At 65.6% G+C, this 57,671-nt stretch carries 47 protein-coding genes, 1 tRNA gene and 1 pseudogene (2 of these 49 only partly in view); 24 read left to right on the top strand and 25 right to left on the bottom strand.

The annotated features are described in order from the left end of the window. Together AB4Y92_RS10790 and AB4Y92_RS10795 are read left to right on the top strand one after the other, a co-directional pair. Window positions 1-1,643 carry the 3' portion of a TonB-dependent receptor gene (locus AB4Y92_RS10790; RefSeq protein ID WP_441819642.1) on the top strand. It extends 808 nt beyond the left edge of the window, so 1,643 of the gene's 2,451 nt are visible here — the last part of the coding sequence; its start codon lies off the left edge, out of view; the stop codon is at window positions 1,641-1,643. Window positions 1,644-1,822: 179 nt separating this feature from the next. Beyond that, window positions 1,823-4,372, top strand: coding sequence for a glycoside hydrolase family 3 protein (locus AB4Y92_RS10795; RefSeq protein ID WP_441819643.1), 2,550 nt, complete (start codon window positions 1,823-1,825; stop codon window positions 4,370-4,372). 247 nt (window positions 4,373-4,619) lie between these two features. On the opposite strand, the gene AB4Y92_RS10800 is transcribed toward AB4Y92_RS10795, so the two are convergent. Then, on the bottom strand, window positions 4,620-6,419 hold the full coding sequence (locus AB4Y92_RS10800) for an Ig-like domain-containing protein (protein ID WP_441819644.1): 1,800 nt from the start codon (window positions 6,417-6,419) through the stop codon (window positions 4,620-4,622). A 301-nt stretch (window positions 6,420-6,720) separates the two neighbouring features. On the opposite strand from AB4Y92_RS10800, the gene AB4Y92_RS10805 reads away from it, so the two are divergent. Then, complete coding sequence (locus tag AB4Y92_RS10805) at window positions 6,721-6,876, top strand: hypothetical protein (protein WP_441819645.1); 156 nt, start codon at window positions 6,721-6,723, stop codon at window positions 6,874-6,876. 247 nt (window positions 6,877-7,123) lie between these two features. Here AB4Y92_RS10805 and AB4Y92_RS10810 read toward each other — a convergent pair whose 3' ends face one another. Further along, on the bottom strand, window positions 7,124-8,881 hold the full coding sequence (locus tag AB4Y92_RS10810) for a hypothetical protein (RefSeq protein ID WP_441819646.1): 1,758 nt from the start codon (window positions 8,879-8,881) through the stop codon (window positions 7,124-7,126). Between the two features lie 113 nt (window positions 8,882-8,994). Beyond that, the gene (locus AB4Y92_RS10815) at window positions 8,995-9,417 is read right to left on the bottom strand and encodes a hypothetical protein (RefSeq protein WP_441819647.1); all 423 of its coding nucleotides are present in this window, start codon (window positions 9,415-9,417) and stop codon (window positions 8,995-8,997) included. 616 nt (window positions 9,418-10,033) lie between these two features. On the opposite strand from AB4Y92_RS10815, the gene AB4Y92_RS10820 reads away from it, so the two are divergent. Further along, the gene (locus AB4Y92_RS10820; protein ID WP_441819648.1) at window positions 10,034-10,378 is read left to right on the top strand and encodes a YegP family protein; all 345 of its coding nucleotides are present in this window, start codon (window positions 10,034-10,036) and stop codon (window positions 10,376-10,378) included. A 19-nt stretch (window positions 10,379-10,397) separates the two neighbouring features. Here the strand turns inward: AB4Y92_RS10820 and AB4Y92_RS10825 are convergent, their stop codons facing one another. The 3 genes from AB4Y92_RS10825 to AB4Y92_RS10835 all read right to left on the bottom strand — a co-directional run bounded on the left by AB4Y92_RS10825 (window position 10,398) and on the right by AB4Y92_RS10835 (window position 13,331). Next, entirely contained in the window at window positions 10,398-10,946 is a 549-nt protein-coding gene (locus AB4Y92_RS10825; protein ID WP_441819649.1) for a hypothetical protein, read from the bottom strand. Between the two features lie 344 nt (window positions 10,947-11,290). Further along, window positions 11,291-12,283 (bottom strand): cyclase family protein, encoded by a 993-nt coding sequence (locus AB4Y92_RS10830; RefSeq protein ID WP_441819650.1) that lies wholly within the window; start codon window positions 12,281-12,283, stop codon window positions 11,291-11,293. 139 nt (window positions 12,284-12,422) lie between these two features. Beyond that, the gene (locus AB4Y92_RS10835) at window positions 12,423-13,331 is read right to left on the bottom strand and encodes a LysR substrate-binding domain-containing protein (protein ID WP_441819651.1); all 909 of its coding nucleotides are present in this window, start codon (window positions 13,329-13,331) and stop codon (window positions 12,423-12,425) included. Between the two features lie 978 nt (window positions 13,332-14,309). Between AB4Y92_RS10835 and AB4Y92_RS10840 the strand changes: the two genes are divergently transcribed. The 6 genes and pseudogenes from AB4Y92_RS10840 to AB4Y92_RS10865 all read left to right on the top strand — a co-directional run bounded on the left by AB4Y92_RS10840 (window position 14,310) and on the right by AB4Y92_RS10865 (window position 20,610). Next, window positions 14,310-14,927: a TetR/AcrR family transcriptional regulator gene (locus AB4Y92_RS10840; RefSeq protein WP_441819652.1), complete on the top strand. Its 618-nt coding sequence runs from the start codon at window positions 14,310-14,312 to the stop codon at window positions 14,925-14,927. An 82-nt stretch (window positions 14,928-15,009) separates the two neighbouring features. After that, a complete protein-coding gene (locus AB4Y92_RS10845) occupies window positions 15,010-16,116 on the top strand; it encodes an efflux RND transporter periplasmic adaptor subunit (protein WP_441819653.1) in 1,107 nt (368 codons plus the stop codon). After that, entirely contained in the window at window positions 16,113-19,181 is a 3,069-nt protein-coding gene (locus tag AB4Y92_RS10850; protein WP_441819654.1) for an efflux RND transporter permease subunit, read from the top strand. Before AB4Y92_RS10845 ends, AB4Y92_RS10850 begins: the two co-directional genes overlap by 4 nt. Before the next feature lie 36 nt (window positions 19,182-19,217). Next, on the top strand, window positions 19,218-19,556 hold the full coding sequence (locus AB4Y92_RS10855; RefSeq protein ID WP_441819655.1) for an SDR family oxidoreductase: 339 nt from the start codon (window positions 19,218-19,220) through the stop codon (window positions 19,554-19,556). Next, window positions 19,493-19,624 (top strand): annotated as a pseudogene (locus AB4Y92_RS10860) (oxidoreductase); the annotation flags it as partial. The gene AB4Y92_RS10855 and the pseudogene AB4Y92_RS10860, both read left to right, overlap by 64 nt. A 92-nt stretch (window positions 19,625-19,716) precedes the next feature. Further along, window positions 19,717-20,610 carry an NAD(P)/FAD-dependent oxidoreductase gene (locus tag AB4Y92_RS10865; RefSeq protein WP_441819656.1) on the top strand — a complete coding sequence of 298 codons (894 nt, stop codon included), beginning with the start codon at window positions 19,717-19,719 and terminating at the stop codon, window positions 20,608-20,610. A gap of 210 nt (window positions 20,611-20,820) precedes the next feature. Here the strand turns inward: AB4Y92_RS10865 and AB4Y92_RS10870 are convergent, their stop codons facing one another. Next, window positions 20,821-21,384, bottom strand: coding sequence for a TetR/AcrR family transcriptional regulator (locus AB4Y92_RS10870; RefSeq protein ID WP_441819657.1), 564 nt, complete (start codon window positions 21,382-21,384; stop codon window positions 20,821-20,823). Window positions 21,385-21,463: 79 nt separating this feature from the next. Here AB4Y92_RS10870 and AB4Y92_RS10875 point away from each other — a divergent pair, with 79 nt between their 5' ends. Further along, entirely contained in the window at window positions 21,464-22,360 is an 897-nt protein-coding gene (locus tag AB4Y92_RS10875; protein WP_441819658.1) for an oxidoreductase, read from the top strand. 38 nt (window positions 22,361-22,398) lie between these two features. Further along, the gene (locus tag AB4Y92_RS10880; RefSeq protein ID WP_441819659.1) at window positions 22,399-23,409 is read left to right on the top strand and encodes an NADP-dependent oxidoreductase; all 1,011 of its coding nucleotides are present in this window, start codon (window positions 22,399-22,401) and stop codon (window positions 23,407-23,409) included. A 1,260-nt stretch (window positions 23,410-24,669) separates the two neighbouring features. On the opposite strand, the gene AB4Y92_RS10885 is transcribed toward AB4Y92_RS10880, so the two are convergent. The 6 genes from AB4Y92_RS10885 to AB4Y92_RS10910 all read right to left on the bottom strand — a co-directional run bounded on the left by AB4Y92_RS10885 (window position 24,670) and on the right by AB4Y92_RS10910 (window position 31,530). Then, on the bottom strand, window positions 24,670-25,461 hold the full coding sequence (locus AB4Y92_RS10885; protein ID WP_441819660.1) for a peptidoglycan-binding protein: 792 nt from the start codon (window positions 25,459-25,461) through the stop codon (window positions 24,670-24,672). Continuing rightward, window positions 25,446-26,642 carry a His-Xaa-Ser system radical SAM maturase HxsC gene (hxsC, locus tag AB4Y92_RS10890; RefSeq protein WP_441819661.1) on the bottom strand — a complete coding sequence of 399 codons (1,197 nt, stop codon included), beginning with the start codon at window positions 26,640-26,642 and terminating at the stop codon, window positions 25,446-25,448. Before hxsC ends, AB4Y92_RS10885 begins: the two co-directional genes overlap by 16 nt. Then, window positions 26,642-28,141, bottom strand: a complete 1,500-nt coding sequence (gene hxsB, locus AB4Y92_RS10895; protein ID WP_441819662.1) for a His-Xaa-Ser system radical SAM maturase HxsB — start codon at window positions 28,139-28,141, stop codon at window positions 26,642-26,644. Before hxsB ends, hxsC begins: the two co-directional genes overlap by 1 nt. Beyond that, a complete protein-coding gene (locus AB4Y92_RS10900) occupies window positions 28,138-28,443 on the bottom strand; it encodes a hypothetical protein (RefSeq protein ID WP_441819663.1) in 306 nt (101 codons plus the stop codon). Before AB4Y92_RS10900 ends, hxsB begins: the two co-directional genes overlap by 4 nt. A 401-nt stretch (window positions 28,444-28,844) precedes the next feature. After that, a tRNA-Ile gene (locus tag AB4Y92_RS10905) sits at window positions 28,845-28,920 on the bottom strand. A 210-nt stretch (window positions 28,921-29,130) separates the two neighbouring features. After that, complete coding sequence (locus tag AB4Y92_RS10910; protein WP_441819664.1) at window positions 29,131-31,530, bottom strand: GH92 family glycosyl hydrolase; 2,400 nt, start codon at window positions 31,528-31,530, stop codon at window positions 29,131-29,133. Between the two features lie 263 nt (window positions 31,531-31,793). On the opposite strand from AB4Y92_RS10910, the gene AB4Y92_RS10915 reads away from it, so the two are divergent. The 5 genes from AB4Y92_RS10915 (at window position 31,794) to AB4Y92_RS10935 (ending at window position 36,900) form a co-directional block, all read left to right on the top strand. Beyond that, complete coding sequence (locus AB4Y92_RS10915; protein WP_215056136.1) at window positions 31,794-32,846, top strand: LacI family DNA-binding transcriptional regulator; 1,053 nt, start codon at window positions 31,794-31,796, stop codon at window positions 32,844-32,846. Continuing rightward, window positions 32,843-34,141 (top strand): sugar MFS transporter, encoded by a 1,299-nt coding sequence (locus AB4Y92_RS10920; RefSeq protein WP_441819665.1) that lies wholly within the window; start codon window positions 32,843-32,845, stop codon window positions 34,139-34,141. The genes AB4Y92_RS10915 and AB4Y92_RS10920 overlap by 4 nt, the downstream gene beginning before the upstream one ends. Next, window positions 34,141-35,157 (top strand): carbohydrate kinase family protein, encoded by a 1,017-nt coding sequence (locus tag AB4Y92_RS10925; RefSeq protein ID WP_441819666.1) that lies wholly within the window; start codon window positions 34,141-34,143, stop codon window positions 35,155-35,157. The genes AB4Y92_RS10920 and AB4Y92_RS10925 overlap by 1 nt, the downstream gene beginning before the upstream one ends. Beyond that, window positions 35,154-36,368: an AGE family epimerase/isomerase gene (locus tag AB4Y92_RS10930; protein ID WP_441819667.1), complete on the top strand. Its 1,215-nt coding sequence runs from the start codon at window positions 35,154-35,156 to the stop codon at window positions 36,366-36,368. The genes AB4Y92_RS10925 and AB4Y92_RS10930 overlap by 4 nt, the downstream gene beginning before the upstream one ends. A 166-nt stretch (window positions 36,369-36,534) precedes the next feature. After that, entirely contained in the window at window positions 36,535-36,900 is a 366-nt protein-coding gene (locus AB4Y92_RS10935; RefSeq protein WP_441819668.1) for a SnoaL-like domain-containing protein, read from the top strand. A 58-nt stretch (window positions 36,901-36,958) separates the two neighbouring features. On the opposite strand, the gene AB4Y92_RS10940 is transcribed toward AB4Y92_RS10935, so the two are convergent. The 6 genes from AB4Y92_RS10940 to dtd form a co-directional block, all read right to left on the bottom strand. Further along, window positions 36,959-37,465: a hypothetical protein gene (locus AB4Y92_RS10940; RefSeq protein WP_441819669.1), complete on the bottom strand. Its 507-nt coding sequence runs from the start codon at window positions 37,463-37,465 to the stop codon at window positions 36,959-36,961. 93 nt (window positions 37,466-37,558) lie between these two features. Beyond that, entirely contained in the window at window positions 37,559-38,050 is a 492-nt protein-coding gene (locus tag AB4Y92_RS10945; RefSeq protein WP_441819670.1) for a hypothetical protein, read from the bottom strand. Window positions 38,051-38,250: 200 nt separating this feature from the next. After that, on the bottom strand, window positions 38,251-38,724 hold the full coding sequence (locus tag AB4Y92_RS10950; RefSeq protein WP_441819671.1) for a hypothetical protein: 474 nt from the start codon (window positions 38,722-38,724) through the stop codon (window positions 38,251-38,253). A 114-nt stretch (window positions 38,725-38,838) separates the two neighbouring features. Continuing rightward, window positions 38,839-39,345 carry a hypothetical protein gene (locus AB4Y92_RS10955; protein WP_441819672.1) on the bottom strand — a complete coding sequence of 169 codons (507 nt, stop codon included), beginning with the start codon at window positions 39,343-39,345 and terminating at the stop codon, window positions 38,839-38,841. 181 nt (window positions 39,346-39,526) lie between these two features. Further along, on the bottom strand, window positions 39,527-41,392 hold the full coding sequence (gene rpoD, locus AB4Y92_RS10960; protein ID WP_441819673.1) for an RNA polymerase sigma factor RpoD: 1,866 nt from the start codon (window positions 41,390-41,392) through the stop codon (window positions 39,527-39,529). 94 nt (window positions 41,393-41,486) lie between these two features. Beyond that, window positions 41,487-41,927, bottom strand: a complete 441-nt coding sequence (gene dtd, locus AB4Y92_RS10965; protein WP_441819674.1) for a D-aminoacyl-tRNA deacylase — start codon at window positions 41,925-41,927, stop codon at window positions 41,487-41,489. Between the two features lie 132 nt (window positions 41,928-42,059). Here dtd and AB4Y92_RS10970 point away from each other — a divergent pair, with 132 nt between their 5' ends. The 4 genes from AB4Y92_RS10970 (at window position 42,060) to AB4Y92_RS10985 (ending at window position 46,757) form a co-directional block, all read left to right on the top strand. Beyond that, complete coding sequence (locus tag AB4Y92_RS10970; protein WP_441819675.1) at window positions 42,060-42,980, top strand: lauroyl acyltransferase; 921 nt, start codon at window positions 42,060-42,062, stop codon at window positions 42,978-42,980. A 29-nt stretch (window positions 42,981-43,009) separates the two neighbouring features. Then, window positions 43,010-44,533 carry a tetratricopeptide repeat protein gene (locus tag AB4Y92_RS10975; RefSeq protein ID WP_441819676.1) on the top strand — a complete coding sequence of 508 codons (1,524 nt, stop codon included), beginning with the start codon at window positions 43,010-43,012 and terminating at the stop codon, window positions 44,531-44,533. Then, entirely contained in the window at window positions 44,530-45,198 is a 669-nt protein-coding gene (locus AB4Y92_RS10980; RefSeq protein WP_441819677.1) for a PH domain-containing protein, read from the top strand. Before AB4Y92_RS10975 ends, AB4Y92_RS10980 begins: the two co-directional genes overlap by 4 nt. Window positions 45,199-45,317: 119 nt before the next feature. Continuing rightward, a complete protein-coding gene (locus AB4Y92_RS10985; protein ID WP_441819737.1) occupies window positions 45,318-46,757 on the top strand; it encodes a PH domain-containing protein in 1,440 nt (479 codons plus the stop codon). A 19-nt stretch (window positions 46,758-46,776) separates the two neighbouring features. Here the strand turns inward: AB4Y92_RS10985 and AB4Y92_RS10990 are convergent, their stop codons facing one another. Continuing rightward, window positions 46,777-47,847, bottom strand: coding sequence for a CDP-glycerol glycerophosphotransferase family protein (locus AB4Y92_RS10990; RefSeq protein ID WP_441819678.1), 1,071 nt, complete (start codon window positions 47,845-47,847; stop codon window positions 46,777-46,779). 240 nt (window positions 47,848-48,087) lie between these two features. Here AB4Y92_RS10990 and AB4Y92_RS10995 point away from each other — a divergent pair, with 240 nt between their 5' ends. Then, window positions 48,088-48,903 carry a glycosyltransferase family 2 protein gene (locus tag AB4Y92_RS10995; protein ID WP_441819679.1) on the top strand — a complete coding sequence of 272 codons (816 nt, stop codon included), beginning with the start codon at window positions 48,088-48,090 and terminating at the stop codon, window positions 48,901-48,903. Window positions 48,904-48,912: 9 nt separating this feature from the next. Here AB4Y92_RS10995 and AB4Y92_RS11000 read toward each other — a convergent pair whose 3' ends face one another. The 5 genes from AB4Y92_RS11000 to def all read right to left on the bottom strand — a co-directional run bounded on the left by AB4Y92_RS11000 (window position 48,913) and on the right by def (window position 55,659). Next, a complete protein-coding gene (locus AB4Y92_RS11000) occupies window positions 48,913-50,217 on the bottom strand; it encodes an O-antigen ligase family protein (protein ID WP_441819680.1) in 1,305 nt (434 codons plus the stop codon). A gap of 3 nt (window positions 50,218-50,220) precedes the next feature. Further along, entirely contained in the window at window positions 50,221-51,990 is a 1,770-nt protein-coding gene (locus AB4Y92_RS11005) for an ArnT family glycosyltransferase (protein ID WP_441819681.1), read from the bottom strand. Window positions 51,991-52,148: 158 nt separating this feature from the next. After that, entirely contained in the window at window positions 52,149-53,471 is a 1,323-nt protein-coding gene (gene rsmB, locus AB4Y92_RS11010) for a 16S rRNA (cytosine(967)-C(5))-methyltransferase RsmB (protein ID WP_441819738.1), read from the bottom strand. A gap of 571 nt (window positions 53,472-54,042) precedes the next feature. Next, on the bottom strand, window positions 54,043-54,966 hold the full coding sequence (gene fmt, locus AB4Y92_RS11015) for a methionyl-tRNA formyltransferase (RefSeq protein WP_441819682.1): 924 nt from the start codon (window positions 54,964-54,966) through the stop codon (window positions 54,043-54,045). A gap of 180 nt (window positions 54,967-55,146) precedes the next feature. Continuing rightward, window positions 55,147-55,659, bottom strand: coding sequence for a peptide deformylase (gene def, locus AB4Y92_RS11020; protein WP_057944802.1), 513 nt, complete (start codon window positions 55,657-55,659; stop codon window positions 55,147-55,149). Window positions 55,660-55,819: 160 nt separating this feature from the next. Here def and AB4Y92_RS11025 point away from each other — a divergent pair, with 160 nt between their 5' ends. Next, entirely contained in the window at window positions 55,820-56,974 is a 1,155-nt protein-coding gene (locus tag AB4Y92_RS11025) for a LysM peptidoglycan-binding domain-containing protein (RefSeq protein WP_057945684.1), read from the top strand. A gap of 87 nt (window positions 56,975-57,061) precedes the next feature. Then, on the top strand, window positions 57,062-57,671 hold the 5' portion of the coding sequence (dprA, locus tag AB4Y92_RS11030; protein ID WP_441819683.1) for a DNA-processing protein DprA. 608 nt of this gene lie beyond the right edge of the window; the window shows 610 of its 1,218 coding nt (coding positions 1-610); the start codon lies at window positions 57,062-57,064; its stop codon lies beyond the right edge, outside the window.

Below are 57,671 nucleotides of genomic sequence, written 5' to 3' on the forward strand. Positions count from 1 at the left end.
ACGTCACCGGCGGCGACAAGTACAACGCCCAGAACCAGTCGGCCGCGCGTGTGAGCGCGTTGTGGCAGCCCAACGATGCCTTCAGCTGGAACCTGGCGCTGGAGTACTTCCGCGATCGCGGCACGCCAAGCATGAATCTGATGCAACGTCCGCGCGCCGGCCAGGACTTCTGGTCGGCGCTGATCGACACCGCGCCGTACATCGAGCGCGACTCTTACGCGCTGCGCAGCCGCATGGACTGGGATATCAACGACGGCCTGCGGCTTTCCTACATAGCCGGTTTCAGCCGGTTCGACGGCCATTCGACCTACGATCAGGACAGCGGCGTACTGGTGCCGACCTGCTTCGCCTGCGGCCCGGCGCAGTACCAGGAAGACCGCACCAACGATTCCGAATACAAGACCACCAGCCACGAGTTCAATCTTTCCTCGACCGGCAAACAGACCGTCGACTGGATCGTGGGCCTGTACTACGCGGCCGAGAAGAATTCGATGCGCTTCGACATTCCGATCTTCAACGGCACGCAAGACGGCACTGTCGCCTGGCAAGGCTCGTTCATCCAACCCAAGGAGACGGTGGATTCGTACGCCGTGTTCGGCCAAGCCACCTGGAATGTAAACGACAACTGGCGCCTGACCGCCGGAGCGCGCTATACCGACGACAAGAAGAAGAATGTCGGCGGCCGCGGCTGGGGCTGGGCCTACAACCCGAACGTGCCGCAGGTTCCGATTTCCCCAGGCACGTATCCGAGTCCGCAAAACGGATTCAACGTCTCCACCGTCAACGACGGCGAATACGGCCACAGTCAGGTGACGTGGCTGGCCCGCACCGATTTCGATGTCGGCGAGAAGGGGCTGCTCTATGCCAGCGTCTCCACCGGTTACAAGTCCGGCGGCCTGCAAGACGGCGGCGCGACCTACAAGCATGAAGAGCTGACCAACTACGAGGTCGGCGGCAAGTTCAGTTTCCTGGAAGGGCGCCTGACCTGGAACAGCGCGCTTTACTACATGGACTTCAAGAACTTCCAGTTGTCGGCGCCGGTCACCTTTCCCGATGGCAACCGCGGCCTGGGTTTCAGCAACGTGAAAGGCAGCACCAAGGTGTGGGGCTACGAGAGCGAACTGTCGGCGCTCATCGGCGAGAACGACCGCGTCAATCTGACGGTGTCGGGCATTGCGAAGAAGGACCTGGGCAGTCTGCTTTACGCAGGCAGCAACGACTATCAGGGCTTGCCGGCGTGCCCGCCGGAGTCGGGCATCAGCAACTGCATGAACGTGACCGGCAACGAATTGCCGCATGCGCCCGACTTCGCGTTGACGCTGATCTGGGAGCACGAATTCCACCTCGGCAACGGCGGGACGCTGACTCCGCGTGTGACCGGTCATTACGAAACCGAAACCTGGCTGAGCGTATTCAACCTCGGCAACGAGGACAAACAAGACGCCTACGCCCGTGGCGACGTCTCGCTGCGTTACGAGGAACCTCAGCGGCGCTGGTGGGCCGGCTTGTACGTGCAGAACGTCACCGATGAGGAAACCCGTACCGCGGCTGGCCGTTTCAGCCCCGGCGCCGGCCAGTACCTGTGGGTGTCGCAGTACTTGCCGCCGCGCACGTACGGCGTGAACTTCGGCCTGCAGTTCTGATAGCCATCCAGCCTGCCTCGCTCGCACTGCGGGTGAGGCGGGTTTGCTGCGCGCATCGCGATTCGCCCCTGGCTTTGCTTGCCTTGCGCAAGCGCAGGTGGCGTCACGGGCGAGTGCGCACCCTGCCCGCGCGGACTTTTTTGGAGCAAGGTTTGAAGATCGTATCGAAGCGTCTTCGGATGCCCTCAGCGGTGCTACGCCGGGGTGGGTTGGTCATGGCGGCGGCATTGGGCTTGAGCGGCCCCGGCGTCGCCGGGAATGCGCCGGCAGGCGGCACGATCCAGCCCGAGCGCTGGCCGGCGCCGGCCTGGCCATTACCGGCCGATCCGGCCTTGGAGGCGCGCATCGACGCGCTGCTGGCGACGATGACGCTGGAAGAAAAAGTCGGCCAGATTGTGCAAGGCGACATTTCCAGCCTCACGCCCGAAGATGTGCGCAAGTACCGCCTGGGTTCGGTACTGGCCGGCGGCGGCTCCGATCCGGGCGGCAAGTACAACGCGGCGCCGGCGCAATGGCTTGCGCAAGCCGACGCGTTCTACGAAGCCTCGATGGACACCCGCGGCGGCGGCAAGGCGATCCCGATCCTGTACGGCATCGATGCGGTGCACGGCCAGAGCAACGTGATCGGCGCCACCGTGTTCCCGCACAACATCGGCCTGGGTGCGACGCGCAATCCGGACCTGATCCGCGAGATCGGCCGGATCACCGCGATCGAGACGCGGACCACCGGCATGGAATGGACCTTCGCGCCCACCGTCGCGGTACCGCGGGACGACCGTTGGGGCCGTAGCTACGAAGGCTATTCGGAAGATCCGAAGCTGGTCGCCAGCTACGCCGGCGCGATGGTCGAAGGGCTGCAGGGTAAGGTCGGCGACAAGGATTTCCTGGACGCCGCGCACGTGATCTCCTCGGTCAAGCACTATCTCGGCGACGGCGGCACAAGCGACGGCAAGGATCAAGGCGATACGCAGATCGGCGAGGCCGAGCTGCGCGACATACACAACGCCGGTTACCCGCCGGCCATCGCCGCCGGTGCGCAAGCGGTGATGATTTCCTTCAGCAGCTACCAGGGCGTGAAACTGGCCGGTCACAAGCCGCTGGTCACCGACGTGCTGAAAGGACGCATGAACTTCGGCGGCTTCGTCGTCACCGACTGGAACGCGCACGGCCAAATCGCCGGCTGCGACAACACGCAGTGTCCGGCGACGGTGAACGCCGGCGTCGACCTGGTGATGGCGCCCGACAGCTGGAAACCGTTTTACGAGAGCACGCTGGCCGCGGCGAAGGCCGGCACGATTCCGATGGCCCGTCTCGACGATGCGGTGCGGCGCGTGCTGCGGGTGAAGTTCCGGCTCGGCCTGTTCGATGCCGGCAAGCCGTCGCAGCGAGCGCTCGGCGGCAAGTTCGAGTTGCTGGGCGCCCCCGAGCATCGCGCGGTCGCGCGCCGGGCGGTGCGCGAATCGTTGGTGCTGTTGAAAAACCAGCGCGGCGTGCTGCCGCTGGACCCGAAGAAGAAGCTGTTGGTCGCCGGCGACGGCGCCGACAGCATGGCCAAGCAGAGCGGCGGCTGGACGTTGACCTGGCAGGGCACGGGCACCACACGCGCGGATTTCCCGAACGGCGAGACGATCTGGGAAGGGTTGAAGGCCGCGGTGCAAGTCGCCGGCGGCAGCGCCGAGCTTGCGCCCGATGGCCGGTATCGAACCAAACCCGACGCCGCCATCGTGGTGATCGGCGAGAACCCTTATGCCGAGTTCCAGGGCGATCTGCCGACGCTGCTTTACAAGCCCGGCGACGACAGCGAGCTTGCGCTCATCAGGAAACTGAGGGCCGACGGCATTCCCGTGGTGACGGTGTTCCTCAGCGGCCGGCCGCTGTGGGTGAACCGCGAGATCAACGCATCCGATGCCTTCGTCGCGGCCTGGCTGCCGGGCAGCGAGGGCGCCGGCATCGCCGATGTTCTGCTGCGCGGGCCCGACGACGGCATCCATTACGACTTCAAGGGCAGACTCAGCTATTCCTGGCCGCGCCGCGCAGATCAGTACGCCAACAATGTCGGCCAGAAGAATTACCGCCCGCAGTTCCCCTATGGTTACGGCCTGACGTATGCCCGCGCGAGCGATCTCGCACCGCTCTCGGAAATTTCCGGCGTATCGCTCGCGCAAGCGCAACCGGGCCAGTACTACGGGCTTGGCATGTTGGCGCCGGGACTGTCGCTGACGTTGGAAGCGGCCGACCGGCGCGCCGTCAGCATCAAGACGCTGCCTGCGGCGGCGGACGACGACAGTATCCGCATCGCCGCGGTCGATCACCGGCGCCAGGAAGATGCGCGGCGGGTGACTTGGTCAGGCTCGGCGCCCGCACGCTTGTCGTTGATCGCCGACGCGGCGAAGGACCTGACGCGCGAGGCCAACGGCGACATGCAGCTGTCGCTGGCGCTTCGCGTGGACGCTCCACCGAAGGGCGAAGTGGCCATAAGCGTTGCCTGCGGCGAAGGTTGCGGCGCGACGCTGCCGCTGCGCGATTCGTTAGCGTCGTTACCGGTCGGCCAATGGACCACGCTCGGGATACCGTTGAAGTGTTTCGCGCTGGCCGGCGCGAACCTGTCGAAGTTGTCGGGCCTGTTGGCGATCGAAACCTCCGCACCTCTACAGCTGTCGTTCTCGCGTATCGCGCTGACCCCGCAGGGCGAAGCCGAGCGGACGCTCGGATGCGGGGCCAAAAAGTAACCTGCAACAGAGATTGTTCCGAGCTTCGGCGCGGAGTCCACCGATGCATAGGTGTTTTCCGCATGTCCGCCGCAACAGCCACGACCGCGCCAAAACACATGCGGTCAATTTGCCTGAAGACCTCTGGCTATGGCTGGAATGCGTTTGCGGGGAGGCGACAAAAAAATCGGCGCCCACCAAGGGCGCCGAGTAAGTAGAAGTTGGAGGACAGGCGAAGCGTTGCCCGCCCCGATTTTTTCGCCGCTGGTCAGGGCAAGGTGTTCAACGTCGCCCGCACCGGCCTTGAGAAGTTGAAACCATCGTGCCGGTCCCAATTGACCGACCAGGTCATGACGCCGCGGAAGCTGGGATAGGTCTGCTGGGGCCGGATGGTTCCGCAACTCTGCAGCCGCGTCAGGCAGTTCAGGGCATTGGCGATCGTGGCCTGCGACGCCTGTCCGCTGTTGGCCGAGGACGGGCCCGAGGGCAGTCCGAACGCCACCTGATCCGGCCGCAGGCCGTTGAAGACGACGCCGGTGCCGTTGTTGGTCCTGAACCCCTCGATCAGCATCAGGCTGGCGCCGACCAGCATGTCGACCGAACCCTCGGCCAAGCCGGTCTGGCTGTACGGCGAATACAGCGCGCCGTTGTTGTAGTACTGCACGTGGATCAGGTCCAGCTCCTGGCGCAGTCCGTCGATGATCGGCAGATAGGCGCCCCAGATCCCGCTGTACGCGGCGAAGCCGCCCTGGACATACGGGTGCTCGGGCGCCATCGACAGGTAGAACGACGGACCGATGCGCGTATTGAGCTGCTTGATGGCCGTTACCAGATTGGTCTGCACGGCCGCGCCGTGGAAGACGCCCGCGCCGCTTTCCAGATCGATGTCCACGCCGTCGAAACCGTAGTAGCGGATCAGATCCTCCATGCTGTTGACGAAGTTGGCGACCTGCGTTGCATTGTTCAGCGTCACCGTGCCGTTCTGGCCGCCCAGCGATAGCACGACCTTCTTGCCGCGCGCGCGCGCCGCGGCCACGTCGGCCTTGAACTGCGCTTCTGTTCCCGCGCCCGGATCGACCGTGAAGCTGACGGCGCCGTTGCCTGCATCGTCGCCGAAGGCGACCACGATGACGTCGAAGTCATTGGAAACCTGGCTTATCGGGAAGGTGGCACCGGATGGATTGGTGAAGTTGTGCCAGTACCCCACCAGCGCATGGCGCGGCAGTGTGTTGTCGCCGCCACCACCGGCGCTGGTGGTCGCGCTGATCTGCGTGCCTTGCGCCGAGGCGTTGCCGGCGTTGTCGCGGGCGCGCACACGGAAGGTGTAGACCGTGGACGCGGTCAGGCCGGTGCTGCTGTAGGAAGTACCGGCAGGCGAGCCGACCAGCGTGCCATTACGGTAGACGTCGTAGCCGGCGACGCCGCTGCCGCCGGCGTTGTCGGTGGAGGCGTTCCAGCTCAGGTTGACGCTGGACGAGGTCACCGACGTCGCGACCAGTCCGGCCGGCACGCTGGGTGCGGTGGTGTCGGGCGTCCCGGTATTGACGGTGATGTTGGCCGCAGCCGAAGTAGTGGTGGCGCCCTCGTTGTCGGTGGCCACCGCAGTGATCGCATAGCTGCCTGCGGTCGCATTGCTCCAGCTCGCGCTGTAGGGGGACGTGGTATCGATGCCCAGCGAAGTGCTGCCGCGGAAGAACTGCACCTGGGCGACGGTGCCGTTGGCATCGGCTGCATTCGCCGTAGCGGTGATGGTGGCGCCTGCAGTGAAGGTGGCGCCGTTCGCCGGTGCGGTCAACGTGACCGTGGGCGGCTGGTTGCCGCCAGCGCTGCAAGCACCCAGATCCTGGTAGTAGCCGCAGCTGGGGCAGTGCGTGGGCGGTGTATTCCAGATCGACATAGTCGCCTGGTACAGCCGCCCCTGATAGACGAGCTTGCTGCCCGCGTTATAGATGGTGGCCGCGTTCCATTCGGCGATCCCCGCGCAGCTGACACTCTGCGCGTGCGCGGGCGACAGCCAGGCCGTCAACAAAAAGCCGGACAGCAAGATTCCTGTCAATCTGATGCTCATTGGGTGTGTTCTCCAGGTACCTGGTGGATAGGGAAGGAGGCGGGCGCGAATGCGCCGACCTTTTCAAGCCACGCGCGGCAGACCTGCTGCGGCGCGGCCGTTCCCCCCAGAGAACAATGACAACAGTTGTGCGGTCAGTTGCTGATCCGCGCAGTGCGCTGCATGCATGTGCAGCGCTATCGGACGCCGCCGACTGTGGTGGGCGACGACCCGCATGTCAAGTTGCCCATTTCAGATTAATGCGGTGACCGTCACACCGCGAAATAGGCTGCTATACCGCGATGTGCGCATGCGCCTTAGCATGCTCGACTGGTACGGCTTGAAGTTCCGGCACTGCATCAAGCGCCAGGCGACGTTGCGTAAGGCGAAGTGCATCATGCAGGAGGCGACCATCGACTACTGGCGTTATTCCACGCCGAAGGGTCACAGGCTGCTCGATGGGCGTCGAGGTGAGTAGCTTTAGCCGCCCATCAAGCAGGTGCGCAACGATCGTCGAATCAGTCCCTTTTGGCACGACCGCTGTCTTAGATTTGCTTCGCAGTCCACCCGTGCCCGCTACTCGATAGGCAGATTCAATCCTGAGCACAACGATGGGATCAAGTCGAGCCACCGCGGCTTTCCGCGGCTTGGCCCCACGCTCGAGGGCGCCGCGTGACCACCGCGCATCACCCGGAAGCGAGAACGCTTCCGGGCTCACGCCTTACTCAATAGGTCAGATACTCCAGACGTTTCGCGCTCAACTGCCCAGGGGATTCGTTCCGCTCGTCGGCACTGAAGCCCTGTCCGCCCATGGTGTCCTTGTTGATCAGGAAGCTGAAGATGCTCGGACCCTTGCCTTCCTCGTCCCTGGGGTATTGCGCGTTGCCGTGGCAACCCATGCACCCACCCATCACCAACTGGTCGCTATTCGGAGGCAACTTCTTCACGCCCAGGATACTTGGCAACCCGCGCTTGGCGAGCAGGGTGAATTCCTTCTTGTCGGGGCTGGGATCCTTGACTCCGCCCTTGAACAACTGGATGCCAGGCTGGCTGCTCTCGACCACGATATTCGCCAGGTAATAGTCCTGGGTAAGCGGATTAGGCGTAGCCGGCGTGACGGAGCTGTCCTCGTTCGTGGGCAACACCTGAAGCCCCACGAGACGATAATACTGCCACACCGAATTCTTGAACTCGGGCGTGCTGGCCATGGCTTGCTGGACTTCAGCGTTGACGCTATAGACAGCGCTTGTCGCTACCGGTGGATTCTGGACCTTGATCGGACCCGAAAACCCGGCAGGCACGGTGAACTTGCCGGGGATGACATCGTAGCCGTGCGCACTATCGATCGCGCCCGCCAACGGCAGCGCAACCAGGGTCCGGTTGGATCCGGAATTGAGGATGGCCGACGGCCTTGTCCCTGGCGGTACCGATGCATCGTATTGCAGTTGGTCATAGAGGTTGATGACATACAACCCGGTGTCTTTCTTGTCCGGCGTGGTTAGGCTGTCCACCTGTTCGAAGGTGGTGTAGACGAACGTCGGGTAGTTCTCCATCTTACGCAGGATGTGCAGGCCGACCAGACCGAAGGTGGCCACCCGAGCCTGGGTCTGGCCATTCTCCTGGTAGTAGTACAAGGCCTCGGCCGTGTGATAGCGGCCGGACGCGATCAAGGCGGGAGTCATTTCCCGCCATGCCGACTTGACCTCCACCGATTCTCCCTGGTCCGTCCCGTTGGGAGGCAATTCCAGCGCGGTGGGGGGCTTGTTGGCGTTGTAGATGGATTTTATATAGCCATATTCAACAGGGCTCACCTTGGCCTGGAACAAGATGATGTGATCGTCCTGGGGATTGGCCGACGGCGTGCTGCCGCTTTTCGGGAAGAAGATCTGGTTCTGGCCGATCTGGGTATTTTCGTCGAGATTGTTGAATCGGGCGTCGGTCGAGGCGACCTTGATATTTTGGAAGGCGTACTCGGGATCCAGGGTGGCGAGGTTGCCTTTGGGGGCCGATCCCGCGGGGAACAGCTCGGACCGGTGAGCAAAGGTTTCCCAGACCAACTGATTGCCGCTGAAGTTGGAAGCGGCGGTTCTGCCGCTCTGGTAAAAGTCGCTGGCGCCGGATGCGGCGAAGTTGCGGCTCGGATCGATGCTGCCCCGCACGACCGGAGACTTGCCGGCGGCATCGACGCCATTTTTCTGCGCGGGGGAATTGAAGTGGATGAACTGCCGCCAGGCGAAGCGGGCGTATTCCGCGTGGGTGATGTTGGGGTTGTAGGGGTCGTAGTTGTACGGCGGCGGAGCGGCGGGCAGAGCCGCCGGGGTCGCGGTCAGGTCAGCCGGCGTGATTTCTGCGCCGCCCGGAAACGGTGTTTTCTGATCCTTGGAGATCGATGAAGCGGCGACAGTGGGTTCGGTTTTCGTACATGATGTGGACATCGCCAACGTACCGGCGAGTGCACCGAACATAATGATTCCGGTCTTCATTGCTGCACTCCGTCATTGTTGCGCTCCGTGGTGAATCCGGACGATCCATCGCGGCAGCCATGGGAATTCATGAGTTATCACGCCGCCCCATTTCAGCCGGGGACGGGGGCGGGTCAGCCCACGTACTGGTACCACTGGATCACGAAGTTGGTATCGTTGAAATCATTATCGGTACCGTCTTCCGTCACGTATAAGTTGCCCCCACCGAGTGTTTTGTTGATGAAGAACACGACCGGATTGCCCGCCGAGACTTGCGGAACGTATGGCCCGCTGCTGCCGAACTGGACTTGCATCCCGTGCGCCATGGTGAACCTGCCGGCTCCGTTCTGGAGGAAGCCGACGTTGACTCCGCTTCCCGAGATCGGGAAGTTCGCCTGACTGCCATCCAGGCAATAGAAACTGATGGGGTTGCCGCCGGCGTCGATGACCTGGACGTATTGCGTGTATGCGGCCTGATGCATCGCCGTGAACGTCACGAGCTTGCCGTCGGGGATGTACTCCAGGGACTGAGGTTTCGACCATTGGATCGTTGCCATGATGGAATCTCCTTATCTTGATTGGCTTCCAGGACTGGGTGAGGCGCCGCTGCTGCCTTCACCGGCTGTCACGCCGCTGGCTCCGTGGAACCGGTGCTGCATGGCGCATGCTTACCGGAACAGTGCCGTCGAGCAGTTTGTGGACCATGAAGTTTCTTCCACCGGCTCACGTCGACAGCGTCGTGCATGGCGGTGCAGAACTATTGCAAGGACACCCCGAATAGGCGCTGCCGTTCTGGCGACAGCTCCGCAATTCAGAGGAACGTCGTTCGATACTCCCACTCCCGCCCAGATCGACTCGCGTCAAAACACGCAGGCCTGAATCAGAACCTGGTGCTTCGCGCAGCGACTTTCCTTGGTCAACGACACAGGGCGATAAGCGACGAAGTCGTCTTAGAGGTTCATGGATAGCCTTTTCTGTGATTCAACAGAAGCGCCGTCGTCTTAGGTTCAAGCATCTGCGTCTTAGCGCATCGCCAACTACTACGCTGTTAAGCGGAAGCTGCGGCCAAATTTTTTGATTGATCCTTGATTAAGCTCACAAAATTTGGCGTCTATTTCGCGCCAATGCGACTTCGCTCGCAAAAGCACCGGCTACCAACGAGTGCGACGTTCCATGCGTACAGCGGCCAAAGCGGCACTGATGCTTCGGAGAAAATGTCGATTTGCCCTGAAGGCAGGCAACCGCGAGAGCACTCTCACTAGCGAGTTCCACAACGCGAAAGCCAGCGCGCAGGACGGCATCGAACATGCACCGCCGGCGAGCGGCGGCCGCACGCCGGCCGATGCGGAGGAGTTACTGCAACAGGTCGCCGCGGCGCGGCTGGCGGGGCGCCTGCCGCTGGCGCTGGAGTGCTGCCACGCGCGCCGGCGCAATGGCCGCGGCAACCCGAAGTCGCGCTGGTCGCCGTCAAGGCCGACTGCGATCGCGGCGAACGCGACGCCTGCGAACGGCGGTTGAAGGAGCGGTTGCCGAGGAGTTACGGGCCTGCGTATTTCCGCTCGCCCCGGTACCAGGCTCCGTCGGGCCTGAGATGCCAATCCGGTGTTTGCACGGACCCCAAGGCACCAGGTCCGCTGCGGGTACCGTCGATGAAGCTGATCCGATCGATATTCACTGTTCGGTCCTCATCGTAGGTGATGTTGTGCAGCACGAGCGTGCGCTTATCCCAGTTGATGCTCTTCAACGCTCCTTGCTCGATCGTCGGGTTGATTGAGCTGTCATGCTTGCCCCAGATCATCAGGTACTTGCCGATCGGATATTGCTTAAGATCAGCGTCGAAAGTGCGTGGTTTTTTTGGCTCATTACCGAACTTACTGATGGTGTCGACGTCGCCGAACTTGCACTCGACAAGATCCTCGCGCTCGACTTTTCCATCAAGACCGATGTAGACGGCTACTTGGATAACGAAGCAGTCTCGCGCCAGATCGATTTTTGACAGATATCCTTGGAGCGTTTCGCCGTCCGTCTTCAGGATCACCACGGCATCATTCTGAGAAAAGCCCTTGACCATCTCATTCTTGTCCACGTTGTGTCTCCCTCGCTCATGGACGCAAGCCAGCAATGAGCGCGTTGTGGCCGGGCTCAAGTGGGCATCCTTGTATATTTTTCATGTCGCCGGCCAGCGGCCGGAACCATCGAAGCATGAAGCAACATTCTTGTCGTCTACGCGATAATGCTAGACGGCAGTGCCGCGCCCATTTGGGATTTCGCGCCGTGTTCTGAGGATTGATCGCCGGTGTATTTCCGACACGATCTCCTGCTGCTTCCAGGCGAGCTGCCGCACAGGTTCTCAGCGGCGTGGGGTGTATCGCACGCTGACGACAGCGCTCTACCCGCTGCGCGGCTCTGAGCGGCCGCGCAGCCCCGCGCTCAACGCAGCGGAATCGCCACCGGCCGTAGCGGCGCGGCGTCGCCGCCGCGGATCTTGAGCGGGCCGCCGATAAAGGCGAACTCGTAGACGCGGTCGCGCGAAAGCTCGTCCAGCGCGATCAGCTCGATGATCGGAACGCCGTGCTGGGCCAGCAGGTAGGTATGCAGCGGCACGTACTCGCCCTGCACTTCCGAGGGAAACGTCTCCAGGCTCAGGTTGTCGGCGCCGACCACCATCGCCCCCGCCTCCTCGACCAGATAGCGCGCCGCGTCGATGCCCAGCCCCGGCGGCTGCGCGATGTAGGCATCGGCCTTCTCGAACAGCTTCATCCGGCCGGTACGGATCAGCACGATGTCGCCGCGCTGCAACTGCGTCTTCTGTTTCTCCAGCGCCGCGAGCAGGTCCTGGCGGGTGATGCGGTATTGATCGGGCAGCATGTCCACGCCCTTGGCCGCGGCGATGTCGAGCAGCACCCCGCGCGCGATCAGCGGCGGAAACTTCTCTATCCCGGCCTTGTTCCAGCCGCGGTCGCCCAGGTGCTGGTCGGCTTCGAAGCCGTTCCAGATCCGCCCGCCGATGCCGAAGTGGTTGAGCGCGTCGATGTGGGTGCCGGTGTGGCTATACATCGAGAACGCGGTTCCGGTGTAGCTGGTATGGGCGTTCATCGCCGCGCCGACCTGCATCGGGTCGTCGACCTGGGTGCCGCGCGGAGTGTGGGTCATCCAGAACTGGTAGTGCGGATCGCCGGCGGCCTGCCAGCTCGGCATGCCGACGAAGTACTCGGTGGCCAAATCGTAGACCTTGCCTCCGCGCAGGCGGCCGAGCACGGCGGCGCGCGACTGCTCGGTGATCATGTTGAGCCGGCCGATCTGATCATCGGCGCCCCAAGGGCTGCGGCCGACTTCGGCGGCGTTGCTGGCGACGGCGGTACCGGCGGCGGTGGTCAAGGCCAGCGCGAGCGCGGCGCCGGCCAGGGAGTGGGCGAGTTTCATCGGATTCTCCATGCGTTCGCGCCGGGGCGGCGCCGATCGTGCGGCGTGGCGCCGCGTTGGGATCAGCATGGGCGCGCCGGCGCTGGCGAAACAGCCGCGGCAGGTGCAGGGACTATTCGCTGGCGGTCAGCAATCGCCGTCAACCATTACCGTCGAGCGCGGCCGGCAGATGCGCGGCGAGGAAATCGAGGAAGGCGCGCACCTTGGCCGGCAGGTGCCGGCCGGTGGCGTAGACCGCGTGAACCTGGCGCGGCGCCTGGCGATGGCGCGGCAACACCTCGCGCAGGCGCCCGGCGGCGATCTGCGGCCCCGCCACGAACGACGGCAAGCTGCCGATGCCGTGGCCGTCGAGCAACAGGTCGCGCAGCAGCAGGCTGTTGTTGGCGGCCGCGCGCGGCGCCGGCAGCGCGAACTCGCGCTCGCCATCCGCATCCTGCAGGCGCCAGGCGCGCGGCGACTGCGACAGGCTGTAGCCAAGCAGCGCATGCCCGCACAGTTCCTGCGGCGTGCGAGGCTCGCCGCGGCGCTGAAGATAATCGGGCGCTGCGCAGAGCAGTTGCTCGACTCGCCCGAATCGGCGCGCAATCAAACTGGAATCTTCCAGTTCCGCGCGCAGCCGCACCGCCACGTCGAAACCTTCGCCGACCAGATCCACGACGCGGTCTTCCAGCACCAGGTCCAGGCGCAGATGCGCGTGCTCGGCGAGAAACCGGCTCAGCAGCGGCGACAGCACGCACAAGCCGAACGACAGCGGCGCGTTGACCCGCAGCAGACCGTCCACGCGCTCGGAGCCTTCGCGCATGCGTTGCTCCAGCGCGTCGATTTCGTCGAGCAGGCGGCAGCATTCGGTGAAATACAGGCGGCCGCCGTCGGTGAGGCTCATGCGCCGGGTAGTACGCTGAAGCAGCACCGTGCCCAGGCGCGCCTCTAGCTGGCGTACCTGCTTGCTCAGGCCAGCGGCCGACAGCGCCAGATCGTCGGCGGCGCGGGCAAAACTGCCCAGCTCGACCACGCGGCGGAAGCTGCGCATCGGGGCGAGGGAATCCATGCAGCGGCTGCTCGGCGGTGAGGGGCGGCCATGATGCCGCCGCCGCGGCTCGGCGGCCAGCGCGGGCTCAGCAGGCTGCGCTTTCCGGTGTCGCGCCCACAAGCACGCCTCATGCTTGAGCGTGGTGATCGGTGGCGTCAGCCGAGACCTGTAGCGCCGGGAATGGGCTTCCCTGCTCTTTCAGCCAGTTGCGTAAGCACGCAGTTCCTCGACGCAGGGAAACCAAGCAACTCAGCACCTAGGCGGAGCCGGAATCGCGAGTCGCGAGAGATGCAAAGTATTGCGATCTGGCCCAGTGAAAGGGCGGTCGGCCCCTAGCCCCACGCGGAGAAGTGTGGTCCTGATTGCATTTCCACATCCACATACGGTGGCTCCGTGTGCCTACACGTTCCTTGCCGTGAAGAGACTGGTTTGAACTTAGGCGCGGCCAGATAGATTCGAACCTCCATCCAATGGCTTAGCTCTAAACGAGCGCAACGATGCCCGGCCTTACTGGGTACGCCACCTGTGGTTCCCAAAAGTGGGTTTCGGGTTTTGGTTCGCCTGTTGAGGGCCGTTGGGGTGGGTGGATCACGGACAACCGGAATCCAACTCTCTATTACTCAGGATCATCTACGGTTATCTAGAATTACCTTCGACCATGATCGACTAGGCACCGCCCCTCTATGGCCCGAACGTCCCCTCGCGATCACGCGGGCGCCTTTGACCCGGCCCGGCTAGTCGCGGTGCACCTTGTCAGCCCAGCTTCCATCCGGCCTGTTCCGGATTGGTCCTCCGACACCGGCGCGCGGCCTTGCTCCCGCCTACTCGCCAGCCGCCCAGCTAAGAGCGTGTTCGAGCGTTAGCTGAACGTGAGCAGGCATGATCTGGCACTGGCGAGGAAGAGCAGTTGCCAGCGCGCAGCCTTTATTTTTAGCTGACCATATTACCGTTTGGTCACTTGTTGCCTATTAGCCCACCAGACGATAGGCTCACGACATGAACAGATCACCCTCTCATTCAGTCGCGACTCGTGGCCCCGCCGATCATGAGCTGCGGGATCAGATCGTTGCAGCCGCAACCGAGCATTTCAGCCGGTACGGCTATGAGAAAACGACCGTCTCCGACCTCGCCAAGGCGGTGGGCTTCTCCAAGGCCTACATCTACAAGTTTTTTGAATCCAAACAAGCCATTGGCGAGACTATCTGCGTCAACTGCATGTTCCAGATCGAGGCCGAAGTGCGGGCCGCGATCGGCGGGGGTGATCGGCCGCCAGAGAAGCTTCGGCGCATGTTCAAGGCCATTGTCGATGCAACCCTGCGCCTGCTGTTCCAGGATCGCAAGCTCTACGAAATCGCCGCCTCAGCGGCCAGCGAACGCTGGCCAGTGACGATCGCCTACGAGGCGCGCATGCAGGCCCTGCTTCAGGACATCATCCAGGAAGGCCGACAAACCGGAGACTTCGAGCGTAAAACCCCGCTCGACGAGACCACCGCTGCGATCTATCTCGTCATGCGGCCTTATCTGAATCCGCTTCTGCTACAGCACAGCTTCGATTACACCGAAGAAGCGCCGGCCCGGCTGTCCGGACTTATCCTTCGCAGCCTGTCTCCATGATGAACGCCGCGCTGTGACTATTGACGAAATTGGTCACTAGTATCATGCTTTTGTCCCAGATCAGCTTCTCTTTGGGACTCACATGCGCCGGCGCCTCGCTTTATCCGCAGCCCTCTGCGCCGCCTTACCGCTCGCGCTTGCCGCCTGCGGCGGCACAACTTCCTCCGATCCGCGAACCCAGCCACCGCTGGTGCGCGTTGTCGCCGTTCAAGCTCCGGATGCCGCATCCCGGTCGTTCACCGGGATCGTAGCCGCCCGGGTACAAAGCGATCTGGGCTTCCGCGTTTCGGGCAAGGTGCTGGAACGGCTCGTGGATGCGGGGCAAACCGTCCGGCGCGGGCAGTCGCTCATGCGCATCGACCCGGCCGATCTCGAGCTTGCGGTGAATGCGCAACGGCAAGCCGTTGCCGCCGCGCGCGCGCAGGCGGTGCAGACGACGCAAGAGGAAGTCCGTTATCGCAACCTGCTCGGAATCGGCGCCGTATCGGCATCGGCTTACGAACAAGCCAAAGCCGCGGCCGATGCCGCCAAGGCGCAGCTTCGCGCGGCTCAAGCCCAAGCCGAAGTCGCTCGCAACGCGAGCGGCTATGCGCAGTTGCTGGCAGATGGCGATGGCACGGTCATGCAAACGCTGGCGGAACCTGGACAGGTCGTCGGCGCCGGACAGGTCGTCGTGCGCCTGGCGCATGCCGGTCCGCGCGAGGCGCTGGTCCAATTGCCAGAAACCCTGCGTCCTGCGGTCGGGTCCGCCGGGCAAGCCACACTCTTCGGCAAGGACGCAGTCGCCGTAGCGACGCGGCTTCGGCAGTTGTCGGATGCCGCCGATCCGCTAACACGTACCTTCGAGGCGCGGTACGTGCTCGAAGGGGAACTGGCAAACGCTCCATTAGGCGCCACGGTCACCATCCAGATCGCGGACGGGCATTCCGGCGGGCCCAGCGGCTTGCAAGTGCCAGTCGGGGCCCTGTTCGATGCAGGTAAAGGGCCCGGGGTATGGGTCATCAACGACAACCCGGCAAAGGTGGCATGGCGGCCGGTTACAGTCCTGCGCGTGAGCGACGAAGGCGCTCGCGTCACCGGCCGGCTCAAGCAAGGCGAACGCATCGTCGCGCTGGGCGCCCATCTGTTGCGTGAAGGCGAGCAGGTCCGAATCGCCGGCCAGCCCGCCGCCGCGGGAGCCGCGCCGTGAGCGGGAGCCGTTTCAATCTGTCGGCGCTCGCCGTACGCGAGCGCTCCATCACTTTATTCCTGATCTGCCTGATCTCCTTGGCCGGCCTGATCGCGTTTTTTCAATTGGGTCGCGCCGAAGATCCCGCTTTCACGGTCAAGGTGATGACCGTCGTGACCGCCTGGCCCGGCGCCACCGCGCAGGAAATGCAGGACCAGGTTGCCGAAAAGATCGAAAAGCGCTTGCAGGAATTGCGCTGGTACGACCGCAGCGAGACCTACACGCGACCTGGCCTGGCCTTCACCACCTTGACCTTGCTCGACAGCACGCCGCCTTCGGCTGTGCAGGAGGAGTTCTACCAGGCACGCAAGAAAGTCGACGACGAGGCCAACAATCTTCCGGCCGGCGTGATCGGTCCGATGGTCAACGACGAGTACGCGGATGTCACCTTCGCGCTGTTCGCGCTGAAGGCCAAAGGCGAACCGCAGCGGCTGCTGGCACGCGAAGCGGAAACACTGCGCCAGCGGCTGCTGCACGTGCCGGGCGTGAAGAAGGTCAACATCATCGGCGAGCAGGCCGAGCGCATCTATGTTGAGTTTTCGCACGAACGCCTGGCGACGCTTGGCGTCGGCCCGCAGGACGTATTCGCTGCGCTCAACAACCAGAATGCGCTGACGCCGGCGGGATCGGTGGAAACCCAAGGGCCGCAGGTGCTTGTCCGCCTGGATGGCGCGTTCGACGAGTTGCAGAAGATCCGCGATACGCCGGTGGTCGCGCAGGGCCGTACGCTTAAGTTGTCGGACATCGCCACTGTTCGGCGCGGATACGAAGACCCCGCGACGTTCTTGATCCGCAACGGCGGCGAGCCGGCCTTGCTGCTGGGCATCGTCATGCGCGACGGCTGGAACGGCCTGGACCTGGGCAAGGCGCTGGACCACGAGGTCGGCGCGGTCAACGCCGAGCTGCCGCTAGGCATCAGCCTGACCAAGGTCACCGACCAGGCGGTCAACATCAGCTCGGCGGTCGACGAGTTCATGGTCAAGTTCTTCGTCGCGCTGCTGGTGGTCATGCTGGTGAGTTTCCTCAGCATGGGCTGGCGCGTGGGCGTCGTGGTGGCCGCGGCCGTGCCGCTGACGCTGGCGGCGGTCTTCGTGGTGATGGCGGCGACCGGGAAGAACTTCGACCGCATCACCCTGGGTTCCTTGATCCTGGCGCTGGGCCTGCTGGTGGACGACGCGATCATCGCCATCGAGATGATGGTGGTGAAGATGGAGGAAGGCTACAGCCGCGTCAAAGCCTCCGCCTACGCATGGAGTCACACCGCCGCGCCCATGCTGTCGGGCACGCTGGTGACCGCCATCGGCTTCATGCCCAACGGTTTCGCGCGCTCTAGCGCGGGCGAGTACACCAGCAACATGTTCTGGATCGTCGGCACCGCGTTGATCGCCTCGTGGGTGGTCGCGGTGGTGTTCACGCCCTACCTCGGCGTGAAGATGCTGCCCGATTTCAAAAAGATCGAAGGCGGCCATGACGCCATCTACGACACGCCGCGCTACAACCGCTTCCGTCAGGTGCTGGAGCGCGTGATCGCACGCAAGTGGCTAGTGGCCGGCTCGGTGGTGGGACTGTTCGTCCTGGCGATTCTCGGCATGGGCATCGTCAAGAAACAGTTCTTCCCGATCTCCGACCGGCCCGAAGTACTGGTGGAGATACAACTGCCTTACGGCACCGCGATCGGGCAGACCAGCGCGGCCACCGCGAAGGTAGAAACCTGGCTGGCCAAGCAGAAGGAAGCCAGGATCGTCACCGCCTACGTGGGCCAAGGCGCGCCGCGCTTCTACTTGGCGATGGGGCCGGAGCTGCCCGATCCATCGTTCGCCAAGATCGTCGTTCGCACCGACAATCAGGACGAGCGGGAGGCGTTGAAGTACCGGCTGCGCCGAGCGATCGCCGATGGCCTGGTTCCCGAGGCGCGTGTGCGTGTCACCCAACTCGTGTTCGGCCCTTACTCGCCTTTCCCGGTCGCTTACCGGGTGGTCGGGCCCGACCCCGTCAAGCTGCGCGAGATCGCCGCAGACGTACGGCAGGTCATGGAAACGAGCCCGATGATGCGTACCGTCAACACGGACTGGGGCACGCGCGCGCCCACGCTGCACTTTACCTTGCAGCAGGATCGGCTGCAGGCGGTGGGGCTGACCTCCAGTGCCGTCGCGCAGCAGTTGCAATTCCTGCTGAGCGGCATACCGATTACCGCTGTGCGTGAGGACATCCGCACTGTACAGGTCATCGCGCGATCGTCCGGCGACATCCGGCTTGATCCAGCCCGGGTAGCGGACTTCACCTTGGCGGGCGCCAATGGGCAACGCATCCCGCTCTCGCAGGTGGGCGAGGCCGAGGTGCGCATGGAAGAACCGATCATGCGCCGGCGCGATCGCATGCCAACGATTACCGTGCGCGGCGACATCGCCGACGACTTACAGCCTCCCGATGTCTCCACGGCAATGCTGCAGCAACTCCAGCCGATCGTGAACCGGCTGCCGAGCGGCTACCGGATCGAGCAGGCCGGCTCCATCGAGGAGTCGGGAAAGGCGACCAAGGCCATGCTGCCGTTGTTCCCGATCATGCTGGCCATCACCCTGATCATCATCATCTTCCAGGTGCGTTCGATCTCCGCGATGGTCATGGTCTTCTTGACCAGCCCGCTGGGCCTGATCGGCGTCGTGCCTACACTGATCCTGTTCCAGCAGCCATTCGGCATCAATGCGCTGGTCGGACTAATCGCGCTGTCGGGAATTCTGATGCGCAACACGCTGATCCTGATTGGACAGATCGGCGAAAACGCTCAGGCGGGCCTCGACCCGTTCCACGCCGTGGTGGAAGCGACCGTGCAGCGTGCCCGCCCGGTAATCCTGACCGCTTTGGCGGCAATCCTGGCGTTCATCCCACTGACCCATTCCGTGTTCTGGGGAACGCTTGCCTACACGCTGATTGGCGGCACGTTGGCGGGGACAGTCCTGACCTTGGTGTTCCTGCCGGCCATGTACTCCATCTGGTTCAAAATCCGACCGGCTCCTTTGCAGGCCTGATCCACCACGACTAGTTAGACACGAGAAGATTCCGTCATGTCGAATTCCAAAGTTGGCCTTGTCGCCAGGGTTTCATCGGGCATCGCGCGCGCCACCGCAATTCGCTTCTCCGAACAAGGTTGCCGGGTGTTCGGCACCGTGCGCAACACCGCCAAAGCGCAGCCAGTATCTGGCGTAGAGCTGATCGAGATGGATATCCGCGACGAAGCGTCGGTTAAAAACGCAGTTCAGGCAGTCGCCACCACAGCCGATCGCATCGAGGTACTGGTGAATAGCGCGGGCGTGACACTTCTCGGTTCGACGGAAGAAACGTCGAGGCGGCTCTCGGCGGTTGGCGCATGCGGCGCCCGCCAGCCGGACAGACCTCGCTTCTAAGCAAACTGCGCCGTTTCATGCCTGCGGGCCCTATCGACACCACCCTCAGGAAGGCGTTCGGACGGCCCGATAACTGGCCAGTCTGCGGTCACCGGATTGACCACACACTGCGCCTCAGGCGCAGCCCGCTCCCTCCATCCACAACACTGAGCCCATCACCATGGATGACGTCATCATCATCGGCGGCAGCTTTGCCGGTCTCGCCGCCGCCCTGCAGCTCGGCCGCGCCCGCCGCAAGGTCACCGTTCTCGATACTGGCCTGCCGCGCAATCGCTTCGCCGGCTACTCGCATGGCCTGCTAGGCCACGATCACAAGCCACCGCTGACCATCCTGGCCGACGCGCGGCAGCAACTGGCGCGCTATCCCACGATCAAAATGGTCAATTCCCGGGCCGACGGCGTCTCCGGCGCCATCGACGATTTCTCCGTTCTCACTGGCGATGGTGAAAGTCTTCGGGCGCGCCGCCTGATCCTGAGCTATGGCGTCGTTGACCAGATGCCTGATGTTCCGGGCTTTGCCGAAGGCTGGGGCACGTCCATCGTGCCCTGCCCCTATTGCGACGGCTTTGAAGTCGCCGGCCAGCATTGGGGCCTCGTCTGGTCCGGCCCGCAGTCGCACAATTCAGTGAGGCTGTTCCACGATTGGACCGACAGGTTGACGCTCTTCGCCGATGGTCACGACATTCCGCCCGATATCCAGGCCGATCTGGCGCGTCGCAACATACCTGTCGTCGATGACCCGATCACCGCGATCGCCCATCACGGGGGCCATACCGCCACCGTCAATCTCGCTACCGGCCCCAATGTCGCGGTCGACATCCTGTTCGCGCATCCGCGCAACAAGCCGTCCGCAAGCCTGCATGAATCACTGGGCCTCGCCACGGTCGATACGCCCCTCGGCATCGTCCTCAAGGCCGACGAGCGTCGCGAAACCAGCATGCCCGGCATCTACGCCGCCGGCGACCTCGTCAACCCCGGCATCCCCTCGGTCACCCTGGCGTCATCGCACGGCGCGATGGCGGGCATCTTCGCCCAGCAATCGATGCTGGTCTGAGAGCGCAGACTCCCTTCTCCGGTCGCATTGCCGGGGATTGGTTCGCGGAGGCGTTGTGGGCGTTGGCTTTTCCAGTGGCGTGCCTACCGGGAACTCAACGTGCCCGCGATTCTCACCGGCAGCGCTGGCCTCCGCCCTACCTTCTATCGCCAATTGCGGCGTCAGTCCCGAGGCGTTTGAACGTGCCTCACTTAGAGGCTGGCGAGTGTCTTAAACCTTGGGCAATCCAAGTTCGGCAAGAATCTGCCTGCGGCACGTCTCCAGGATCTCGTCCGCCAGCGGTGAGTCATCCGGGCAAGCGCGCGACAGAACCAATGCACCAACCGCGCGGGCAAACGTATCGAGCGTCCGGGCGCGATCCAAGGCGTCCCCCGGCTCCCCGCGCTGAAAAGCAGCCAGGTTGCGTTCGATCCCGTCCGCGAACGTCGCCTTGATGTCCTCGGATTGGCGTGCGGCGTCGCCGCCGAGGGCGGCCATCGTGCAGCCGGCACCGCGAGCGTCGCGGTGCTCCCGGGACAGGTAGCGTGCGACGAAATCCACCAGATCCACGCCGTCGCTGTCCGCCACGCGCTGCGAAATGCCGCTGGCCGCCGCCTCGGCCATCAGGTCGGCCTTGGAGCGGAAGTGCTTGTAGAAGCCCCCGTGGGTGAATCCCGCAGCCGTCATCAACTCGGCCACCCCGACTCCGTCGTAGCCGCGCTCCCGGAACAAGGTTGAGGCGGTCTCGACGATGCGGGCCCGGTTCTCCTGGACCTGTGCCTTGGTGACCTTCACGTCTGACGCTCCTACGGGGAAAACCGATTCATTGTCTCATTTGATGACGCTCATAATCAAAACATTGACATTTTAGATTATGATCATCATCATTGAGGTTCTGGGCATGGCCGCCCTCCCCTACAGCAGCCGCGCGCCCACCAAACCCCCGGGAGCTCAAGACATGACAAGACAGAACAATGGCGTGGCCTTGGTCACCGGCGCCTCCTCGGGCATCGGCCTGGTGACGGCCCGGGCACTGGCAGCGGCGGGATTCCGGGTGTTCGGCACCAGCCGCAAGCCGGTGGAGAGCGCACAGGGCATCACGATGCTGATCTGCGACGTGACCGAAGAAGCTTCGGTACGTGCTCTGGTCGAGGCGATCGTGGCCGAGGCAGGCCGGATTGACCTGGTGGTCAACAATGCTGGCATCGGACTGCTCGGCGGCGCGGAGGAGTCGTCCATAGCCCAGGCCCAGCGCCTGTTCGACGTCAACGTCTTTGGAGTCGCGCGCGTCGTCAATGCCGCGCTGCCGATCATGCGCAAGCAGAAGAGCGGCCGAATCATCAACATGAGTTCGATCCTCGGCCTGATCCCGTCGCCGTTCAACGCGTTCTACGCCTCGACCAAGCACGCCATCGAAGGCTATACCGAATCGTTGGATCACGAAGTGCGCGCCTTCGGCATCCGCGCCTTGCTGGTCGAGCCTGGGGTCACGCGCACGTCCTTCGAAGAAAATCTGACACGCGCGGACCGGCCGCTATCCGTCTATGCCGCCGAGCGCGGCCGCAGTGAAAGCCTGATGCGCACATGGGTGGAAGCCGGCGACCCGCCGCAGGTGGTCGCCGACACCGTGGTGAAGGCCGCGACCGCCCTCAAGCCCAAGCTGCGCTATACCGCGGGCAAGCAGTCGCACCAAGTGCGCTCCCTGCGCCGATTCATGCCCGAGGGATTGGTCGACGGCATGCTGCGCAAGTTCAACGGATTCTCGGCGTAACTGCATCCATCGCCAGCGGACCAATTCTGGGGACGAACATGAAGGCATTCGTTGTCGAAAAATACGGGAAGGACGGTGTTCGCGCCGCCCAGGTGCCGGAGCCCGCCGTCGGACCGCGTGATGTGCTGGTGCGTATCAGCGCCGCCAGCATCAACCCACTGGACAAGATGGTGCGCAACGGGGAATTCAAGCAGCTTCTGAAATACAAGCCCCCATTCGTACTCGGCCACGACCTTGCGGGTGTCGTGACCGCGCTTGGCCGCGACGTTCACGATTTCAAGGTGGGCGACGAGGTCTACGCGCGACCCCGCGACCTGCGCATCGGCACCTTCGCGGAGTACATCGCCGTCGATCACGCCGACCTTGCCCTCAAGCCCAGGACGCTCACGATGGAAGAGGCCGCGGCGGTTCCGCTGGTGGCGCTTGCCGCATGGCAGTCGCTGGTCGAACTGGCGCGGATCAAGCCGGGCCAGAAGGTACTCATCCATGCCGGCGCAGGTGGCCTGGGCTCGACCGTAATCCAGCTCGCGAAACATCTCGGCGCATACGTGGCAACGACTGCCAGCGGTAAGGACGCGGACAAGGTGCGATCCTTCGGCGCCGACGAGGTCATCGACTACACGACACAGAGTTTCGCCGAACTGCTCCGCGGTTACGACGTGGTGCTCGACTCGCTGGGCGGCGACAATCTTGCGAAATCACTGACGGTTCTCAAGCCTGGCGGCCTTGCCATCAGTGTCGTGGGTCCACCGGATCCCGCATTCGCCGATCAGCTTGGGCAGCCGCTGTTGAAACCCATCATGTGGCTGTTGAGCCGCAAGGTGCGAGCGCAGGCGAAGAAACGCGGCGTGCGCTACGCATTCTTCTTCATGCGTGCCGATGGCAAACAGCTGCAGACACTATCCGCGTTGTATGACGCTGGAGTCTTGCGTCCGGTCCTCGACCGCACATTCGAGTTCGATGAGACACCCGAGGCGATCGCATACGTGGAACAGGGCCGGGCAAAGGGCAAGGTCGTTATTGCCCTGCCCCCGGCAGGCGCAGCCTGACAATCTCCGGTCGCATCGCTCGCTCTACGGATACGATATCCAGCGGAACCGGCGAGAAGGCGCCGGGGTATTGAATCGCGCAGATTTTTGTAGACGGCCGTCAGTCGTTTAGTAGCTACTGATTTGCGCGGTCAATGCCCCATCAGCGAGACAGGTGTGGATCGTGGGGCTGCGCTTGGCCGATTTCGGTAGCCAACGACGGCAGTATCGGCGCAGCGCCCATACGGTGAGGTCGAGGTCAACCGGAAGGTGTCCATACACGTGGAACGGCACGTCTAGATAGCGGAACCCGCCACACACGGCGATTTGATCAAAAAACTTCTGACTACGCTCTGATAGCTCAATCTTGAACGCAAGCCCTGCCGTCAGTCGCATGGCTTCGCTGATGTCATGCCCGCGCCCTGACACGATACAGCGCAACAGCCGAGGGCGGAGTGGTGCTCAACGTGCGGCTCGCCGAGCGCGTGCGCGAAGCTGGATGGGACTAAGAGGGCCTGGCCGATTACGGTCCTACCTCGAACAGTTTCGACACTGGCACCGTCGGTTTGCCGGCTATTGTGAGCTCGGCTGTCCATTGGTCGAAGTACGGATGACGAGCGGCCTGGTTTTGTGCATCGGTAACGTCATTTCCGAAGATGTCGAAGGCGACAAGTCGGCTCCCAGCGACGGCCCAGAAGGCCGGCCCATTTGTACCGACATATAGCGCGGCCGGAGAGTACTGGTGACCGGTGGCAGGTACGGTGCCCGGAAGCCCTTCGATAAACGGGCGCCACTCGAATTCGCTTGTTAGAACATAAGCCTCCGAAATCCCATTCGACCCTTGACTACGGAGTTGGCCTTTGGCCGTGCCGGTCAAACAGAGCGTGCAGTGCGTAGGGGAACTCGGAGACATCACGACGACACTGAGAAACCAGCGATCACCCTGGTAGATCAGGCGGCCCGGTTCGACTAGCCCTTGCTCATGCCACCGGAAGGCAGTTGCCGGAATTGCCATGGTGCTTCCCCTGTTGAGTCACCTTGCCAACGAGAAATCAGGAGGAGAGCGGCCATCTCTGAACCATTCAGAGGCCGGACTGGCAAATCGTAGGCCGCGAGACGGTCGGGTGAATCGCCCGGGCTTCTGTAGACAATCGTCAGACGTTTCGTGCATACCTTTTTTCAAATTCAGTTAAGCCGCAGCAGGAGCCGACCATAGGACGCGATGTGAAACGCAGTCTTGGCGGCTGACGACGAAGAATGAGTTCGGAATTTTCCTAGCGTCTACCTAACAAGCGCAACTCCTAGCGCATTGAGCGTCTCGGTCGTCATTTTCCCCGAGGCCCTCAGACCGTAGGCTTCCTGAAATTGACGCAGCGCATAGACAGTGCTCTCGCTCATCACGCCATCGATTGCACCGGGGTCGTATCCCTTGGAATAGAGCGCCGCTTGTACACGCATGATCATCGTGCGGAGCTGATCGCCGCTGGCCCTCGCGCTAGAATTGGTTGCCGGCTCCAACGACGTGTCAGGACGGTCGGCCCAACGCCGCCAACTGCTTTGCGGCGTACTGGAAAGATTTGATGAAGGCGTATTACCACTCGCGCCTGATTGGCTTGGGTAGGAGGAAGCAGCAGTCTCGGCAGACGGCAGCGCGTATTCACTGGCAGCAGACGACTCGTAAGTACGCGGCGCGGGCACCCTCCGAGGCGCCGTATATTTGCGAACCGCCGGAGCCTTCGGGGCCACCGGTGCTGAATAGGTACTGGGCGCCGGTACGTAGTAAGACGAAGGCGGCGGCGTATAAGTCGATGCTGGCGTCCGATAGGAGCCACCACTTCCCGAGTAATGGGAGGTATGGCTGCTGTGCGATCGGTGGCTGCTGTGCGATCGATGCCCCGCATAGAGATTGTCGATCCCCATGTTGAGCGGCGCCACCAGCATCGTGGTGTAGTTCGCGTCTTCTTGTGCCAAGGCCATCAGTGCCGACTGTTTGGCAGCCGTGCCTTCCGTGTCTTGAAAAGCTCCGTGCAGCGCGGACATCGCGCCGCCAGCCAACGTCAGTGTTTTGCGCATGACCTATCTTCCTTAGCTGTGATGGGCGCGATAGCTCGACTGGTCCATTCCGGCGTTACCCAACCGAAGAAGCCGCCGCACTGGTCTCTCAGCGAACAGCCGTCGCACGCTGGCAGGTAGTGTTGTTTCCAATTCGAGATACTGCGACGCGCAAAGGGCCAGAGGTCTTCGGGCAATGTGCATAACGGCAAGTTGTAGAGCGAGACCGCCATGCCACGCCGGGAAAGAAACTGTGCTGTATCCAGCAAGGTCGAGCCCATGTCGGCGGGATCCATCCACAATTCATCGTGATGGGCTTTGGCGAAGCCGATCGGCTCTGTTCCCATCAGTGCAATGTGCTCTACGAACGGTAAGTTGCGGTAGAGATAGCGCGCGAGGTCCGGCAGCCGCTCCATCACGGGCTTGGTCAACACCACGCGCACTTCTATATGTTGACCCGCCGCGTGCAAGGCGTAGAGGCCACGCAGGGTTTGGGCGAATGCGCCGGGGCTTTGAACGATGTAGTCGTGTAGGCGGTAGTGGTCGCCGTATAGCGGCACGCCCCAGGTCAGTGAGGGGTGGATGCCGGTGAAGCTATCCGCGTACACCCGATCCTCGAACTTTCGTCCGTTGGACAGCACGTGAATGTGAGTCTGAGGCAACGCGTCAGCACAGCGCTGGATCACTTGGGACAGGCCAGTGCCTAGCAAAGTAGGCTCACCACCGCTGATTGCCAGCGATGGTTCGTCCTTGTCGATCAACCCGACCAAGTCGCAAAGCTGATCGATCCGCCAGCTGTCTTCGACCTCACGCGGCGGCTGCGAACACATCAGGCAAAAGCTATTGCATCGCTCTGTCGCAAATAGGACGTTACCGTTGTCGCCGCGGCGATAACGGACGGCAATCTTGGAGCTGCCCGGCCTAATTTCGACTACATCGCCTGGGCGAATAACGGCTTGGTCGCCTAGCAGTGCAACCTCAGAACGCGAATATTGCGAAGCACTATCCTCGTTAACCAAGTACCCAGCCCAAGGCAGATCGCAAAGAGAACTTGAGGACGCTGCTTCGGGAGCGCGGAGATCTAGCAACATTCGCTCCAACGGAAACACGCCTGCCGCGAACTCCTCCAGGCCGGCCACCTTAAGCAGCGTGGGCTTGCTCCAATTAGCGCTCCAGCGTGCTTTGGCCTCCAGAGGCAACATCAGGCCGCCTCTTCTAGCGTGGGCTCTGGGTGTGTGCTGTTTTGCCGCAGGGCCCAGCCCTCGAAGGTGGAACGGTCAGCGGGCTCACCACACTCCCAGCGCTGCAGCAGGAGATCGAACAGTCCCATCTGCTTGGCGCAGTAGTCGCTGGTAGGCCGATGCCCTATGGGATCGCCCTGACGGGCGTAATGGTCGATGGGATCCGCGCCGCATAAGGGCACGTAGGCGCAGTCCGCGCAGGTCGGCAGCGCTTCGGCCACGCCGGCATCCAGAACTCGGCGCATGACCGGAGATTGCAACCATTGAGCCACGGACTCGTCCACTCGACCCATCGCGAAGCTGTGGTCTCCCATGGCGGCGAGCATGCGCGCTTCGTCCGAGGGATAAACCTGGCCGTCGTAGTCGTACACAACCGTCCCCAACCCGGCACCGGTAGGTGAGCGAAGGTCGACGTATCCATGCGCAAATGGGGTGAGCAGCTGCGACAGGAGTAAGCTTGCGTAGGCTTCCTCAAGCAGATAGCCATCGCGATTGATCGCCAGGATGTGGTCGAGTGCAATGGCGTAAAAGCGCAGAAAATCGGCAATAGGGTACCCCTGCCGGGCCTGAGTCTTACGCGCGAATCCGTATGGACTAAGCGGCCGCAGGAAGATCGAATGAAGCCCCTGCTTTCGGTATTCGTCTATAACCTCATGAGGCACGGTCAGACTGCGCGCCGTGAGCGTGGTCAACGCCGATACAGCATCATCGCCCAGCGCACGGCGCCCCCGCTCAATGCCTTCGATAGTGCGGCGATAGCTGTCTTTTTCTGGCCTCGGTCGATTGGCGTTGTGCAACCACTCCGGACCGTCGAGCGACGTTGACAGCTGGAAGCTGTGTTCCTTCATGAAAGCCAGCTGCTCATCAGTCAGATCGTGCAAAGTCGAGGCGATAACGAAACGTAATGACCGCCCCTCTGTTCCGTTGCGCTTGACGATGGCTTCGACCAGCGAACGCACGCGATCAAAGTGCAGTAACGGCTCACCGCCCTGAAATTCAATGGTCAACTTTTCGGAGGGCCACTCGAACAGTCGGTCTACCGCGTGACTAGCCGCAGCTCCGCCCATGTCGAACGTGATTTCCGATGTGGGGCGACGAGAGACTTGGCAATATGAGCATGTGTGGTGGCAGCGCAGCGAGACCACGAAGATGTGCAATGCCGGACCAGCCTGCATATACGACTTTCGCGTTCTGTACTGCGAAAGCAACGGCGCCAACGAAGATCGCGAGGGATCGGCCAAGATAAGGTGGCGTGCCTCCATGGACGCAAAGAGCGCTTCGTCTACTGTGAGCTCGCCGGCAACAGCTCGATCCAAATCAGCCCGCGGCATGATGAGCCAATCGCCCGCCATGGAGCTGACTAAGACACTGCTTTCATCCCAAGGTAGCCGGCGAAACCGCATCGGCAGCAACCGATAACCCGCGGCGCCTTCAAAAGCGAGGCGAGGCGCGAACTTCATGTCGGCGACTCGCTCTGTGCCGAGACCGCTTCACGCAGTGCCGCCTGGATCAGCGCAACCTGAAGCTCTGCGGTTTCGACGCGAATGCGGGCTCGCAATCGTTCGTCGAGCAGGTCGTTCTTAAAGCGTTGTGCCAAACGGTCGGTATCGACGCCGACCTGCATCGGCATTAGCAGGACACGATGAGGCGATGTGGCTAGCAAAAGTTCAACGAAGAACTCGCCCGTATAACGATGCGCCGCACTCGCAATGACGTCCGGTTCAAAAACACTGACATCCACGCAGATCTCAATGGCATCCATGACCATCCCAGCCCCCTGGTTGAGGTCGATACTGCATTCATAGCAAGCCGCACGCAATCACAAGCAACGAAAGAACGCGCTTGAAAAATAGAACCCTAGATCACCCATAACGTAAAGAATGACCATCGGCGGCCAGCAGCATCCCAAAAAACGAGGGAGCGGCTGCGTGGACCCAGTGCTGGCTGGGCCAATGGCGGACGAGCCTATCGCCCCGAACCGGTTGCCCAATAGAAACGCCGGCGCCATGACGGCCACTTAGCCGACCGCCTGATGGGGGACACTTAATATGGTCTATGCACCGGGACACCGCGACTGCACTGACGCGTCCCAGTTCCTTACTGGCTTACCCTGGCGATGCGCACTCGCGCGGGGCGACTTGGCTATAAGGGACTATTGAGGAGTGGTGGGCCCACCAGGATTCGAACCTGGAACCAAAGGATTATGAGTCCTCTGCTCTAACCGTTGAGCTATAGGCCCGCGCGAGCGCAGATTCTAATCGTTGCGGGGGGGCGGGCGTAAGCCGTGGGCGGTGCATACGCAAAGGCCGGGACGAATGCCCCGGCCTTTGGTTTGTGGCCAATTTTTGCACTTGCGTACTCGCGGAGCTATCAGGGGCCGGCCGGACAGGACCGCGGCCGACCTGCTCCGCACCGATCGCCTCAGCGATCGACGCTTATCAACCCACCCTCACCGCCCCGCACTCATCGAATACGGCCGCAACTTAGGATCGCTGGCCCACTGCTTGTTCGGTTGCGCCTGCATGGTGAAGCGAAGCTCCCCACCGGCGACGATCTCTTCGTGCCGCAGAAAGCTGCGATTCAACGGCTGCCCATTGAGCGTCGCCGACCCGATATAGGTATGCCCTTCGTCCAAGCCCTCGGCGACCACGCTGAAGCGTTTGCCATTGGGCAGGTTTAGGGTGGCTCGCGGCAGGAACGGCCGGCCGATAGCGTATTCGTTGCTGGCCGGGGCCACCGGGTAGAAGCCCAGGGCGGTGAATACGTACCAGGCCGACATCTGGCCGAGGTCGTCGTTGCCGGCCAGGCCGTCGGGGCGCGGGGCGTATTGGGTCGCCATGATCTGCTTCAGGCGCTCCTGGGTGCGCCAGGGCTGGCCGGCATAGCCGTACAGATAGGCGACGTGGTGGCTGGGTTCGTTGCCGTGGGCGTACCAGCCGATCAGGCCGGTGATGTCTTCCATGTGCTCGAAGATTTTCGGATCGACCTTGGCGTCGAACACTTGGTCGAGCTTGTCCACCAGCTTGGCGTCGCCGCCGAGCGAGCGGGTCAGGCCGGCGACGTCCTGCGGTACGTACCACGAGTATTGCCAGGCGTTGCCTTCGGTGTAGTCGCTGCCATAGCCGCTGACGGTGGGGTCGAAGGGTTCGCGGAAGCTGCCGTCGCGCTTGCGCGCGCGCATGAAACCGGTCTTCGCGTCGAAGGCGTGTTTCCAGTTACCGGCGCGCTTTTCGAACGTCGCGGCGATGTCCTTGCGACCCATGTCGGCGGCCACGCGCGAAATCGTCCAGTCGTCGAACGCATATTCCAGGGTCTTCGACGCGGCCTCGCCTTCTTCGTCGATCGGCACGTAGCCCAGTTCCATGTACTGGGCGATACCGTCGTACGGGCCGTAGCTGGCGCTGGCGACCATGGCGTCCAGCGCTTCCTTCGTGTCGTAGCCGCGGATGCCTTTCATGTAGGCGTCGGCGATCACCGGCACGGCGTGGTAACCGACCATGCACCAGGTTTCCTGGCCGTGGAACGCCCACACCGGCAGGATGCCGTAGGGGCTGTCGCGGCGCGAGGCCAACAGCGAATTGACGAAGTCGTTGTTGCGTTGTTCCGGCTGCACCAGGGTCAGCAGCGGATGCAGCGCGCGGTAGGTATCCCACAGCGAGAACGTGGAGTGATAGCGAAAGCCCTTGGCTTCATGCACGGCGTTGTCCGGGCCGCGGTAACGGCCGTCGCTGTCCATGAACAGGCTCGGGCCCATCAGCGTGTGATACAGCGCGGTGTAGAAACTCTTGCGCATCGGTTCGGGCGCGTCGGCGTCGATCGCGGACAAGGCCTGCGACCAGGTCGCGCGCGCCTTGGCGCGCACGCCGTCGAAATCGAAGCCGGGCACTTCCGCGTCCAGATTGGCGATGGCGCTGTCTTCGCTGACCGGCGAAATGGCGACCTTGACGACCAGGTCCTTGCCTTCGGCCTGCTTGAAATCGAAGCTGCCGACGATCTGCCGGCCTTCGATCTGCGCGCGCTTTGTAGGGTCTTTTTCGCCCGGCGGCGCGAAGCCCTTGTAGACGACGTCGGCTTCGGTGTCGTTGAAGCTGTGGCCGCTGAGCGGACGCGAGAAGCGCATGGCGAAATACAGCTGCCGGCCCGGCGCCCAGCCGCGGGTTTCGCGGAAGCCGGTAACGGTCCCGTCGGTGCGCAGACGCAGGCGCGACCACTGCACCTTGCCGGGGTAGTCGTACATGCTGGTGCGCAGGTCGATCAGCACGTGCGCGGCCTGCCCTTGCGGGTAGCGATAGCGATGCACGCCGACGCGCTCGCTGGCGGTGAGTTCGGCGCGGATCTTGTAGTCGTCCAGGGTGACCGCGTAATAGCCGGGCTGCGCCACTTCGTCGTCGTGGCGGAAGCTGGAGCGGTAGCCGCTGCGCGCGATCTTGGAATCGCCGCGTTCGAGCTTGACCTCGCCGGCGATCGGCATCAGCAGCACGTCGCCCAGGTCGGAATGGCCGGTGCCGGAGAAGTGCGTGTGCGAGAAGCCGACGATGCTGCTGTCGCTGTAGCGATAGCCCGCGGCCCAGCCGTAGGCCTCCTTGCGCGGCTTGATCTCGGTGTCGGGGCTGAGCTGGATCATGCCGAAGGGCACGGTCGCGCCGGGGAAGGTGTGGCCTTCGCCGCCGGTGCCGATGAAGGGATCGACCGCCTCGAAGGCGCGCCGGCCGGCCTCGTCCGCAGGGGCGGCGACGGCGCTCCAGACGCAGGCGCCGAGCGCCAGGGCACCGATCCGGCGCAGCCAGGGTCGGGCGGAGGTCGCGCGCGGGGCGTCGGGGGCGATAGAAGGCTGGGTCGGCCGGGTCATCCAGGGCACTCCGTCTGATACAAAGCGGGGGAAGGCTGGGAACAGGGGAAGCGGCCGGCCGTCGCTGGGTTTGGGCGGGCCGACACTTTTAGATCGTTCTAAATAAGGGCAAGCTAACACGGGCCCCGGCCGCGTTCATGCTGCATTGCAGAATGCAGGGACGGGGCCTAAGCCGCAGGATGACGGCATTTAGAACGATCCAAAAGCACGCGACCACGCCCTGCCATGCGTCCCGACCGTCCATTGTTTGCGAGGTGTCATTGATGAACGACGCGCCCGCCCCCCGAGGCCGGGTCACCCTGGCCGATATCGCCCGGGCCTGCGGCCTGTCGCGCGCGACGGTTTCGCTGGTGCTGCGCGGCAGCCCGCTGGTCCATGCCGACACCCGCGCCCGGGTCGAAGCCGAGCTCAAGCGCCAAGGCTACGTCTATCACCGAGGCGCCGCCAATCTGCGCCGCAAGGTGTCCACCGGCGTGGCCCTGGTGATCAACGACCTGTCCAACCCGTTCTTCGCCGAATTCGCAGCCGGCGTGGACGAATGGCTGGCCACGGCCGGCTTCGTCACCTTGCTGGGCAGCACCAACGAGTCGGTCGAACGCCAACAGGCGGTGCTGACCTCGCTGATGGAGCACGACCCGGCCGGCATCATCCTGTCGCCGGCCGAAGGCAGCGACGGCGCACGGGTGCGCCAGCAGATCGGCGAACGCACGCCGGTGCTGGTGTTCAACCGCGAGCTCGACGGCACCGCGTGGGATTTCCTGGCTTTGGACAACACCCACGGCGCGCGTCTGGCGACGCGGCATCTGCTCGATCGCGGCCATCGCCGCATCGCCTTCTTCGGCGGCCATCGCGATTCGTCCTCGTGCCGGCAACGCCGCCAGGGCTATCGCGAAGCGCTGGCCGAAGCCGGTGTGGAGCCCGAGCCGCAGTGGCTGGTCGAATGCGCGCCCACTCGCCTTGAAGCGGCGCAGCAGACCGGCGCGTTGTTCGTGCGCGATCCGGCGCCGACCGCGGCGGTTTGCTACAACGACGCGGTCGCGCTCGGCCTGATGGCCGGCTTGGTGGCGCGCGGACGCCGCGCCGGCGGCGATTTCGCCGTGGTCGGGTTCGACGACATTCCCGAAGCCTCGGTCGCCTCGCCCACGCTCACCACGATCGCGGTCGATCCGCGCGCGCGCGGACGCCAGGCCGCCGAGTTGATCCTCAAGCGTCTGCGCGAACCCGAGCTGCCGCACGCCCACACCGTTGCCCCCGTCCGGCTGCAGGCACGCAGCAGCAGCGAGGTGCTTGTTCCGCCGCCCGGAGAGTCCGCATGAGTCGTCGCGACATGTCCTACACCGCCGCGCTCGCGGTGGTGACCATCATCTTCTTCACCTGGGGCGGACTGACCAGCCTCAACGACGTGCTGATCCCGCATCTCAAAGCCGTGTTCCAGATGAACTACGCGCAGTCGATGCTGATTCAGTCGACCTTCTTCGGCGCCTACTTCCTGATGTCGCTGCCGGCCAGCAAGGTGGTGGCGAAGTTCGGCTACAAGAACAGCATCGTGATCGGCCTGATCGTCGCCGCCATCGGCGCGGCGATGTTCTTTCCGGCCGCGCGCATTCCCTCGTATCCGCTGTTCCTGGGCGCGCTGTTCGTGCTCGCCAGCGGCATCACCTTGCTGCAGGTCTCGGCCAATCCCTACATCAGCCTGCTCGGCGATCCGGCCGGCGCGCCCAGCCGCCTGAACTTGGCGCAGGCGCTGAATTCGCTGGGCACCACGGTGTTTCCGTACGTGATCGGACCGCTGATCCTGTCCGGCACCGTGCTCACGCTGGACGAACTGGCGGCCAAGCCGGTGGCCGAGCAGATCGCCTACCGCGCGCACGAAGCCGCGTCGGTGCAGATGCCGTACATGATCATCGCCGGCTGCCTGCTGCTGCTCGCGGTGTTCGTCTACACCATGCGCATCCCGTCGCTGGTCGAAGCCACCGAGAGCGCCGATCCGGTGCACCACAGCTTCACCGAAGTGCTGAGCCAGAAGCATCTGTTCTTCGGCGTGATCGCGATCTTCGTCTACGTCGGCGCCGAGGTTTCGATCGGCAGCTTCCTGATCAACTACATCTCCGCGCCCGAAATCGCCAACCTCGATCACGCCATCGCCAGCAAGTACCTGGCGTATTACTGGGGCGGCGCGATGGTCGGCCGCTTCATCGGCGCGGCGCTGTTGCGCGTCGCCGATGCACGCAAGCTGCTGGCATTGTTCGCGGTCGCGGTGATCGCGCTGCTGGCGGTGACCATGTCCACCAAGGGCTCGGTCGCGATGTACGCGGTGCTGTCGATCGGCCTGTTCAACTCGATCATGTTCCCGACCATCTTCACCATCGCCATCGAACGCCTGGGCCCGATGACCAGCAAGGCCTCCAGCCTGCTGATCATGGGCATCGTCGGCGGCGCGGTGATTCCGCTGGCGCAGGGCGCGCTGTCGGACGTCATCGGCGTGCAGCACTCGTTCGTGATTCCGCTGGTGTGTTACGTCTTCATCGTCTGGTACGGCCTGAGCGGTTCGCGCATCCGCGCAGGACAAGGCCAGCACACCAGCACGCAAGCTTCAGGAGTGATGCATTGATGTCCGCTGCACCGCCGGCCGCTGCCGCCGCCGCCCACGCCGCCATCGTCTGCTTCGGCGAGGCGTTGATCGATTTTCTCGCACGCCCGGCCACTGCCGCAGGCGAGCCGCGCCATTTCGTCGAATACGCCGGCGGCGCGCCGGCCAATGTCGCCGTCGCCGCCGCGCGCCTGGGCGGCAACGCACGCTTCCTGGGCATGCTGGGCCAGGACATGTTTGGCGATTTCCTCGCCGAGCAGTTCGACCGCTACGGCGTGGACACGCGCCACATCCTGCGCACGGATGAAGCCAAGACCGCGCTGGCCTTCGTTTCGCTCGACGGCGATGGCGAGCGCAGTTTCAGCTTCTATCGCCCGCCCGCCGCCGACCTGCTGTTCCGCGATTCGGACTTCCGCGCCGACAGCTTCAACGGCGCCGGCGTGTTCCACGTGTGCTCCAACAGCCTGACCGAAGAAGCCATCGCCGCGACCACGCTGGCGGGCATGCGCCGCGCGCGCATGGCCGGCGCGCTGGTGAGCATGGACATGAATCTGCGGCCGTCGCTGTGGCCAACCGACGTGGATCCCGCGCCACGATTGCTGGCGGCATTGCTGGAAGCCGACCTGATCAAGCTGTGCGGCAGCGAGTTCGAATTCCTCGCCCGCCACCTGGGCGGCGAAGAAGCCGCGTTGCAGCGGCTGTGGCACGGCTACGCGACCTGCGTGCTGATCACCGACGGCGCCACCCCGATCCGCTGGTTCACCCGCACCCGCCGCGGCGAAGCGGCGACCTTCCGGGTCGCGCCCAGCGACACCACCGGCGCCGGCGACGCGTTCGTCGGCGGCCTGCTGCAGCGCCTGGCCAGCCTGGGCGTGAGCGCGGCCAATTTCGCCGATTTCCTGCAGCGCGAAGACGACTTCGTCGGCGCGCTGCGCTATGCCGCCGCGGCCGGCGCGCTCGCCACGACCCGCCACGGCGCGTTCGCGGCGATGCCCAGCGCGGCCGATGTCGAACGACTGATGCAGGAACAATCATGAATCTTCCGCTGCACCCGCTGCCCGATTTCCGCGACGCCGAAGTGCTGCGCGCGCACGTCCAGGACACGATGGCGTTTTACGATCCGGTCGCGCTCGACCCGGACGGCGGCTTCTTCCATTACTTCCGCGACGACGGCACGGTGTACGAAGCCTCGCACCGCCACTTGGTCAGCAGCACGCGCTTCGTCTTCAACTACGCGATGGCGGCGATCGAGTTCGGCCGCGACGACTACCGCGAACGTGCCCGCCACGGCCTGCGTTATCTGCGCGAAAAACATCGCAACGCGCAGACCGGCGGCTACGCCTGGACGATCCGCGACGGCGCGCCGGAAGACCGCATGAACCACTGCTACGGCGGCGCGTTCGTGCTGCTGGCTTATTCGACCGCGCTCAAGGCCGGCATCGATGAAGCCGCCGCGTGGATGGACGAAACCTGGGAGCTGCTGGAATCGCGCTTCTGGGAAGCGCAGCACGGCCTGTACCGCGACGAAGCCGACGCCGACTGGAACTTCACCGATTACCGCGGCCAGAACGCCAACATGCACATGTGCGAGGCGATGCTGGCGGCGTTCGAAGCCTCCGGCCAGGCGCGCTATCTCGACCGCGCGCTGACCCTGGCGCAGAACATGACCCAGCGTCAGGCGGCGAAGGCCGACGGCCTGGTGTGGGAACACTACGATCGCGACTGGAACATCGACTGGGACTATCACCGCGACGACCCCAAACACCTGTTCCGCCCCTGGGGTTTCCAGCCCGGCCATCAGACCGAATGGGCCAAGCTGCTGTTGATCCTCGATCGCCACCTGAGCGCGCGCGGCGACGCGCCGGCGTGGCTGGTGCCGACGGCGCGGCATTTGTTCGACGTCGCCATCGCGCGCTCGTGGGACGACGAATTCGGCGGACTGGTCTACGGCTTCGCGCCGGACGGCTCGGTCTGCGACGACGACAAATACTTCTGGGTCCAGGCCGAATCGCTGGCGACCGCGGCGCTGCTGGGCGCGCGCACCGGCGACAACCTGTACTGGCAGTGGTACGACAAGCTGTGGGCGTATGCGTGGCAGCACATGGTCGATCATCGTTACGGCGCCTGGTATCGCATCCTCGATCGCCACAACCGCAAGTACGACGACGAAAAGAGCCCGGCCGGCAAGACCGATTACCACACCATGGGCGCGTGCTTTGAGGTGATGCGCCTGTTGCGGGCGGGCTGATTCGCCTGCGCTGCCGTTGCCGACGTTCCCGGCCGGCGGCGCAATGGCGCATTCATCCGCCGCCGGTCGCGGCATGACGCCCGTCATGCCGAGCCGCTGACGCCCGTACGCGGCGCGCTAACGTAGCCGGGCCTATCCTGCCCGCTCCTTTCATCGGAGCGTGGGCATGGACATTCAGCAGATCGCCGATCGTTACGTCGCCTTGTGTCGCGAAGGCAAGCACGAGCAGATCACCCGCGAGCTTTACGCGGAAGACGCTTCCAGCGTCGAGATCCCCGGCCGCCAAGACGGCCCCCTGGGCAATGTCAAAGGCCGCGAGGCGATCCTGGCCAAAGGCCGCGTATTCCAGGACGACGTGATTGAAGTGCACGACAGCTGGTGCAGCGATCCGGTCGTCGGCGGCAACTGGTTCAGCCTGGCGATGAGCATCGACGCGACCTACAAGAGCATGGGCCGCATGCCGATGGCCGAAGTCGCGGTGTATCAGGTGCGCGACGGCAAGATCGTGCACGAGCAGTTCTTCTACGGCTGAGGCGGTCAATGCGGAGCCGGACTGCGGGATCGCTTCGGCGGTCCCGCGCCTGCATCGATCAATGCATTGAAGTCACGCCGGCCCAGATCAGGCCCATCAACAGCGCGCTGACCGGCGCGACCAACAACGCGAGCACCGGCAACAGCGCCACGGCGATGACCAGGGCGAGTACGTTCGAGGCCATCGGCCGGCCGGCGCGCAGGCGTTGTTTGATCGCCTTGCCCTGCAGCAATGCCGCCAGCGCCGTCATCAGCAACGGTTGCGCCAGCCACGCCCCCAGCCATAACGGCGTCGGCGCGATATGCAAGATGCGCGAGCCGATCAATAACGCGGTCAGCATCGCTGTCGTCAGCGCAGGGCCGATCAACAAGGCCACCGCCCACGCGGTGCCGCGCTGCTTCTGTGCGGCGTAGTTCAAGGCGATCACGACGGTGCCGGCGAAGACGCTGCCCACGACGCTGGCCAAAGCGATCGCTGGCAGGCCGAACATGCCGCGCTCTTCGTCGGCGGCATCGGGCCGCCGGATATTCGCGGCGGGCGGGCGATACGGATCGATGTCGCTCACTGCATAGCCTCCCGATACGGACGCGACATTATCCGACGACGTGATCGGCGCAGCCATTCGCCTCGACCGGCGGATGCATGAAAAGCGTTCGGCTCATGCCGAGGATTCGACCAAGCCGATCACGGTGAACGTCAGCATCAGGATCAACGGAAACATGATCGCGAACAGCACGAACGCCAGCGCGACCATCACCGCGTGCCACAGCGGCCGCGCCGGCACGCCCGCGGCCGCCTGCGCGCGGATCGCGCCGCCTTGCGCCCAATCGGCGAACAGGTATGCCGCCGCCGGCAGCAACACCAGATAGCTCAGCACCACGGTGATCCGCTGCGCGCCCTGCGCGTTGAACACGTAGCCGAGCGCGCTGATCGCGGCGAACGCCAGCACCGGCACGATCACCAGCCGTAACACCCAGGCCGTGCCGCGCCGGCCCAGCGCCACGTAGTTCATCGACATCAGCCAGACGCCGGCCAATACACTGCCGATCACGCTGGCCACGGCGATGGCGATCAGGCCGAACAAGGGACGGTTGTGCGCAGTCGCGCCGTCTTTGCCGTCCGGCGTCCGATAGGGATTGGGTGCATCCATTCGCCATCTCCGTTAGCCATCGAACGCGAGGGTTGCGTATGCGCGTGGCCGCAGCGTGATTGGTGCACTGGAAGTACGCCGCCGCCTGCCTTCACCGAGCATACCCGTCTCGGCAAAACGAAACCGGCCGATGCAGAACCTGCTCCGACTGCGCGCCTTCGACACAGCGGATCGATCGCGCAGTCCGCGAGCGACCCGACTCAGCTCATTTCGAGACCGAATCCGTAGATAGCGATGGCAACCAAGACCAGCAGCACCGCCAACAGCGCCAGCGCGGCCAGCGCACCGACACCGGCGGCGAGCCAGTTGGAACGCATCGGCAATCCGGCCGAGACCCGCGCGGCGATCGCATCGCCCTGGGTGTGCTTCATCCAGTAGCTGACCGCGAGCATCTGCGGAATCAGATAGACGATGCCCGGCACCTGCTCGGGCAGCAGCATCGACAGCAGCACCACGACGACCATGCCCGCCAACCCGGACCAGCGCACCTTGCGCGCCAGATCGAACTGACCCAGCGCGGCGTGATTCATCGCCAGCACCCAGCCGCCGGCGAGGGCCGACCCCAGGAAGGTCGCTACGTAGATTCCGCTGGTGCGGAACAAGGGACGGCTGGTATCGGCTCCCACGTCCACTACGGCGGCGGCGGGGGCTTCGTAGGGGTTGTTTGAGTCCATTCGTGTCTTCTCCAGAAGAATCTCGCGCCGATGCGCGAGGCAGATAGTCGCGCGCAGATTAACGCGTCGGCCCGGCGGGCGTCTTCGGGCATGGAGCCGCCCGCTCCCGTAACGTCAAGCCAGTTGATGAGCGCGGGAAAAAACCAGCTCATTGAGCGCAAACCGAAGCACGGCATACTCCAGCGCCAACAGCAGCCATGCCGCCAACACCATCGCCGCGGCGTGCCAGCCCGGGCGCGCCGGATATCCGGCCGAGGCACGCGCCTTCATCTCGCGCCCCTGCACCGTCGCCGCCCAGGCCAGCGCGATCAGCGGCTGCGCGATCAATGCACCGGTTATTGCCAATGCAATGTCCTGCTCGAAATCCGACATGTTCAGCACCAGCAGCATGGTCAGGATCACGTAGCTGCCGGGCACGATCGCCAACACGGTCGCGACACCGGTCAACCACGCCGCGCGGCGCCGCCCCAAGGCTGCGTAGTTGCACGCGATCATCAGCCCGCTGGCCATCAGCCCCGCGAACAGGCCGGCGGTGCCGATGGCGATCAGGCCGAACAGCGGCCGGCCGGCTCCGGACAGCCGATCGGCGACGGGGGCTCGATAAGGATTGGCTGCATCCATTCGCGTTTCTCCTGAAGAATCGTCGGCCGCCGGGGCCGGTCGAGCGCCAGGCGTTGCGCACGCAGATTAGCGCGGCGGCGACCGGTCCGCATCCGCCGCCCGCTCCGGAACACGCCGCCCCCAAAACGAAACAGGCCCCGTTTCCGGGGCCTGTTTCTTGTTGCTTATCGCCTGCGCGGGATCAATCGATATCGAGGAAGCTGCGCAGCTGTTCCGAGCGGCTCGGATGACGCAGCTTGCGCAGCGCCTTGGCTTCGATCTGACGGATACGCTCGCGGGTCACGTCGAACTGCTTACCGACTTCCTCAAGGGTGTGGTCGGTATTCATGTCGATGCCGAAACGCATGCGCAACACCTTGGCCTCGCGCGGGGTCAGGCCGGCGAGCACGTCGCGGACCGTTTCCGACAGGTTGATGTTGGTGGTGGCTTCGACCGGGGACTCCACGTTGGTGTCCTCGATGAAGTCGCCCAGGTGCGAGTCTTCGTCGTCGCCGATCGGAGTTTCCATCGAGATGGGCTCCTTGGCGATCTTCATGACCTTGCGGATCTTGTCCTCGGGCATGTCCATTTCTTTCGCAAGCTCTTCCGGCGTGGCCTCGCGACCGTACTGCTGGAGCATCTGACGCGAGATGCGGTTGAGCTTGTTGATCGTCTCGATCATGTGCACCGGGATACGGATGGTGCGGGCCTGATCGGCGATCGAACGGGTGATGGCCTGACGGATCCACCAGGTGGCGTAGGTGGAGAACTTGAAGCCGCGACGGAATTCGAACTTGTCCACCGCCTTCATCAGGCCGATGTTGCCTTCCTGGATGAGGTCGAGGAACTGCAGGCCGCGGTTGGTGTACTTCTTCGCGATCGAGATCACCAGGCGCAGGTTGGCCTCGACCATTTCCTTCTTGGCCTTGCGCGCCTTGGCTTCGCCGTAGGCCATCGCGCGGCTGATTTCCTTGATGTCGTTCAAGGTCAGCAGCGAGGCTTGTTCGATTTCGATCGTCGCCTGCTGTTCGGCGATGATCTGATCCTTGACGTCGCGCAGGCCCGAGGACCACTTCTGCTTGCGCTTGAGGAGTTCGTCCACCCATTCCAGATTGGTCTGGTTGCCTTCCCAGGCGCGGATGAAGTCCTTGCGCGGCATCTTGGCGACGCGGGTCGCCAGATCCAGGATCTTGCGCTCGTGATCCTTGATCGAGCCGACCACTTCACGCAGGTTGCGCACCAGGCTGTCGGTCAGGGCGAGCGGCAGCTTCAGGGTGACGAACACCGCGGCGATTTCTTCGCGCAGCTTGGTAACGGTCTTGTGCCCGGCACCGTTTTTGGCGCCGGCCTTGAGGAACTTGCCGTGCAGGTCGGCGATGGTTTCCATGCGCGAAGCCACTTCGACCGGGTCCGGGCCCGAGGTGGTTTCTTCCGCATCGGCGTCGTCGCCGGCGGCTTCGACTTCTTCGTCGTCGTCCGCGTCGGCATCGACGTCGGCCACCACCACCGGCGGCGCCGGCGGTTCGGGTTCTTCGTCCAGGTGATCGTTGAAGCCGACCACGATCTCGGCCAGGCGCTTCTTGCCGGCCTTGTGGGTTTCGTAGTCTTCCAGGATCAGCTGGATGGTGGACGGGAACAGCGCGAGCGAAGCCTGGACCTGGTTGAGGCCTTCTTCGATGCGCTTGGCGATGGCGATTTCGCCTTCGCGGGTCAGCAGCTCCACCGTGCCCATTTCGCGCATGTACATGCGCACCGGGTCGGTGGTTCGGCCGCCTTCGCCGTCGAGTGCGGTCAACGCCGCCGCCGCTTCTTCAGCGGCGGTGTCATCGACTTCGCGGTTACCGGTATTGCCGTCGGCGAGCAGCAGCGTTTCGGCATCGGGGGCAACTTCGTGCACCTCGATGCCCATGCCGTTGATCATGCCGATGATGTCTTCGATCTGCTCCGCATCGACGAGATCGTCGGGCAGGTGATCGTTGACCTCGGCATAGGTCAAATAGCCCTGCTCCAGGCCCTTGCTGATCAGGAGCTTGATGTCGGACGGAGGGGGCTGACGTTCGTTGGCCATGGGCTGCGCCACCGCGCTATTGAGGGTAGGGAACGCTCCAGTATAGCAGGTCCGGGCGGCCCGGCCGGGACTACGCGGCGGGGCAGCGGTCGGATCAGGACCGGAGGAGAAAGGTGACCGGGCCGTCGTTGACCAAGCTGACGACCATATGGGCGCCGAACCGGCCGGTTTCCACCCCCGCGGGGTGACGTTGCCGGCAGGTTTCGACTAAACGGTTGAATATCGGTTCAGCCAGCCCCGGGGCGGCGGCCGTACTGAAGCCCGGACGCATCCCGCTGCTGGTGTCGGCGGCCAGGGTGAACTGGCTGACCAACAACAGCCCCCCGCCGGTATCGGCCAGGGCCCGGTTCATGCGTCCGGCCTCATCGGCAAATACACGGTATCCGAGCAGCCGTTCGGCCATGCGCGTGATCTGGGGTTCGCCGTCGCCCGGTTCAACCCCGACCAGGGCCAGCAGACCCGGGCCGATCGCGCCGACGGTTTCGCCCTCGACCACCACGCTAGCCTGGGTCACGCGCTGGATGAGGCTGAGCATGCGGCGGCGATCGCGATGTGTCGGGGAACCTCATTGTAAAGCCTGCATCGCGCCGGCTTCTGCGGTCTACCGTCGGCGAACCGGCACAAGCGGCGGCGCGGGCGCGCAAACCGCAGCGGCTACACTCGCGCCATGACCCGATTCGCCGCCCGCCTGCTGTACTTTTTCGCCGGACTCATCGGCCGCCTGCCCTGGTCCTGGCAGATGCGCCTGGGGGACGCCGTCGCCGCCCTGTGGCAGCGCCGCGACGCGCGCGAAAGCCGGGTGGTCCGGGTCAATCTGGCGCTGGCCTATCCCGAGCTGCTGGCGGCCGAACGCGAGCAGTGGCAGCGCGCGATCATGCGCACCACCGCCCGCCAGGCGGTCGAGACCCTGCGCCTGTGGACCCGGCCGCATGCGGAAAATCTGCGCCTGCTGCGCGAGCAACACGGGACCGAGCTGTTCGACGCGGCCCTGGCCTCGGGCAAGGGCCTGATCGTGGCCGCGCCGCACTACGGCAACTGGGAGCTGCTGAACCAGTGGCTGGCCTGGCGCACGCCGCTGGCGATCCTGTACCGGCCGCCGGAGTCGGCGGTCGGCGAGGCCTTCCTGAATCTGGTTCGCGCCGACACCGATGCACAACGCGTGACCCAGGTACGCGCCGAAGGTGCCGCGGTGCGCCAGTTGTGGAAGCGCCTGAGCGCCGGCGGCGTGGTCGGCATCCTGCCCGACCAGCAGCCCAAGGCCGGCGACGGCGAATTCGCGCCGTTCTTCGGCGTGCCGGCGCTGACCATGACTCTGCTCGGCCGCCTCGCCGAACGCACCGGCGCGACGGTGCTGTTCGCCTACTGCGAACGCATCGACACCCACACGGACAATCCCGGCTTCGCGCTGCGCATCGAGGCCGCGCCCGAGGGCATCGCCGATACCGATCCGCGGCACGCCTGCGAGGTGCTCAATGCCGCGGTCGAGCACATCGCGCGGCGTGATCCGGCGCAATACCAGTGGACCTACAAACGCTATACGCTGCGTCCTTCCGGCAACGGCGAAGACAATCCTTATCGGAGCGGATAGGGCGCCCGCCGGCTTCGACAAGGATGCACATGCGATCGCACCGGCTCACTTCCGCACGACAGATCCGCCCCTTTCTGTTCGCCGCCGGCCTGTCCGCGGCCCTGCTCGGCCTGCCCTCGCCGCCGGCCGGCGCCGGCGAACCGGTCGGCGCCACCGCCTCGGCCGAAGAACAGGCCGCGGTCAACGCGGTCGCCGGAATCTGGACCCGCTACACCGGCCAGATGGAACGCCACGACCCGGCCGCGGCCGACGCGATCGCCGAATCGACCGTGCGCCACTACGCCTTCCTGCGCGATGCCGCGCTGTACGCCTCGCCCGAACAACTGCAGCGCCTGCCCGCCGCCGACCGCCTGACCGTCTACGGCCTGCGCGCGCGCCACGACGCCGACGCGCTGGCGGCCTGGGACGGCCGCCGCACCTACCGCGAATGCGTCGGCCTGAGCCTGTGCGATGCGCCGATGGCGCTGTCGCCCAGCGGCGGCACCTATCCGATGCTGAGCCATGTGGCGATCATCGACGCCGACCGCGCGCTCGGCGAAATCAAACCGCAGACCGACAAGCGCTACGCCTTCGGCCCGGAGTTCGTGCGCGAGGACGGGCGCTGGAAAGTCCGCCCGGAACGCAACGCCGAGCAGTTGTCCGAACTGATGGACGTGCTGTCCAAACAGGCCGGCGGCGAGACCGGGATGATGCAGTTCCTGCTCGGCAGCTCGTTCGGCGCGCAGTACACCGCCGCGCCGCTGGACACGCTGAAACAGCCCTTGCGCGACGATGCCGCCGCGCGCGGCCGCCTGGACGGCCAATGGCCCGACTACGCCGCCATCCGCGAGACGGTGCTGGCTGCGCTTTCGCACAAGGCCGAGGACGGCGAGCCGCTGGCGCAGTTCATCTACGGCCATGCGCTGTACTCCGGCGACGCCGAACGCAAGATCGCGCCGGACAAGGAACGCGGCCTGGCGATGATGCAGCGCGCCAGCGACGCCGGCCATGTCGATGCCTCGGTGGCCCTGGCCCAGACCATGCTCGACACCGGCCCGGAGCAATCGTTTTCGAGCGTGCCGGCGGCGACGCTGCGGCGCGCGCTGCCGTACATCCGCAGCGGCGCCGACGCCGGCGACGTGTGGTCCATGACGATCTATGCGCAGCTGTTGCAGGACGGCGCGGCCGGACTGGCGCGCAACTGCACGGAGTCCGCCGACTGGCGGCGCAAGGCCGAAGACGCCGGGCTGGAGTTCGCCCGCAACGACCGGGTCTGGGTGCTGGCGACCTGCGCCGAGCCGAGCCAGCGCGATCCCAAGCAAGCCCTGGCGCTGGCCCAGCCGATGATCAAGCAGCGCGCCAAGCTCAGCAGCGGCAATCTGGACACGGTCGCCGCCGTCTACGCCGCCAACGGCGACTTCGCCCAGGCCGTGCGTTTCCAGCAACTGGCGATCAAGCGGCTGGAGCCGGACATCGACGCGCGCGACCGCGAACGCATCCAGGCGCGCCTGAACCTTTATCAGCAAAGACGCGACTACACTGACCAGGAAACCTCTTTCACGGTCGAGCGATGACACCTGTTCCGCCGCAACGCGACGACACCCACGCAGCACCCGCGCCGGCCACGGCTGACGCCAGCGCATCGCCTCGCGACGACGCCGACGAAGCCGCGGACAGCGCCGGCATCGAAGCGCAGCCGCCGCGCGCTCAGGACACACCTGAGCGCGCGCCGCACGCTGCCGCACCGGCCGCCGCGACGACATCCAACAGCGACTGGCAACGCCTGCCCGCGCGCGCGATCCCGCTGTGCACGATCGACATCAGCCTGGCGCTGGCGCTGGTGGCCGGCATCGCCGGCACCGTGTTGGGCGTGCTGGTGATCGGCAAGTTCGTCGCCCTGGCCAGCGGCCTCACCGGCGCGTTGTTCGGCGCCGGCATCGGCATGTGGATCGGCTTCCGCCGCTATCGCAACACCTTGTGGCGCCTGGACGAACACGGCTTCGCGGTGCGCCGCGGCGTGGCCTGGCGACGCGAGACGCTGGTGCCGCTGACGCGCGTGCAGCACCTGGACCTCAAGCACGGCCCGCTGCAGCGCATGCGCGGGCTGGCGACGCTGGTGGTGCACACCGCCGGCACCCGCCACAGCGCGGTGGCGATCGATCACCTCGACGCCGACGACGCCCAACGCCTGCGCGAACGCCTGGGCCGCCAGCTCGATCATGAGGACGACGAGGCCTGATGAGCGCGTCCGAGCTCGATCGCCCGTCCGCCGATCCGCAACGCCCGCCGGCCGCCGCCGCGGGCACGCACGCGAACCGGCACGCGTCCGAACCGGTCGCCGACCGCCGCCTGCATCCGATGTCGTGGCTGTTCGTGCTGATCCAGCACCTCAAGCAATACATCGTGCCCTTGCTGGTGCTGGTGTTCGTCGGCCGCGGCGACCGCAACGAGCTGTGGTCGCTGGTCGGCGTGGCGCTGCTGGTGCTGGCCGCGCTGTGGCGGTATGCGACTTATCGCTACGGCGTCGGCGCCGGCGGGCTGGTGGTGCGCAGCGGCTTGTTCACCCGCAACCTGCGGGTGATTCCGTTCGTGCGCATCCAGAACGTCGCCGTGCACCAGACCGTGCTGCACCGATTGTTCGGCGTGGCCGAGGTGCGATTGGAATCGGCCGGCAGCAAGGAACACGAAGCGCAGATGCGCGTGCTCAAGCTGGCCGACGCGATGGCGCTGGAAACGCTGGTGCGCCGGCGCGGCGACAGCCCGGCCGAAGCGGCGGAAGAACGCGTGGACACGCTGCTGCGGCTGTCGCCGCTGGAAGTGCTGCGGCTGGGACTGGTCTCCAACGGCGGCCTGGTGCTGGCCGGCGCCGGCCTGGCCGCGGCGATGCAGATGCTGCCCGACGTCAACGGCCGCATTCCCGAACGCGTGCTGCGTCGCGGCGCCAACTGGCTACTCGGCCAGCTCGGCGGTTATCAACTCGACGCGCTCGGCTACGTGCTGCTGGCCGCGGGCGCGATCGCCTTCGTCGCCGCCGCGCTGAAGTTGCTGTCGGTGACCTTGGCGCTGCTGCGTTACTACGGTTTCGAACTCAGCGAACAAGGCCGCCGGCTCACCGCCGAGCGCGGCTTGCTCGGACGCTGGCGCACCACCGTGCCGCGCCGGCGCATCCAGGCCTGGATGCTGGAAGAAGGCCTGCTGCACCGGTTGGTCAAACGCCGCCGGCTGGCGGTGGACACGGTCGGCGCGGACGGGCACGAGGAAGGCCGCGCGCTCAAGGAACTGGCGCCGATCGCCACGCCCGCCGCCTGCACCGCGCTGGTCGACCACCTGCTGCCGCGCGCGGGCTGGGACGCGCTGCAATGGCAGCCGCTGCCCAAAGCGGTGTGGTGGCGGATGTTCCTGCCCGACGTGCCGTGGGCTTTGTTGGCGACGTTCGCGCTGTACTGGCAGGTCGGCGGCTGGTGCCTGCTCGCCTTGCTGTGGCTGCCGTGGGCGGCGTTCAAGGCGCAGCGGCGCGCGCGCCGGATCGGCTACGCGCTCAACGGCGAATTGATCGCGGTGCGCGAGGGCTGGTGGCATCGCTACTGGCGCTTCGCCGAACTCGACAAGCTGCAGGCCCTGCAGATCACCCGCTCGCCGATCGACCTGCGCTGCGACACCGCGACCTTGTGGCTGGACACCGCCGGCGCCACCGCGATGGGCCCGGCGTTGCGCATCCGGTTCCTGCCGGACGACGAAGCGCGGCGGATCTACGAGCGATTGTCGGCGTCGCTGGCGAAGCGGCCGCTGCGCTGGTGACGGCGCTCTCGCGCCGCGCTCAGCCGCCGCGTCCCCAATAGCCCAGCTCGCGCCGGATCTGCAGCGCGCGCAGCCACGACGATAGCGGCTTGGCGCGCAAGGCGCCGAGCTTGCCGGTCAGCAAGTCCTCGGTCGCCGCGATCACCCGCTCCGACGAACGCCCGTCGCGATACGGATGGATGGCGTCGGCGTAAGCATCGATCGCCGCCTGCAGTTCCGGACTCGGCATGAAGGCGTGTTCGAGCTGCTCGCCGAGCCGCGCCGGATCGTCGAAATCGAGCATGTGCGGCTTGGGCGCGCGATTGCGGAAGGTCACCACCGGTTTGCGCTGGACCACGAACTCGGACACCACCGAGGTGGTATCGGCCACCAGCACGTCGGCCGCGCGCTGTGCCGCGATCAGGTCTTCGGTTTCCACGAAGGTCGCATTCGGCCCGGCCAATGAGCGATAGCGATCGAACAGCTCCGGCGCGCACTTGGGATGCAGGGTCAGCAGCCAGTAGCGCTCGCCCTCGGCGACCTGGGCCTTGATCGCCTCGAACAGATGCGGCGCCGCGCTCAGCCGCTCGGTGAAGGTGGAAGCGAACAACACCACCGGCCGGCGCCCGGCCAGGCGGCGCCAGCGCGCCGAGCCGCCGTCGTCGTCGCGGAACAAGGGATCGAGCTTGGGCCAGCCGGTTTCGACCACGGCGAAATGCCCGGCCTGCGCGGCCAGGGCGCGGAACGGCGCGGTGGTGGCCGGGCCTTGCGTGCAATACAGATCGAACAGGCCGCGCACGCGGAAGTGGCCGCGCGCGTCCTCGCGTTTTTCGACGTTGAAGCCATGGAATAACTGCACCTTGGCCCCGGCCACGAACGGCGGCACCCAATTGGCGGCGCTGAACACCGCGCGCGGCTTCAGCGCCACCGCGGCGCGCAGGCCGGCCTTACCCGGTTCGAGCATGCGCACCGGCGCGGCCAGCTGCGAGGCCGCGGCGCCGTCGGCGAACCAGGCATGGGCGACGTGTCCGGCCGCGTGCAGCGCCTGCGCCAGCGGCTGCAGGATCGGCAGCGCGTAGCGTTCGGTCGCGAAAAGCAGGTAGTCGGACATGGGCGGGCCGGGTTGGGGAAGCGCGGGGATTATCGGGTACAAGGGCGTAGGAATGAGTGGAGAGGAGTGAGGAGTGAGTAAAGGCCGGGCGGCGCCGTGCTTTGGTTTTACTCACTCCTCACTCCTCTCAACTCATTCCTGCCCCCAGCCCACTCACTGCTCCCCCAAGCCGGGCGCTATTCTTGCCAGGCCCTGCCCCCGCCCCGCCGGATCGCCGCCATCGACACGCCCCGCCCCGCCATGGACGCCAACGAGCCCGCGCGCGCGCGCGTGTCGGCCTGCATCATCGCCTTCAACGAGGCCGACCGGATCGGCGATTGCCTGAGCTCGCTGGCGTTCTGCGACGAGATCGTGGTGGTGGATTCCAATTCCTCCGACGCCACCGTCGCCATCGCCCACGCCGCCGGCGCGCACGTGCTGCAGCGGCGCTTCGACGGCTTTCGCAGCCAGAAGCAGTACGCGATCGAACAGGCCGCGCACGACTGGGTGCTGTGCCTGGACGCCGACGAACGAGTCAGCGATGCGCTGCGCGCCTCGATCCTGGCCGCGCGCGATCGTGGCTTCGCCGATGCGGCCGGCTATCGTTTCGCGCGATTATCGGACTACTTCGGCCGCTTTCTGCGCCATGGCAACGCCTATCCCGATCGCGTGCTGCGCCTGTTCGACCGCCGCCGCGGCGGCTGGCGCGGCAAGCGCGAAGTGCACGAGGCCGCCAGCGTCGACGGCGCGGTCGTCACCCTGGGCGGCGATCTGATCCACTACCCGTATCGCTCCCTGGAACAGCAACTGGCCAAGACCGAACGCTACGCGCGCATGATGGCCGAGCACGATCACGCGCGCGGCAAGCGCGCGACGCTGGCGAAGCTGGTGCTGGCGCCGGCCTGGCGGTTCTGGCGCGGCTACGTGCTGCGCGGCGGCTTTCTCGACGGCTGGCACGGCCTGGTCTATGCCTATGTGCGCGCCAACTACGTGCGGCAGAAGACCATCATGCTGTGGATGCTGCAGCACGGTCAGCCGGTGACCACGCCCAAGCGCGAAGACGACACCACGGGATAAGCGCGGCGCTCAGGTTCGCCCGGCCGCGTTCTCGCGCGATTCGCGCAAGGCGAATCCGTACATCACGCCCACCATCACCGCGTAGAACGAAGCGATGAGTTGGTGGGCGAACATCGACTGGGTCAGGCCGCAGGCGATGTAGACCAGCACCAGCACCAGCCCCGCCAGCGCGGTGCTGCGCGAACGTCCCACCGCCTGCATGCGCAGGCGCCGGGCGAACAGCGACAGCGGGATCAGATAGATGCCGAAGATCGCGATCAGGCCCGGCAGGCCCATGGTCGCGGCCCATTCGAAGGTGTCGCTGTGGGCATGGCCGAGTTTGCAGAAACCGATCCGCGGCGCCGGCGGCGCGCATTGCGGCGTGGCCAGCACCACTTTCTCGAAACTGCCGATGCCCACGCCGGTCAGCGGATGCTCGACGAAGGTATCGCGCGCCAGCTCCAGCAAGGTCATGCGCGCGCCGAGCGAGGATTCGTGGTCGTTGCCGCGCTTGACCCGGTCCACGTCCGAGACCAGTTCCTGCATGCGCATCTGCTGCGCCAGCGGCCCGCCGACCCACCAGCTGATCGTCAGTCCCAGCGCCAGCACCGCCAGCACCGTCCACGACAGCTTGCGCGCCCGCCCGCCGCTGACGATCAGGCCCACCACCAGCACGATCGCCAACCCCGGCCACACGCCGCGGCTGCCGCTGAGCGCCACCGCGCCGACGCCGAGCGCGCAGGCCAGCGTGGTCCACAGCAGTTCGCCGGACGGTCGGGTGAACACCGCCACCACGATCAACGCGATCAAGGCGTCGGCGAACACGATCGCGTTGGCGGTCCAGCCCAGCGCGCGATCCACGCCCGTACCGACCTGGAACAACGCCACGCCGAACGCCCCGGCCAGGCCGACCAGCGCGCCGGCCCACAGCCAGCGCCGCGACGGCCGGTAGGCATAGATCATCAGCGCGAAGAACGGCAGCGTGAGCAGGCGCAGGCGGTTGTCGGCCTCGCGCCAGCGCACGTCGAAATGCAGTTTCGAATACAGCACCACCACCGCGGCGACCGCGGCCATCGCGATCAGCCAGCGCAGCTCGCGCCCGACTTCGCGCCAGCCCTGCACGATCAGCCCCGGTGACAACGCGAACGCCACGATCGCCAGGGCCGCGAACGGCCCCAGCCCCCACGGCGTGGAGATCAGCAGCGCCGGCAGGCAGAACAGGCCGATCTCCAGCGTGCGCCGCGACCAGCGCTGGCGCCGCGAGGGTTCGCCGAACGCGACCGCGGCGCCCTGGACACGACCGGGCGCGGGCACCGCTGCTTGGGATTCGGTCACCGATCAGTCCGCGCCATCGTACTGATGGTCATCGTCGTTCGGCGCGAGCGCCGGCGCGGCCGGACAGGTCTGTCGTGCTTCATACGGCACCAGCCACCAGATCCGGCGATTGGACACGCCGATCATCTCCGCGCGCAGGCGGTCCACGCACGCCGGCAGAGCGGGCTCTTGCACGAACAGCCAGCGCCGCTGCGGCGCCTGCTTCTGCCAGGCCAGGCCGAGTTCGAGCTGCCTGGCCCAACCCATGCGGAAACCGAAGTTGGTGGTCTTGGACTGGCTCATGAGCAGGTTCTGCTCTTTCCACGCGACCAGACCGAGCTCGGCGTCAGGCCCGATGCGCTGCGCGGTCAGCGTCATCACTCCGCGCGCGGATGACGAGTCGTTGAGCACCGGCGTGATCAGCAGGCCGTACAACACCCACAGCCCGCACAGCGTGGAAGCCAGTACGTGGATCGGGCGGCGCCGGCCGAACCACAGCAGGCTGGCCGCACCCCAGGCGCCGATCGCGATCAGCGCCGCTTCCAGCGCGCGGCCGCCGTCGGTGAAGCCGCGCCCGTCGAGCAGGCGGCCTTCGAACTTGGGATTGCCGAACCACATCGACAGGCCGGCGCCGAGCATCGCCACCGTCAGCATCACCGCGAAGCCCAGCGCGATGCGGCGCGGCCAGGCCCGGCGCAGGATGCCCGGCAGGAGCGGTGCGAACATCAGGCAGGCCATCGGCAGCGCCGGCAGGATGTAGACGTCGCGCTTACCGTGCGGAATCGAGAAGAACACGATCACCAGCACCCACCAGCTCAGCGGCAGCAGGTAGCGCGCGTCCAGCCGGCCCAGGCGCCGGCCCCAGGCGCACAGCGCCCACGGCAGCGCCAGCATCAGCGGCAGCCACATCGAGAACATCACCCCGATGTGGTACCAGACCGGCTGCGGATGATCCCAGGACTTGGCGTAGCGCCCGGCGGTCTGGCGGAACAGGATGTCGTTGAGATACGCCTGATAGCTCGGATCGGCGCTGTGCGTGGCCACCAGCACCATCGGCGCCAGCCATAGCGAAATCGCCACCAGGAACGCCACCGGCCCCAGCCAGAAACGCGGGTTGCCGATCCCGGCGCGCACCGGCATGCGCACCCAGGCCAGCGCGCGCGCACCCAGGCCGCCTACGGCCATGCGCGCCTGCAGCGGCCGCAGCAGCGCCGCCAGCGCCACCGGCACCAGCATCAACAGCGCGATCGCGCCCACGCCCTTGGTGATCACGCCGATGCCGGCGGCGAACCAGCCCAGCGTCCACCAGCGCCACGCCGGCCCGGTCAGCAGATGCCGCAGCAGTCCGTAATTGGCGAAGGTGATCCAGAACACCACCGACGGATCGATCTGCGCCTTCTTCGACTGATAGACGAAGTGCAGAGTCAGCAGCAGCGCCCAGCCGGCGTAGTAACCGACCCGCGGCGTCCACAGGCGCCGGCCCAGATCGACCACGCACCACAGCGTGCCCAGCGCCGCGAACAGCGACGGCAGCAGGAAGGCCACGCGCCAGTTGCGGGTGAACAGATACGCCACCGCCTCGGTCCACATGAACAACGGCGGCTTGTCCGAGTACAGCTCGACCCCGCGGTGCGGGAACAGCCATTGCCCGCTCTCGACCATCTGCTTGGCGACCAGGGCGAAACGCGGCTCGTCGGCCGGCCACGGATCGCGCAACCCCAGGCCGGCCCCGAGGACCAGCCAGGCAACGATCCAAAACAGCCATGCGTGGCGGGATAGGGCGTTCTTGAACATGCGCGAAATAATACGCAGCGACCCGGGCCGGGTGGAGAGGGGAAAGCCGGCATCTGGGCGCCCGCTCACCTTTGGCTCATCTAATGCCGGCTGCGTGTCCAGCCGGACGGCACAACAAAAACACCGGCAGGCACCCGCCGGACGCGCAACAGCGCGGGCTAACCGGCCCGGCGCAGGCGCGCGTAGAAGAAACCGTCGCCGCCGTCCTCGCCGGGCAGGCGCTGGCGGCCGACTTCGCAGTCGTGGCCGTAACCCGCGTCCAGCGGCTCCACCCGCGCATCGGCGGTGCGTTGCACGAAGGCGCGCACCTGGGCGTCGTTTTCCTGGCGCAGGATCGAACACGTCGCGTACAGCAGCACGCCGCCGGGCGCGACGGTGCGCCACAGCGCATCGAGCAGCCGCGCCTGCAGCAGGCTAAGGGCGGCGATGTCGGACTCGCGTCGGTGCAACACCACATCCGGCTGCCGACGCACGATGCCGGTGGCCGAGCACGGCGCGTCGAGCAGCACCGCATCGAACGGCGTGCCGTCCCACCACGCGTCCAGGTCGGCGGCGTCGGCGGCGCGCAGTTCGATGCGCTCGCCGTCGGCGGCGTCGAAACCGGCGCGTTGCAGGGTCGCGCGCACCTTGTGCAGGCGGGCGACGTCGATGTCGAGCGCGGTCAGGCGCAGGCTGGGGTCGCGTTCGAGCAGATGCGCGCTCTTGCCGCCGGGCGCGGCGCAGGCGTCGAGCACGCGCGCGCCCGGCGCCGGCGCCAGCGCGTCGGCGACCCGTTGCGCGGATACGTCCTGCACCGACACCTCGCCGTCGGCGAAGCCCGGCAGGGCCGCCACCGGCAGCGGCGTGTCCAGGCGCAGCGCATCGGCCGGATCGGCCGGCGCGCTGGCTTCGATACCGGCCTGGGTCAAGCCGGCCAGATAGTCCTCGCGGGCGATGCGCGCGCGATTGACCCGCAGCCACATCGGCGGCGGCGTGCCGCTGTTGGCGAGGATCGCGTCGTAGTGGTCCGGCCAGTCCTTGCGCAGCATGCCGCGCAGCCAGCTGGGCCAATGCGAATGGCGCGGGTCGGTGACCGGCAAGCCGTCGCGCTGGGCGCGGCGCAGCAGCGCGTTGACCAGGGCGGCCTGATGCGGATGGCCGAGCAGGCGCGCGGCCTCGACCGTCGCATCCAGCGCGGCGTGCGCGGCCAATTGCAGCGGATCGAGCTGGGCCAGTCCGGTGTAGAGCAGCGCGCGCAGTTCGCCGTCGCGCGAACTCAGCGGCCGCGGCATCCACGCCATCAGCGCGGCCTCGTAACGCAGCGGCTGGCGCAACACGGCGAAGCAGATCGCTTCGACCAGGGCGCGGTCGCGCGGATCGGCCAGCGCCGGCAGGGCGACGGCGAGTTCGGCCTTGAGCGAACGCCCGCGATGCAGCACCGCGTTGAGCACGCGCGCGGCGATGGCGCGCGACTGCGCGCCGGGCTGGGCGCTGTCGGACAACGGCGGCGGACGCGTCGCGGCGCCGCGGCTGCGCGCGTAGGGATCGCGGGCGCCGGCGACGGAAGACGCCGGACGGGATCGCGGCGCCGAGCGCGGGCTTGCGCTCGGCGGTGGCGGGGCGCGCTCGGCGGACGCGTCGTTTTCGCCGCTGCCCGTATCAATCGTTTCGCCGGCGCCGCGTTTCTGCGCGGCGCGGCGGTCGGCGCGGCGTTTTTCGAAGTCGAGTTTGGCGAAGGCCAGTCGTGCCGAGCCGGGCTTGGCGCCGGTCGAACGTTTGCCGCGATCGGCGCCGTCGGATGCGCCGCGCACCGGCCCGCGCGGGCCGGGCGCCCGGCGCTTGGCCTCGGACGGTTTGTTGGAATCGCTACGCTCGGATTCGGATCGCTTCGCGGCCGGCCGCTGCGCGGCGCGCCGCTCCGGCCCGGTCGTTTTCGCCGCGCGCTCGCCGGAGGCTTTCGCCGCGGCCGGACGCGGCGCATCCAGTGAACCCGGATCGCGCACGCGGCCACGCACCGGCCGCGCCTCGCCGTCGCGCGGCGGACCTTTCGGCGGTTGCCGTCCGGCGCTCATGTCAGCGCGCCGCCGCGAGATCGCGGCGGCCGTTCAAGTAATCGGCGGCGGTGATCGCCTTGCCGCCTTCGCGCTGCAGCACGCGGATGCGCAGCGCGCCGCGGCCGCAGGCGATGTCGATGCCTTCGCGGCCGGCCAGCAGCACCGTGCCCGGTTCGGCGCCGTGCTCCAGCGGCAGTGCGATGGCGCCGTGCACGCGCACGCGTTCGCCGGCGATCAACGCATCGGCCATCGGCCAGGGATTGAACGCGCGCACCTTGTTGGCCAGGCCGGCGGCGGGCTGATTCCAGTCCAGCCGCGCCTCGGCCTTGTCGAGCTTGTGCGCGTAGGTCACGCCTTCCTCGGGCTGGATCCACGGGTTCAGACGCAGGTCCGCGCGCAGCAGGCCCAGGCCGTCGTTGAGCACCTGCGCGCCGATCTCGGCCAGACGGTCGTGCAGCTGGCCGCCGGTTTCGTTGTCGCCGATTTCGGTGGTGTGGGCGAGCAGCACCGGGCCGGTGTCCAGGCCTTTCTCCATCTGCATCAGGCACACGCCGGTTTCGCGGTCGCCGGCTTCGATCGCGCGCTGGATCGGCGCGGCGCCGCGCCAGCGCGGCAACAACGAGGCGTGCAGGTTCCAGCAGCCATAGGTCGGAATATCCAGCACCGACTGCGGCAGGATCAGGCCGTAGGCGACCACGATCAGCAAGTCCGGCTGCAGCGCGCGCAGCGCTTCGCGCGAGACCGCGGCCTTGAAGTTCTCCGGCTGCAGCACCGGGATGCCGCGCAGCAGTGCCTCACGCTTGACCGGCGAGATCGACATCTCGCGCCCGCGCCCGGCCGGACGGTCGGGCTGGGTGTAGGCGGCGACCACCTCGCCCTTGAGCGTGGCCGCGCGCAGGGCGGGAACGGCGAAGTCGGGAGTACCGGCGAAAACTAGGCGCATAAGCTCGGGAATCGGGAATCGGGAATCGGGAATCGGGAATGGGAAATCGGCGCGGATCACCGCGTCGGTCGCGAGCGCCTTGCGTTCAAGACTACAGAAACGAAAAACGGGACCCGGAAACCAGCGCGCGCCGCACGGCGCCACGCCGACTCCCGATTCCCGATTCTCGAATCCCGGCCCTTAAGCCGACTGCCGACGCTGCTTGGCCAGCTTCTTGCGCACCATCTCGCGCTTGAGCGGCGAGAGGTAATCGACGAACAACTTGCCTTCCAGGTGATCCATCTCGTGCTGGATGCACACCGCCAGCAGACCGTCGGTGCTCAGCTCGAAGGGCTGGCCGTCGCGGCCGATCGCCTTGACCGTGATCGCGTTGGCGCGGGTCACGTCGGCGAAGATGCCGGGCACCGACAGACACCCCTCCTGGTAGACCTGCTCGCCGTCGCGGGCGAGGATCTCCGGGTTGATGAACACCAGCGGCTGGTTTTTTTCTTCCGACACATCGATGACCATGAAGCGCTGGTGGACATCGACCTGGCTCGCGGCCAAGCCGATGCCGGGGCATTCGTACATGGTCTCGAACATGTCGTCGAGCAGGCGCTGGAACTCCGGTTGGGTCACGCGCGCGGGATCGACCGCCACCGCTTTCGTGCGCAATCGCGGGTCGGGGAATTCGAGAATGGATAAGACGGCCATAGGGCACCGAAAATGGGGGCGTGGGTCACATACGCAAGCTTTGGTTGCATTGTACCCCCGTTATAGGCTGCAAAGGCCTGCTAGTGTTCGCACCTTCTGAGCTATAGTCCGGGTGCCCGCAGAGGGCAAACCTGGAAGGGGAATCAGGTAGATGGCCGCCATGTTTAAACCGATCCGCGCGGTTTTCGCCGCCGCGTTGCTGACTGTCGCTACGTACGCCCTCGCGGCGGAAATGCGTGGCGACCACCCCGACACTTACGTGGTGAAGCGGGGCGACACCTTGTGGGACATCTCGGCTCGCTTCCTCAAGCGACCGTGGCTGTGGCCGGAAATCTGGCAGGCCAACCCGCAGATCAAGAATCCGCATCTCATCTATCCCGGCGACGTGATCTCGCTGGCGTACCTCGACCGCGTCGCCGCGGCCCAGGTCCAGCCCGGTCCGCGCCAGGAGGCCCCGATCACCGGCGTACCGCTGGCCGAGATCGAGCCGTTCCTGAAGAACCTGCGCGTGGTCGAGCAGTTCGAACAGCTGCCCTACGTGGTCGGCCTGGAAGAAGACCGCCTGCGCGTGACTCAGGGCCAGGTCGCCTACATCAAGGGCCTGCCCGAGCAGAGCCCGGGCACCCGCTTCGCCGTGGTCCGCCCGACCCAGCGCTACACCCGCCTGGACCGCAAGGCCTGCTGCGACATCATGCGCGCCGCCGACCTGGACTTCCGCGGCAAGCGCACGGTCGATTTCGAATCCATCTGGACCGACGTGGTCGTGCCGGACAAGGGCCGCGAGCTGCTCGGCTATGAGCTGATGCAGGTCTCCACCGGCACCCTGAGCCGCGGCGCGGTGGGCGGCATGGAAGCGTCCACCCTCGTGATCGACGACACCGGCCGCGAAATCCGCGTCGGCGACCGCCTGATCCCGGTGGAGATGCAGCCCTACGATCTGCAGTTCTTCCCGCATCCGCCCAAGGCCCAGTTCGACTACGGTCGCGCCCAGGTCCTGTCGGTCGCCGATCTGGTCCGCAACGGCGGTCCGCGCGACGTGATCGCGCTGTCGGTCGGCGCCCGCGACGGCATCGACAACGGCACGGTGTTCTCCACCTGGCGCGTCGGCAGCCGCGTACCGGACCGCGTCAAGATCGGCCCGGACCGCTCCGAGGACCTGTACGGCAAGAACTCGCGCGTGCGCCTGCCCGACGAGTTCTCCGGCCACGCGATGGTGTTCCGCACCTTCGACAAGGTCAGCTACGCCCTGATCATGGACGGCGTGCGTCCGACCAAGGTCGGCTACGAGCTCAAGCATCCGGACTCGCCGTACTGAGTCCACGGAACAGCCCGCGGGCTTTTCCTACAGCACCACGCGACGGCGCCTTCGGGCGCCGTCGTCGTTTGCGGACTAGGCTGGGGCATGAACCAGACCGCAGCCGCCGACCACGACCCGATCGCCACCCTGCTCCTGCTCGCCGCGGGCGGCTCCAGTGCGGCCCGGCGCGGCTTGCTGGAGCAGCACGGCAGCGCCGCCGCCGCGCTCGCCGCCGGCGCCCGCGCCTGGACCGAGGCGGAGCTGTCGCCGCCGCAGATCGCGCGGCTGCGCGCACCCGCCGACACGGCGGCCTGGGCCGCGGCCGGCTGGCCGGGCGACACCGGCGAACGGCTGCTGGCGTGGCTGGGCGACAGCAACCATCACCTGATCGAATGGTCCAGTCCCGATTACCCGGCGCTGCTGCGGCGCGCGCCCAATCCGCCGCTGGCCCTGTTCGTGGCCGGCGAGCCGGGGCTGCTGTGGCATCCGGCGGTGGCGGTGGTCGGCAGCCGCTCGCCGACCCCGGGCGGCCAGGACAACGCCGCCGACTTCGCCCGCGCGCTGGCGCGTTCGGGTCTGGCGGTGGCCAGCGGCCTCGCCGCCGGGATCGATGCCGCCGCCCATCGCGCCGCCCTGGACGCCGGCGGCCTGACCGTCGCCGTCCTCGGCACCGGGCCGGACCTGGCCTACCCGCGCCGCCACGGCGAGCTGCTGC

This window comes from Lysobacter sp. TAB13, from assembly GCF_052113885.1.
GTDB lineage: Bacteria > Pseudomonadota > Gammaproteobacteria > Xanthomonadales > Xanthomonadaceae > Lysobacter > Lysobacter gummosus.

Excerpts from the sequence above, each read along its gene's own strand:
- AB4Y92_RS10795 (WP_441819643.1), top strand. The coding sequence starts at position 1,823 with ATGCCCTCAGCGGTGCTACGCCGGGGTGGGTTGGTCATGGCGGCGGCA.
- AB4Y92_RS10800 (WP_441819644.1), bottom strand. The coding sequence starts at position 6,419 with ATGAGCATCAGATTGACAGGAATCTTGCTGTCCGGCTTTTTGTTGACG.
- AB4Y92_RS10805 (WP_441819645.1), top strand. The coding sequence starts at position 6,721 with ATGCTCGACTGGTACGGCTTGAAGTTCCGGCACTGCATCAAGCGCCAG.
- AB4Y92_RS10810 (WP_441819646.1), bottom strand. The coding sequence starts at position 8,881 with ATGAAGACCGGAATCATTATGTTCGGTGCACTCGCCGGTACGTTGGCG.
- AB4Y92_RS10815 (WP_441819647.1), bottom strand. The coding sequence starts at position 9,417 with ATGGCAACGATCCAATGGTCGAAACCTCAGTCCCTGGAGTACATCCCC.
- AB4Y92_RS10820 (WP_441819648.1), top strand. The coding sequence starts at position 10,034 with ATGCGTACAGCGGCCAAAGCGGCACTGATGCTTCGGAGAAAATGTCGA.
- AB4Y92_RS10830 (WP_441819650.1), bottom strand. The coding sequence starts at position 12,283 with ATGAAACTCGCCCACTCCCTGGCCGGCGCCGCGCTCGCGCTGGCCTTG.
- AB4Y92_RS10835 (WP_441819651.1), bottom strand. The coding sequence starts at position 13,331 with ATGGATTCCCTCGCCCCGATGCGCAGCTTCCGCCGCGTGGTCGAGCTG.
- AB4Y92_RS10840 (WP_441819652.1), top strand. The coding sequence starts at position 14,310 with ATGAACAGATCACCCTCTCATTCAGTCGCGACTCGTGGCCCCGCCGAT.
- AB4Y92_RS10845 (WP_441819653.1), top strand. The coding sequence starts at position 15,010 with ATGCGCCGGCGCCTCGCTTTATCCGCAGCCCTCTGCGCCGCCTTACCG.
- AB4Y92_RS10855 (WP_441819655.1), top strand. The coding sequence starts at position 19,218 with ATGTCGAATTCCAAAGTTGGCCTTGTCGCCAGGGTTTCATCGGGCATC.
- AB4Y92_RS10865 (WP_441819656.1), top strand. The coding sequence starts at position 19,717 with ATGGATGACGTCATCATCATCGGCGGCAGCTTTGCCGGTCTCGCCGCC.
- AB4Y92_RS10875 (WP_441819658.1), top strand. The coding sequence starts at position 21,464 with ATGATCATCATCATTGAGGTTCTGGGCATGGCCGCCCTCCCCTACAGC.
- AB4Y92_RS10880 (WP_441819659.1), top strand. The coding sequence starts at position 22,399 with ATGAAGGCATTCGTTGTCGAAAAATACGGGAAGGACGGTGTTCGCGCC.
- AB4Y92_RS10885 (WP_441819660.1), bottom strand. The coding sequence starts at position 25,461 with ATGCGCAAAACACTGACGTTGGCTGGCGGCGCGATGTCCGCGCTGCAC.
- hxsC (WP_441819661.1), bottom strand. The coding sequence starts at position 26,642 with ATGTTGCCTCTGGAGGCCAAAGCACGCTGGAGCGCTAATTGGAGCAAG.
- hxsB (WP_441819662.1), bottom strand. The coding sequence starts at position 28,141 with ATGAAGTTCGCGCCTCGCCTCGCTTTTGAAGGCGCCGCGGGTTATCGG.
- AB4Y92_RS10900 (WP_441819663.1), bottom strand. The coding sequence starts at position 28,443 with ATGGATGCCATTGAGATCTGCGTGGATGTCAGTGTTTTTGAACCGGAC.
- AB4Y92_RS10910 (WP_441819664.1), bottom strand. The coding sequence starts at position 31,530 with ATGACCCGGCCGACCCAGCCTTCTATCGCCCCCGACGCCCCGCGCGCG.
- AB4Y92_RS10915 (WP_215056136.1), top strand. The coding sequence starts at position 31,794 with ATGAACGACGCGCCCGCCCCCCGAGGCCGGGTCACCCTGGCCGATATC.
- AB4Y92_RS10920 (WP_441819665.1), top strand. The coding sequence starts at position 32,843 with ATGAGTCGTCGCGACATGTCCTACACCGCCGCGCTCGCGGTGGTGACC.
- AB4Y92_RS10925 (WP_441819666.1), top strand. The coding sequence starts at position 34,141 with ATGTCCGCTGCACCGCCGGCCGCTGCCGCCGCCGCCCACGCCGCCATC.
- AB4Y92_RS10930 (WP_441819667.1), top strand. The coding sequence starts at position 35,154 with ATGAATCTTCCGCTGCACCCGCTGCCCGATTTCCGCGACGCCGAAGTG.
- AB4Y92_RS10935 (WP_441819668.1), top strand. The coding sequence starts at position 36,535 with ATGGACATTCAGCAGATCGCCGATCGTTACGTCGCCTTGTGTCGCGAA.
- AB4Y92_RS10945 (WP_441819670.1), bottom strand. The coding sequence starts at position 38,050 with ATGGATGCACCCAATCCCTATCGGACGCCGGACGGCAAAGACGGCGCG.
- AB4Y92_RS10950 (WP_441819671.1), bottom strand. The coding sequence starts at position 38,724 with ATGGACTCAAACAACCCCTACGAAGCCCCCGCCGCCGCCGTAGTGGAC.
- AB4Y92_RS10955 (WP_441819672.1), bottom strand. The coding sequence starts at position 39,345 with ATGGATGCAGCCAATCCTTATCGAGCCCCCGTCGCCGATCGGCTGTCC.
- rpoD (WP_441819673.1), bottom strand. The coding sequence starts at position 41,392 with ATGGCCAACGAACGTCAGCCCCCTCCGTCCGACATCAAGCTCCTGATC.
- dtd (WP_441819674.1), bottom strand. The coding sequence starts at position 41,927 with ATGCTCAGCCTCATCCAGCGCGTGACCCAGGCTAGCGTGGTGGTCGAG.
- AB4Y92_RS10970 (WP_441819675.1), top strand. The coding sequence starts at position 42,060 with ATGACCCGATTCGCCGCCCGCCTGCTGTACTTTTTCGCCGGACTCATC.
- AB4Y92_RS10975 (WP_441819676.1), top strand. The coding sequence starts at position 43,010 with ATGCGATCGCACCGGCTCACTTCCGCACGACAGATCCGCCCCTTTCTG.
- AB4Y92_RS10980 (WP_441819677.1), top strand. The coding sequence starts at position 44,530 with ATGACACCTGTTCCGCCGCAACGCGACGACACCCACGCAGCACCCGCG.
- AB4Y92_RS10985 (WP_441819737.1), top strand. The coding sequence starts at position 45,318 with ATGTCGTGGCTGTTCGTGCTGATCCAGCACCTCAAGCAATACATCGTG.
- AB4Y92_RS10990 (WP_441819678.1), bottom strand. The coding sequence starts at position 47,847 with ATGTCCGACTACCTGCTTTTCGCGACCGAACGCTACGCGCTGCCGATC.
- AB4Y92_RS10995 (WP_441819679.1), top strand. The coding sequence starts at position 48,088 with ATGGACGCCAACGAGCCCGCGCGCGCGCGCGTGTCGGCCTGCATCATC.
- AB4Y92_RS11005 (WP_441819681.1), bottom strand. The coding sequence starts at position 51,990 with ATGTTCAAGAACGCCCTATCCCGCCACGCATGGCTGTTTTGGATCGTT.
- fmt (WP_441819682.1), bottom strand. The coding sequence starts at position 54,966 with ATGCGCCTAGTTTTCGCCGGTACTCCCGACTTCGCCGTTCCCGCCCTG.
- def (WP_057944802.1), bottom strand. The coding sequence starts at position 55,659 with ATGGCCGTCTTATCCATTCTCGAATTCCCCGACCCGCGATTGCGCACG.
- AB4Y92_RS11025 (WP_057945684.1), top strand. The coding sequence starts at position 55,820 with ATGTTTAAACCGATCCGCGCGGTTTTCGCCGCCGCGTTGCTGACTGTC.